Origin of the sequence: Pseudomonas sp. LRP2-20 (assembly GCF_024349685.1) — a bacterium.
Taxonomy (GTDB): Bacteria; Pseudomonadota; Gammaproteobacteria; order Pseudomonadales; family Pseudomonadaceae; genus Aquipseudomonas.
Genome location: NZ_AP025944.1, coordinates 1,616,305 through 1,673,975, shown reverse-complemented (window position 1 = coordinate 1,673,975; position 57,671 = coordinate 1,616,305). Strand labels below are relative to the sequence as shown.

The following is a 57,671-nucleotide window of genomic DNA, read 5'->3' as shown; positions in this document are numbered from 1 at the left end:
GCGCTACCGACCGCATCAAAGGCGAAGCCACCGATCTCCAGGGTATCGCCCAGCGCCTGGCGCAATACGCGGTCATCCTCGACCAGCAGCACCTTGATTGCCATCACACGACCTCCGTTGCCTGCCCGTCGATCAACGGCAGCTCAACCTTTACACAGGTGCCACGCCCGACCTTCGAGCGCAGCTGCAGCTTGCCCTGGTGCGCACGCACCACGGCCTTGACCACCGCCAGCCCAAGCCCGGTGCCGGTGGCCTTGGTGGTCAGGAATGGTTCACCCAGGCGCCCCAGCAGCTCGGCATCGATGCCACTGCCGGCATCGCTGATGTTCAGGTACAAGGTGCGCTCGCGGCGGAACAGGTGCACCTTGAGCCGGGCCGGGCTGTCACTGGCCTGCAAGGCGTTCTCGATCAGGTTGAGCAAGGCGCCGACCAGGGTGTCGCGGTTGCACAGCAACTCGCCCAGGTGGCTGTCGCACTGCCAGCGCACGGCATGCCCTTGCACATGGGGCTGAGCCGCTTGCTGCAGGGCCTGGAACAAAGCCTTGGGGGTCAGTCGATCACCCAGTGGCAGCTCGCCTCGGGCAAACACCAGCATGTCACGTACCTGGTGCTCCAGCTCGTGCAGGCGCTCCTTGAGGCTGCCAGCGAAGCGCTGGCGGGTTTCTGGCGCGAGCTCGCGCTCGCCATCGGCCAGGTGACTGGCATAGAGCATGGCCGCCGACAACGGCGTCCGAATCTGGTGCGCCAGCGAGGCAACCATGCGCCCCAGTGAAGACAGGCGCTCATGCCGGGCCAACTGGTCCTGCAGGCGGCGGGTTTCAGTCAGGTCGTTGAGCAGCACCAGCTGGCCGGGCTCGGCATCCAGCGAGCGGGTGGCGATGGACAGACGGCGGCCATCACGCAGCGAGACCTCATGGCCATCGTCCTTGCGCGGGGCGAAGCTGCGCGCGATCACCTGGCGCCACAGCTGGCCGACCACAGGCTCGCCGAGCATTTCGCAGGCCGCCGGATTGGCCTCGCGCACCAAGCCTTGGTCATCAATCACGATCACCCCGCCCGGCAGCAGGTCGAGCAGGTTCTGCAGGCGATTGGCCAGGCGTTCCTTTTCGTTCAGTTCGGCCATGCGCTGCGCGCCGACCACCGCCAGCTCGCCCTTGAGCTCGCTGACGCGGGCTTCGAGCATGCTGTAGGACTGGTTGAGCTGGCTGGAAACCTGATTGAACAGGGCGAACGCCTGTTCCAGCCCCTGTCGACTCTCCTGTTCGACCGGGGTACGCCCCTGCAGATCAGGGACTCGGGAAAAGTGGGCGGCCTGGGGCATCGTGCTCTCTCGCGTGGCTGACCGTCATAAAAACGGTGTGGTGCCAGCGGTGTAGCAATAGGCGTGCCGGGGATGGGGGATTGCTCGAGGGTGATCAGTTCGAGCCCTGTGGTGTGGCGTATATCGAGCGCCAACATCAACCTCAAGGCATACACCCCAAAAGCGCAATCAGTCTTCTGCCTGGTCCTCGCCGCCCTGGCGACTCATGCCGTACTTGCGCATCTTCTCGACCAGGGTGGTACGGCGAATACGCAAACGTTCAGCCGCCCGCGCAACGATACCGTTGGCATCGTCCAGCGCCTGCTGGATCAGGCCCTGCTCAAGACTGCCGAGGTAGTCCTTCAGGTCCAGGCCTTCCGGCGGCAACATCGCATGGTTGCTGAAGTTCGGCGTGTGACCATTGATCGCCACGCGCTCTTCGAGGTCGCTGCGCAAGCTGTCGACCAGCTGCTCATCCTCGTCATCGATATAACGGAACTTCTTCGGCAGCTCCGACACCCCGATCACCCCATACGGGTGCATGATCGCCATGCGCTCGACCAGGTTGGCCAGCTCGCGGACGTTGCCCGGCCAGCCGTGGCGGCAGAGCGACATGATCGCCGCCGAATTGAAACGGATCGAGCCGCGCTTCTCGTGCTCCATGCGCGAGATCAGCTCGTTCATCAACAGCGGGATGTCCTCCACGCGCTCGCGCAGTGGCGCCATCTCGATCGGGAACACATTGAGCCGGTAATACAGGTCTTCGCGGAACGTCCCATCCTCGATCATGGTTTCGAGGTTCTTGTGGGTCGCGGCGATGATGCGTACGTCGATGCTCTGGGTCTTGTTGCTGCCCACGCGCTCGAACGTGCGCTCCTGCAGCACACGCAGCAGCTTGACCTGCATCGGCAGCGGCATGTCACCGATTTCGTCGAGGAACAGGGTACCGCCGTTGGCCAGCTCGAAGCGCCCGGCACGGCTGGTGATGGCACCGGTGAAGGCGCCTTTCTCGTGGCCGAACAGCTCGCTTTCGAGCAACTCGGCCGGGATCGCCCCGCAGTTGACCGGCACGAACGGCGCTTCGCGGCGCTTGGAATGGTAGTGCAGGTTGCGCGCCACCACTTCCTTGCCGGTGCCGGACTCACCGAGGATCAGCACGCTGGCGTCGGTATCGGCCACCTGCTGCATCATCTGCCGCACATGCTGGATGGCACGGCTGGTGCCGACCAGGCTGCGGAACAGGTTCGGCTCGCGTTGACGACCGCGCTCGCGGGCCTGGTCGTACATCTCGCGGTAGACCTGGGCACGGTGCAGCGAATCGAGCAGCTGGCTGTAGCTCGGCGGCATCTCGAGGTTGGACAGCACCCGACGACGCAACTCTTCCGGGAAGTCCGCCGAAGAAATTTCACCAATCAGCAGAACCGGAAGGAACTCATCCCACGCAGCCACTGTCTTAAGCAACCCAAGCACACTGCCTGGAGCATTGACAGTACCGATCAGCACGCATAGCACTTCGCGACTCGAAGACAGCCCCCCTACGACTTGCTGCCAGTCCTGGCTGGAGCATGGGAGGTTTTCTTCGCCGAGAAAGTTCAGGACCACCGCCAGATCGCGGCGGCGGGCGCTGTCGTCATCGATCAGGAGAATCTTGGTTTCACGCCACATGCAATAGCAACTTCCCTAGTCATATCGGCGCCCCTCTCAGGGCATGCTCGACATCTCCGACTGAATGGTCAGTGTTCGGACGTCTGAAATTCGAAAACAGCCACTAGTAAAGTCAAAAAAACCTATGCAGTCAAATTAATGGCGCACGGCTTTTTGCGAATCTGTGGTCAAGTGAACAGATGGTATACCTTGGCGGCGTTTTTCGCCTGACGGATTTGCATCATCTCGTCGACTATTGATTGACGCTCGCCACTTGCAACGTCAATCAGTTGCCGGTAAACGACCAGCAACTGCTCAAGACTGTCGCGTACATCGGCTTCCTGGCCGTGCGCCTCGCCTAGTAAATCATTGATACGCAGGCGGCAATCCAGATCCAGTTCACCCACGGCATCCCAGTCGCGCTTCTCCAGTGCCGTCAGCAACAACTGGCGGGTCTGTTCGATTCGGGCGATTACATCGCTCATGGCATCCTCTCCTGGCTCAGGAAGCCGACGTCTGCTCGCCGATGGCGTCCCAACCTTCCTTGACGGTAATCAGCAGGCGCGCCACCTCATCGATGATGGCCGGGTCGCTCTTGGCGTTGGCTTCGATCAGGCGGCGGCTCATGTAGGTGTACAGGCTGTCCAGTTCGGCCAGGCTGTCGGCGTGGTTTTCCAGATCCAGGCCCTCGCGCAGGCCGCCAATGATGTCGATGGCCTTGCCGATCAGGATGCCTTTCTGGGCGATATCGTTGCGCGCAATCGCACCCTTGGCCTGAGCCATTCGGTCAAGCCCGCCCTGCATGAGCATCTGCACCAGACGGTGAGGGCTGGCTTCGGATGTCTGGGCCACGCCGTTGACTTTCTGGTATTGCCGAAGGGCCAACATCGGGTTCATGGATCTACCTCGTTGCTGCGAAAAAGGTTGCTTGTACCCTGTGTATCGCCGAGACGTCAAAAAACTTTAGAAGAAAAGCAAAAAACCCGGGGCATCCAGAGGATGCCGCCGGGCTTTTGGCAGGATCAGACGATCAGGACTTCTTGGCCTGGGCGTTGATGGCCTCGAAGATCGAGGTGATCTGGTCGGCCTGGGCCTTCATCTTGCCCAGGGCAGTGTCGAGAGCAACGTACTTCTTGGTCAGCGACTCGGTTAATGAATCAGTACGCCGATCAAGCGCCGCCTGCTGCTCGGCCAGATTGGCAGCAACCTTGTCCAGGCTCGCTTTGCGGGTAGCCAGGGAACCGTCCGTGGAGTTGTAGGGTTCGATCGCCTTGTTCATGCGCTCGAAAATACCCCCGGTCCCGGTGAACAGGTCCTGCACCTCACCACCAAGCTTCTTGTCGTTCATCGCTGCGGTGAACTTGGTGCTATTGAACTCCAACGTACCATCGCGCTGGGTATTGATACCCAGCTGGCTCAACGTAGTCAGCCGATCCCCTGCCCCCACTTCCGAGAGAACTCCACGGACATCACCCAGCAGCGAACGCGTGGTCGGATCGTTGGTCAGCGAACCCAGCACCGTGTTGCCATCCTCATCCTTGGAGGTACTGGTGAGCGAGGTGACGGCTTTCTGCAAGGTATTGAAAGCATCGACGAACGCTTGAATGGACGTTTTCAGGCCATCGTTGTTCGCCGCAACCGTCACCTTGGTGGTCACGCCGGTGGCACTGGCACCATTGAGGTCGAGCTTGATGCCGCTGATGGCGTCACTGACGGTATTGGAAGCACTCTTGACCTCCAGGCCATCGATCAACACCACGGCATCCTTGGCAACTGCAGTGATGTAGCCTGCGCCGTTATCAGCCATGGACTTGGTACCGTCGATGTCCAACCCCAGCCCACTGACGGAAATGTCGGTATTGGCACCGGTAGTGGTCGAGCCCAGCACCAGGCGGGCACCATCCTCACCGGTGACGATGTTGGCGGAAAAGCCACTGCCACCGAGCTCTTTGTTGATCTGGTCACGGACCGTTTGCAGCGTAGCGTTGGCCCCCACTTTGACAGTGTAGTCCTTGCCACCCTGACTGATGACCAGATCGCCTTCCGGAATGCTCGTACTGGCGCCGGCGGCAAATGCCTGGCTCGCCACCTTGGAGCTGGTCGCGAGGTTCTTCACCTCGATGTTATAGGTACCCGCCACGGCGGTGTTACTGGCAGTGGCCTTGACTATCGAGTCACTGGCCGACGTGGCGGCATAGGCGTTGAAAGAAGGAGAAGCCTGGTCGTTGAGTTTGCTCATCGCCGTGGTGAAGGTGGTGAGCGCACTGCGCAGCGCACCAACCCCGGAAATGTACGCGGTATTGTTCGCGGTCTGCCGAGTGATCTGCGCCTGCTTGGCGGCAGTATCCGACTTGACCAGAACGCTCACGATATCGGTAATGTTAAGACCAGACCCCAGGCCAGTGCTGGAAGTAAGCGGGCTTGCCATGTTGTTGTCCCTCTCTTCAACGCGTCAGCCCGCTCCTGCGGGACCGACATGCTTCGCTTCATTGGTGTTCGCCGCCGGTCACACCTTGGCGTCGAACAGAACACTTTTGACATCGCTCAGACTGTGGGCGATCCGCAAGGCCTCCTCGGAAGGCAATTGCCGAATCAACTCACCACTGTCGGTCGCGATGACCTTGACCACGATCTTGCCGGATTCTTCATCCGTGGAAAACTCCAGATTGCGCTGAGACGCTTTCAGGAATTTTTCGATCTCCGAAACGGCATTCTTGACCTTGTCAGCCTGCTGCACTGACGAAGCGTCTTTGCTGTCGTCCTCGAGTTTCGCTTGCTCCGCCGACCGCACAACCGGTTTTTCGGCGACCTGCTCGGCCGGGCGTGCGGCCGGGTAAGACAGGTTCAGCTTCACGCTCATGTCCATGTCTACCACCTCGCAATGAAAAAGCGGGGAAGTGCGGCACGCGCACTCCCCCGCCGGCAACTAGGCAGATTAACCCAGCAGCTTCAGTACTGCCGACGGCAGCTGGTTGGCCTGGGCCAGAACCGAAGTCGAAGCCTGCTGCAGGGTCTGCTGCTTGGTCAGCTGAGCAGTTTCAGCAGCGAAGTCGGTGTCTTGAACGCGGCTGCGGGCAGCCTCGGCGTTTTCGTTGATGTTCTGCAGGTTGTTGATGGTGCTGGTCAGACGGTTTTGCACCGCACCCAGGTCGGCGCGCTGGGTGTTGATGCTTTGCAGAGCAGCGTCGATGGCGTCGACAGCGGCGCTGAAGTTGCCGCCGATGGTGGCATCGGTGCCGGAGATTGCGATGCTGCCGCTGTCAACCGACAGGGTGGCGGCGGTCAGGTCTGCCAGGGTGATGGAGATCTGGTTCTCGGAACCGGTGTTGGAGCCCACCTGGAACGACATGGTGGCGCTGGTGTTCAGCAGGTTCTTGCCGTTCAGCTGAGTGCTGTTGGCAATACGGGTCAGTTCGTCCGACATCGAAGCGAACTCTTTGTTCAGGGCGTTACGGTCTTCATCGCTGTTCGACGAGTTGTTGGCCTGAACAGCCAGTTCACGCATACGCTGCAGAATGTTGGTCTGCTCTTGCATCGCGCCTTCAGCGGTCTGGGCAATCGAGATACCGTCGTTGGCGTTTTTGATCGCCATGGTCTGACCACGGATCTGCGAGGTCATGCGGGTAGCGATCTGCAGGCCAGCAGCGTCGTCTTTGGCGCTGTTGATTTTCAAGCCGGAAGACAGACGGGTCATCGAAGTCGACAGTGCATCGGAAGCGCGGTTCAGGTTCTTCTGAACGCCCAGCGAAGTGGTGTTGGTGTTAACGGTCAAAGCCATGACGAAATCCTCGTTGGTTGGGTACTACGGCTTCCGGCCCTGGCATCCGCCGGTTGTGGCCTAGAGAACCTTCGTAATGGTTATCGTCGGGCTGGCAAGTTGCTTTAGGCCTTTTTTCAAAAAAAGTTGATGGCACCTTGCCAGCCCAATGAAAACAACGCGTTGCCCCTGATCAGGCCTGCCGATTACCGCGCCCAGCCCATCGCCCATTGCGCCACACTGTTGTGGTCGAACAACCAATCCCGCCTTACCTGATCCCGCAACCTGCTAGCCTGAAGCATTGACGCATGCGGGTCTGCCAGATGACGCTCGATCGCCTGTAACCAGTGCTCAAGGCTATTTTCCACCCGACAGAGGTCAAGATCGTTCCGGTACGCCGGGGAGTCACTGCAAATGACCGCGTACCCGCAAGCGCCATAGCGCAACAACGACAGCGGCGTCCGACAGCTATCCAGACCACTCATGCCGAGCGGTGCCAGCACCAGATTCAGACTCAGCTCGACCAGGCGCTGAGGGTCAGTGTCCACCCCTCCCTCATGTACTTCGCTCGCCACCGCCCGCAAAGGCTCGGGCACATCACCCCACAGTACCCATTCAACGCGGTCGGACAGGCGCTGCACGATGGCCTCCAGCAGTTGCGCGTCGAGGCTGGTCGAAGGCTCGAATAGACACCCGATTCGCGGTTTTCCTGTTTGCGATGTATAGAGCGGCAAGTCACTCCACTCCCTGCCCAGTCGCGGCTGCAGAAGGCGAACATCGGCATGCAGCGCCGCGAAAGCGTCCGCCAAAGCCTGAGTTGGAACAATGACGCAGTCAACCAGGGCGGCTGCTTCACTCAACTCAATCCAGCGCTGCTGTGGGTCGCAGCTTGCACTGGACGGAGCCTGCGAAAGGAATGCGTGCACATCCAGAATGAAAAACCCATCGCAATGGCGCCTCAAGCGACGCAAAACCTCCAGCGGCAGGCGACCAAGGTTGTCCTGAAAAATCACCACATCCGGCTTGATACGCTGCAACTCGGCAGGCGTCAGCCACTCATGGCTCAGTAATCCATCGATCATTCCTGCTTCGCAGAGTGCCTGCAGCGGCGCAGCCAACCGCGGCTCATGCACCTCACCGGAAACGGCAGTACAAGCAAGCACCACTGGTAGCGGCTGCCAAGCCAAAGGCCGCCAGTTAAGCGCAGATCGCCGTTCCAGCTCGAATGCCCCGCCCCTCAAGGCAAGGTTGGCATTGTAAGCAGGATCATTGGCCAGCACCGGCAGCCATCGATCATGAACGAGATCGTGATCGGATTCAGGAGCCTGGTCCGCCTTACCCTCCTCCTGCACCAAGGTTGCATGCGGCGTCCAGACAATCAGATAGCTCAGCTGCGCAATCTTGCAACAAAGATCCAAGCCCGCCAGAGCCCCTACAGACATTGCCGTATCCAGCCCCCCGACCGCTTCATACAACGCTTTGCGCACCATCATGCAGGAGGGCGAAACAGCGCTTAGGTTCTGCTCTACCTGCTGCCGCCCCATGAACCCAGGCTGATGACATTTCAGCCCGTCGAACGCCCCGCCGACCGTATGCTGCAAGCCAGCGATCAATCCCGTAGTAAGCACCGTGCCATTTGCCGCTACCAGCCTCCCCCCCACAACCGCCACTTCTTCACGCTTGCCGTGGTTGAGCAACTGGTCGAGCCAGTCGTCGTGAATGGCGAGGGTATTTCCCTCCAGCAGAACCAGGTAATCCCCCCTCGCCTGACCGGCTGCCTGGTTGAGTGCTGCTGCCATCCCGGCGCCAGCATTCGCCTGGACAACCTGCAGTTTTCCAGCACCGATTCCCTGCAATGCCGACATCCAGGAACGCGTTGCCGCATCTTGCAGTGGATGATCAAGCACCAGCACTTCGAAGAAGGGGTAACGTGTTTTCGCCAACACGCTTTCCAGGCAGCGCTGCAAAATGGTTAACGGATAGTCGCCGGACAAGATGATGGAGACGAAGGGTTGCTCAGGGTGCGCATAGTGAATGCGATAGTGCCGAGCGACGCCTTGCGTCACGCGCGCATCCACATAACCGCGTCGTGCCAGATGCCGTAGCAAACTCGAAAGCTCGTCGCCATTCTGCGCCCAGTCCGGCTCATCGCAGATCAGCAGTGGCTCTGCCAGATGGGTGATACCTTGCAGGCCCTGTTCTTCGATCAGACGCAAGATCAGGTCGAACTCCACCGCACCGGCAACGCTTGCATCGAAGCCACCGGCTTGCACGGCCGCTCCTCGACCCAACAACCAATGCCCGGCCATGCTCGCCGGAGCGCTCAGCAAATAGTCAAGATTCGGCCCTGGACGCAGCGCCAGCTGCAAGTCATGCCGAGTACGGTACAGCTCGTCACAGTAGATCAGACGCGCCTCACCCGCATCAGCCAACCGCTGATCCAGCATGAGCGTGCCTGACGGCAGCAGCTCGTCCCCTGCGCGCAGGATCAATAGCCAGTCGCAATCGGAACTGTCGAGTATGGAGTTCAACTGCGCAACCCAACCCGGCAGGCGGTCATTGATCTGGTGCTGCTGAATACGGCTGGTGGAAACGTCCGACCACGCCGCCAAACTCGCCAGGGTCTTGCCCAGGCCATCGCCTCCAATATCATCACCCAACACGACGATGGCAACACTGGCATGACCTGCGATGCGATTACGCTGCTGCTTCACGAGGCGTTGCTGCACGGGCGTCAGGACACGCTGAGCGAGCCAGTCCCTGACTGGTGTCTGCAATGCGCTCGGGTGAAACCACGCCTGCAGATCCGGAGCCCCCATGGGCAATACACCGCCAGAGCTGAAATAATCTGCCAGATGCAGGTCCTGGAACTGCTCAGGACGCTGCAGGCTGGCCACCTTGACGGTGCCGTTCAGCGCCGCAGGCCGCATCCAGCCCAACGCCCGGACAGCCTTGCCATAGCGCTCATAGGGGACTGCGGCGACATGCGGGGTATCACGGGCAATCTGGCTGGTCTGCAGGCTGGACACACGGAAACACGCCAAAGTGTCGGCGAGCATCAGCAGATCACCTTGGCGCAACAATTTCAGATACAGGGTTACGTCACCCAGCCACTCCATCAATTGGCCATTGATCCCCATGATGTCGGCGCCGAACGCGAGCACGTCAGCGCGTCGGCACATGACCGAAGTCGGCTCACCGATGAAGTTGTAGATATGCTGCCCAAGGAACGAGGCAAGCTCGGCCCCGTCGATGATGACGCTTTCCTTGAAAGGGAAAAGGGTTAGCAAACTCTCACCCAAAGGCTTGTCATCCGGATCGATCATCCGCCGCCTGGCCGAGGCCATCACCGCACGCGGGTGAGCTTGCAGTGCGCCCAACAATGCGCCCACGGCATTGGGCATGAGTAGATCGTCGTCATACAGAAACTTGACGTATTCACCCTGCGCCTTGCGGATACCTCGCGCCAGGTTGCCAGGCTCCAGCAAGGGCACCGAGTTGTGGTAGTAGCGGATCGGGAAACGGCTCTTGGCGCGATTGCGTTCTACGATGCTGGCAATGGCATCATTTCGACAGTCATCGCACACGACGATTTCGATGGCATCGTATTGCTGGAGCATGGCGCTCATCAGCGCCTTTTCAAAGAACTGCGGCTTGTAGGCCGGGATCACAATACTGACCAGTACTGGAAGGCTCATCTAACGTCCTGAAAGAAGGTAATAATGTGATCGGTGCCATTGACGCTCATCCTGAGCGTCAAATGACAGCATTGGGGCCGAGAATGACAGCTGTCAGGCAAGCGCAGGCTTGGTATGACACGCCAGCGCGATATCAATGATGTTTTGTTGAGTATCGACGGGCAATTGCGGATAAATCGGCAGGCAGAGTACCTGACGGGACACATGCAGCGCGTGTGGCTGGCCCGATAATGCGGCGCTGGGCAATCCGCGATACATCGGGAACTCGCTGATCAATGGATAGAAGTATCGGCGCACCAGGATGCCTTGCTCACGATACCGGTCGTACAGGGCATCACGACTGCAGCCGAATCGCCGCTCGTCAACCAGCACCGGGCAGTAGGCGTAGTTCCACTCGAGCCCCGCCGGCGGCTCCAGCAGACTGATGCCCTCGACGCCCTCGAAGCCTTGGCGATAGCGCTCGAAAACTGCACGACGCTGGCCCAGCGCACTGTCGATATGACGCAATTGCAACAAGCCAAATGCAGCCTGCACCTCATTCATCTTGCCATTGATACCCGGCGCCATGACCGTGGTTTCGTCAGCGAAACCGAAGTTTTTCAGGTAGTCGATCCGCTGCTTGATCTTGGCATCCGGACAGATGATGGCCCCACCTTCGAAGGTGTTGAACACCTTGGTGGCATGGAAGCTCAAGATCGACAGATCTCCATGATTGAGCACGCTGACCCCGTCCTGACGCACGCCAAATGCATGAGCGGCATCGTAGATGACCTTCAGCCCGTAAGTATCTGCCACGCGCTGAATACCTTCGACATCGCAAGGCACTCCGTAACAGTGCACCGGCAGAATCGCAGTGGTAGCAGGTGTAATTGCCTCTTCAATCCGCTTGGGGTCGAGGTTCTTACTGACCGGGTCGATGTCCACGAACACCGGCTTGAGATTGTTCCAGAGCAGCGAATGGGCAGTCGCCACAAACGAATAAGGCGTGGTGATCACTTCACCGGTGATACGCAACGCCTGCAGCGCGGCCACCAAAGCGAGCGTTCCGTTGCAGAACAAAGAAAGGTGCTTGACCCCCAGATAGCTGGCAAGCTCCTGCTCCAGTTGCTCGTGAAAAGGGCCGCCATTGGTCAGGCGCTTGCTATCCCAGATCTCTTGCAAGTAGGGCATGAATTCTTCAAGAGGCGGCAGCAGTGGGCTGGTGACAGTGATCAGATCGGCCATGACGACGAGGCGCTCGCTGTGAAGGAGTGAGGAGGTTCATGGCAAAGCAGTCATCGTCGATACTCGCCCGCGTCATGAACCTGACGATTGGCTTGGCGGAGCAAAAAACCGGCCAACATCACTTTGCCCTGTGTACTCGGCATAAAACATGCGCAGCCAGAGGCGCTGCCTTCAAGCCCCCTTGCCAGCTACAAACTGCGCCTCCAACGCTAGCAAGGTTTGTTGACGCTCTTTGATCCGCTTGGCCGGAACCCCGGAGTAAATACCGAATGGCGGGCAACTTTTCGACACCAGACTCAGCGCTCCAATAGCCACACCATCGCCCAGAATTGCACCCGGCAGAATGACGCTGCCTGACCCGACGATCACATGCCGCCCCAGGCAGACATCCGCATCGACAACACCTTTGAATGCATCAGGGACTGTGGGGTTGGTAAGACTTGCTCCACTGTAGTCATCACTGCTGCTGTAAACCGACACCCTCGAGGACAAGCCACTGAAATCGGACAAAGTGATTTTGCCGGCACCGGTCAGCAGGCAATACACGGCGATGTGTACATGACTGTGAATCTCAATCCCGCCAGCACCTGCGGACAGCACGCAGAAATCATCAATGCGCACATTGTCGCCAATGGCGATATGCCTGCAATTGTAATAAGAGGCTTTGGCTGAAAGGCGTACATTCGCTCCAACGCGAGAGAAGCCCATGGCCTCGATCTCGGCTCGACTCAAAAAACCCATATACCCATCCTTAGCCAAAGACCCATGAAATTTCGCACATTTTCAAACCGCAGCGCCTGCTGCTCTCGCAGCATTTTCCGCTTGGCGCCAACAGAATGACAGAGCTTTTCAACAGCGGCCCCATGACATGCTCCTGATTACTTCGAACTGCCTGGAACCTTGTCGTCGACGACATCCCTACCACGCGTAGCGATCGCCCAATGCTCCGCCATTCCAGACATCCTTGTCGACACGCAAAAAAACGCCGCCTGAAGTAGGCGGCGCTATCAGCACACTGCAAAAAATCACTCTTCGCGCTGCAAGATCGCCGACCCCCACGACAGCCCGACACCAAAACCGCTGATGGCCACGCGCTTGAAAGTGGAGTCGAGCACATGCTTCTCGAGCAACAAGGGGATGCTGGAGGAAACGGTATTGCCCGTCTCGATCATGTCCTTGACGAATCGATCTTTGAGCGCCTCGCTTTCGTCGGCTTCCTCAAACCGCCGAGCAACCGCGTCAACGATTGCAGCGCTGCCCTGATGAATACAGAACGCATCGATATCTTTGGCCTGCAACTGTGACGCCTGCAGCAAGTCCTGCAGGTGCGCAGGCACTTTGAGCAGGGCGAAGTTGAAGACTTGGCGACCGTTCATGAAAAACACACCATCGGTCACTTTCAGATGCGGCGCACCCGCACCATCGGTACCAAAGCTCGCCTTGCCCAGTTGCCATTGAGCATCTTCGCCCATCCAGGTAGCCGTGGCCGCATCGCCGAACAGCATTGCCGTATTGCGATCCTCGGGATTGACGATCTTCGAGTAAGGATCGGCAGTGATCAGCAATCCGTTCTTCAAGCCTGCGGCTTCCATGAACCCCTTAAGCGCATAAAGGCCATAGACATATCCGGAACAACCAAGGGATACATCGAATGCCGCTACGCGCGTGGTCAAACCCAGTTTGTCCTGAACGATGGCTGCGGTATGGGGCAATCCCTCTTCGTCACCGTTCTGAGTAACCACGATCAGCGCATCGATTGCCTCTCGCGACAGCTGCGGGTTAGCGGCGAACAACGCGTTGGCCGCCTCGACGCACAGATCGGAGGTTTCCTGGTCATCGGCTTTGCGCGGCAGGAATGCCGAACCGATCTTACCCAGAATGAACGTTTCGTCCTTACCGAAACGTGCACCTTGTTCGTAATTATCCGTGCCTTGTGCCGGCACATAGCTCGCAATGCTTTTGATGCCAATCATCATGGCTTCCCAATAATATTAGCTGCTCTGTATCACCGCTCGACCCATGGGATTCCAATCCCTTGGGCAGCGAAGGAGTGCAGGCGAACGGCCGGCAGCATCGACCGGCCGGAGGCACCCGTAATGATATAGAGATGCACCTAGTGACCCGCAAGTCACACCTTCGGCTAACCATCTCACATTTATGCCGCGTGCGCACCTGCCTCAGGCCTGCGCCTTTGACAGGTGCACCGCATGCCCGTGGCACACTAGGGCATGCAAGCCTGCAACTGATCAGACGCCACAGACGCCCCGGAGCACCCTGAAACAGTGGCTGTGGCCGCGCGGTCAAATAACACCGGCACCCTTCGAACATCCGCATGCAAACCCTGCAGCAGGCGCTCGAGCTGAGCGTCTGCCACCAGGACCCGATCGACCCAAGGCAAGGCTTGGCGAATGTGCTCGGGAAGTTCCTCGGCGCCTTCCAGGCCTGACCCTGCCATTGCGGACAGATCCAGCACCTTGACGCCTTCGTAGTACTGCCCGAACAGCGACAACACCATCGGATCCCAACGCCCGATCTCTCCAGGCACTACCAGCACATCGGGCGCAGTGCGCAACAGCTCCGCCACTTGCAGGTTATGCGGCACTGCCAACACCGTGGCGATTTCCCGCAGGCCGGACCAAGGCTGAGCCAGGCTCGCAATCTGGCCGGGGCCGCCCAACAGCAATACCAGCGGCCGGGCACGCAACCGTGGCTCTATCAAGGGTTTGTCATCCACTCCGAAGCCATTGCCACCTAGGGACAAGTTACGGTTGTAGGCAGGATCATTGACCAGCATCGGCATCCAGCGCTCATAGAATGCCCGCTGTTCTTTCACGAACCGCACCCGCTTGGCGCTGCTGGCATGCGGGTCAAGCATGACCTGACTGACACTGCCTTCGTGCATGACCACCGCGCGCTGGGCCCAGACCGTCAGGTAACCGGCCTGCCCCACCCTCAGGCAAAGGTCCACGTCATTGTAGGAAACAGCAAACGCCTGCTCATCCAGCCCGCCAACCTGTTCGTAGACCGATTTTCGGATCATCAGGCACGCCGCAGTGACCGCACTGAAATTCTGATCCAGCTGGCTGCGCCCCATGTAGCTTGGCGCCTCAGGATCATGCGCGAGCCACGGATGCTCTGCAGGACCACGCAAGCCCAACACAACACCGGCGTGCTGCAACTTACCATTCGGATAGTGCAGCCGCGCACCGACGATCCCCACTTCCGGGCGCAGGGCATGGTTGAGCAATTCGTCCAGCCAATTGGCGTCGATCACTTCAGTATCGTTGTTCAACAGCACCAGGTAATCGCCACGTGCTGTCGCTGCAGCCAGGTTGTTCATCGCGGAGAAGTTGAACGGGTGCGGATAGCGCAGCACACGAACCCGGTCAGCCGGCATTGCCTCGAGCCCGGCCAACCAATGCCTGGCCTCCTCTGTCTCACTCTGGTTATCGATCAGGATGACTTCGAAATGCGGATACCGAGTACGCTCAAAAATGCTTTCCACACATCGAGATACCATGGCCAACTGATCGCGGGTCGGCACCAGAATCGACACAAGCGGGCGCTGCGAATGGCCGTAACGCAGATGGTAAGCGCGCGGCCGCGGCTGCAACACCACACCGCGCTCATACCCCCTGGCAGCCAGGTGGCGGCGTAATGCGCCGACCTCATCGTGATTGCTTTCACACACGTCATGATCACTGATCAGCAACACTTCATCACAGTGGCCGATCCCGGACATGCCTCCCGCTTCGATCATGCGCAGTATGAAGTCCAGCGCCGTGGCTTGCGGGAACTGGGTGCTGTAGCCACCCAGTTCAACGAATACCTCACGACGGATCAACCAGTGTTGCGCCATGGTACGTGGCGACGAAAGCAGCAGATCGAAGTTGAAAGAGGGGCGGTAGAGCGAGGTCAAGGTGCCCGTTGGCAGCCGCTGCAGCTCGTCGCAATAAACGGCGCGGCAAGCGTCGGCTTGCTGCAGCTCCACCGCAACCTTGAGCAATCCATAAGGTGTGAAGGTTACACCGTTCTGCGCAACCAGCAGCCATTCCCAACCGGCCCCTTCCACCAGACGATTAAGCTGCTGCTGCCAGTCACGCGGCTGTACCCTGACAAAATGCAGTCGATCGGAGGCCTGTGTCGATACCGGCGGGATCGAGGTGGTCAGCACGACGATCTGATAGTGGGTAAATTCACCTTCGAGCAAGCTGTCGAGCGACGCCTGCAACTTGTCCATGTCGCCTTCAAGGTCGAGCAACACCAGACCCAGCAGACTGCCTTTGAGCTGCGACTTCAGCCCCTGCAACTGCTTCTCGTCCGGTTGCCAGCCATGCAGCCGCTGATACAGCAAGCCGCTCAGGCTATCTTCGAGGATCGTCACCGCACCGTCACGTTGCGCCTCTTCGAGGCGCCCCAGCCAATCTTCAAGCCGCCGGGCCAGGTCCAGTTCACCGTTGCGCCGCACATTCGCCAACTGCTGCCGACCAAGGCCTGCATCGAACGGGTAAAGCTCAAAGGCTTCTCCTGCCCGCTCAGCAAGTTGCTCTGCCCCCTGCCCTTTGCGTGGCCTTGACCGCTCACGCTGCTCGAGCAGAATGGCCTCCAGCACCTGGACCTGGACCGCGCCACCAGGCAAGGCATGCACGAGGAACTCGATGTGCTCGAGCACCTTGAAGAAGGCCTCGTTGTAGAAGGGCATCTCCATGTACTGCTCAGGCTGGAAGCGGTGCTGGGCACCTGTTCGCCAACCCAACTCGCAGCTGAAGATCTCTTGCACGACCAGCGATACCTTGCCTGCCAGGCAGCGCCCGATATCGCCCACGGCCAGTCGCACCCGCTCATCCGCCCCGCCAATGCCAGGCAAGCTGCTGAGGGCGCCGATGAACTGCTCACGGCGCGCAACAGCCTCGGGATCGGTGCTTAAGAGTTTTTGCTCAAGACGCACCTCCGCCTCGGTCTCGGGGTAATTGAGCGCCCGCACGCCATAAGGCACAGGTAACACACGCGCCTTGGCCTGGCTCAGGAAGAACAAGGTCTGGCCGAGCGCAAGGAATTCGTTGTCAAGCACAGGCGCCTGCTCATGCCAGCGGGCGAGCAGCTCAGTGCGCATGACGGCATCGAGCATCGGCACAAAATGCCGAGCTAGGCCAAGCAAGCGCTGGTGCGGCTCTTCCTGAGCATAATCTTCCGGCCCTTTGCGATGGCGCAGGCAATAACGGATGTTCGTGCCGGAAGCGAGGTAGCCCAGGTCGTATCCGTGGCAGTATCCGTAGTCGGGATTGGCTTCGAGAAAGTCCAGGCACTGCTCGAGACCATCGGCGATGAGAAAATCATCAGCTTCGATGAACGCCACGAACTGGGTGCGCACTCGCCGCACTGCGAAGGCATGCATTGCCTGGTCGCCTTCCGATACCAGCTCCGGCGCATGGTAATAGTCGACTTCAGACGGGTCTGTCCAGTGCGCAGGCCGCACGGATGCGTCCACGACCATCAGCCGGCCTGCCCAACTGGCATGGTACTGCAAGGCACGGCGCAACAGCACAGGGCGCCCCCGGCTGATGATTACCAATGTCAAACGTTCGGCGAAGCCCATCCGCCCACGTTGCTCTGAGAGACCTTGCATAGGTAAATCCTTCCCCAAAAAAATGCGCGCCAGCGTCATCCGCGACTCACCCTTCAGCCACGGATTACCCACGTGGCATGATTGTTCACATTCAGGACATCAAACTTTTCCGCCGACTCACCGCAAGACCGGGAGTGAAGACGGGTTTATGACGCTTGCCGAGCAAGTTGCAGGAAGTGCGCCAATAGTTCGGGCAGGGCGCGGTTCAGACCTGACCTCAGTCCGCCAGCCAACCCCACTGCCAATGTTGAAGACTGTTCGCTTGCAGCATGAAATTTCTGTGCACGGTTTCACGCAGCTCATCGCCCAGACGGTAGCTGGCATCGGGGTCACGCAGATGCATGCGAATGGCATCAACCCATTCCCGGGTACTGTTGCTAAATACCCTGGTGCAAGGAAGATGACCACGATAGGCAGCGGTATCGGTGCAGATCACCGGATAGCCACAGGCACCGTATTCAAGGAGGCGCAAGTTGCTCTTGCAGTCATTGAAGACGTGGAACTCCAAGGGAGCCAGCGCCAGGTCGAGATTCAGGCTCGCCAACTTCGCCGGATACGCCTGCAGCCCGACCAATGGATGGAATTCGTGCACATAGGGGCGCAGCGCCGGGGGGCACATACCAAAGAATACCCACTCAACCTCCCCTGCCAGTTCTCGCACAACGTCGGCAATGACCTCCAAGTCACCGCTGTGACTGGTACCGCCACCCCAGCCTACCCGGGGCTTTTTCGATGTGCCCCGGCGCCCCTTCAGCGCTGCCCACAGTTGAGGGTCCAACATGTTCGGCACGACGCGGATATCCTGGTGCATGTCCGACAGCACATCGGCCAAGGCCTGGGTAGTGACCACCACCCGGTCACACAGACTTATGCAACGACGCAGATGCTGTTCGATATCGCTCGGCTTGTTGCGAGCGTGGGTGTTCTTCTTTGGCGTGTCGACGACATAATCATCGATTTCATAAATGCGCCGCGCATTGGAAAAGCGAGCCAGGCGTGCAATGTCACGCCCGCCACTTTCGCTGTGCCGCAATTGCACCACGATGACATCCGGGTCCAGGCGCGCCAGCTGTACAGTACTCGGCATTTCATAAGCCAGCCGACCGATGACATGGCCAGCCACTTCCAGTTCTCGCAGTGGCTGGATCACACGATACTGCCCCACCGCCGATGCATTGACCGGCAACGCCAGCACACTGGGCACGGCGCGCGCGCAAAACGGGTTCCATGCCGCGCGTTGCCCAGGGTCGAGGCTGAAATTGGCCAGCATCAGGTTCAGGTTTGGATTGTACGCAGGATCACGGGCAACGGCAGGCAGCCAACGCTCGCAGAAGGCATCCTCTTCATCCGCACGGTCTGCAGACGACGCCTGCAAAGGTGCCTGGGCCTGGCTATGAAGGGTGGCATGGGGTGTCCAGACCACCAGATACCCTTGACGCCCTGCACGCAAGCACAGGTCGATCGGCGCCAATCCTGAGGAAAACTGCTGCGCGTCGAGCCCGCCGAGTTCGTCGAACACCGCCCTGCGCACCATCATGCAGGCCCCCGCGACCGCACTCCAGTTCTGCACGACCTGCAAACGCTGCAGATAGCCACGCCCCAGTCCATCCTCACCGGCACAGACAGGCCCAACCGCATCGTTGACACCCAACACCATGCCAGCGTGGACGACCTTGCCGAAGCAGTTGAGTACCCGGCCGCCAACCACCGCAACCTCCGGGCGCTGAGCCTGCTCCAGCAACTCATCCAGCCACTGGCCTTCGGTCACGTGCAAGCCAGCGTCCACCATCACCAAATAGCTGCCATGGGCATGAACACTGGCGGCATTGACCAATTCGACCGCATCGCAACCCAGGCCAGGCCCCAGCACCCGCAATATCGCGCTGCCGACTTCGGCCATTGCCTCCAGCCACGCGGCCACGGCGGGCTGCACGTTGTCAGCGGTAACCAGCAGCAGTTCGTACCGAGGGTAGCGCGTAAGCTCCATGATGCTCATCACGCAGCGCTGCAGTGTCAGCAGGTCATCACCACAATTGACGATAATGGAAACGAGTGGCTGCTCGGCGTGCAGGTAATGAACGCGATTGAGCACGGGCAGCGGCTCAGGTTCCATACGATGCGCAACCCCCATCCGCTGCAGGTGCGCAGCAACGACTCTTAAGCTGTTACACGCGACTGCGTCCTGCGCCAGCCACTGGGCGAAACTTTGCTGCGACTGAAGCTGCAACTCGGCAATATGCTCGATCACCTGCGGCCCGTGGCGTTCCACCAGCCGCCACAGCAGATCGTGTGGCGCCAGCTCGCCGAAGGCCGAGTCGAAACCGCCAGCGACCCGCAATGCCTCGCAGCTGAAGGCCAGCGCACGCCCGACATAAGGGTAACTGCGCATCAGGTCGATATTGAAGTCCGGCTTGAAGACCGGCTCGCAAGGCTGCCCATCGATCCAGGCGCCCTCATCGCTGTAGACGCATGCCAGGCGCGGCAGCACGGCAATCCGCTCGGCCAGCACCAGCAGTGCAGACTCGCTAAGCCGATCACCGGCACGCAAAAGGTACACCCACTCGTCAACCCCGCAAGCCTCGACCAAGGCGTTCAACTGCGCAGGCCAATCGGCTTGCAAGGGCATCGAGCGGACGCCAGGCTGGTGTTGTGGCTGACTTGAGAGCACCAGGCAGCTATGGGCAGGATAGAGCTGATGATCGAGACTTTGAAGGGTCTGGCGCAACATCTCAGGCTCGGCCTGCGGGTCCGCTATCAGCACATTGATGCGTGGCTGGCGCGGCCAGGCCTGAAGTGTCGCAGTCAGTTGAAGGCGCTGCGCCGGACTGAGCTGACGGGCGTCAAGCCATTGCTGATAAAGTTGCTCGTAGCTGTCGCAATCACTGCCGATGCGCCCGAGCATCGCGGTTTGCCAATTGCTCAGCATCAGCACCATACCCATTTCCTGCCAGGCTCGTGGCGACACGGCAGCCTCGACCAGCGGCACATGACGCACCCAACCGTCCGCAGGCGCACCCTCCCCCCCCCGCTGCGCCAGCATCTGCTGCAGCCAATCCCACTCCTGCATCAGGCCATCGATGACGTCCGTTTGCTTGCTAAGGCGCAGCGGATGCAAGCGCTCGACCGCCAGTACATCGCTGAGCATCACCAGATTGCCCCTTCGCAGCAGGCAGCAGAACAGGGCCTGATCGAGCAATGCGACGAAGCCGAGCTCATGCTCTGTCAGAGCCTGCAGGAGAGCCAATGCCGGCTCGCGACGCATCAGTGCCGAGGAGAAATTACCGAGAAAATTCAGCGGCCTACCGTCGAGCAGGGCCAGGATGTCGCCGCCGTTGAACAGCGTATCCGAGCTGGCGTACCGAGCGTTGGCCAGGCGCATTGGCAGTACATAGTTGCCCGCGTCGGCAAACATGCGCTGCGCCATCACCAGCGCTACTTCGTCATGCGCCTGAAGCACCTGGACCTGACGTTCGACGCACAGCGGAAACAACCTGTCGTCATCGCACAGCACCTTGACCAGATCGGCGCGGGCCAACTGCATGGCACGAATGACATTCTGGCCGAAGCCAAGCCGGCGCGGATTGCGCTCATAGCGCAGGGTGACGTGGTCAGGCACTTCAACCGCTGCCACCAGCGCCTCGATCTCGCCTGCCTCGCTGTCATCGCAGATCAGCACCTCCAGCCCCCGCTGCGTCTGCATGATCGCGCTTTGCAGCGCCATGGCGAAATGCTGCGGGTGGTAGGCAGGAATGATGATACTGACGACAGGGGTTTCAGTCACAACGCGAGACCTTGAACGATGATCAGGCGCCATGCCGCATCGTATGGCGCATCAGAAAAACCGGCGGAACCGGTCAGATGTAGTTCACCAACGACAAGTTGGCGACCTTGGCATAGGCCTGCAGGGATGCCTGCAACATGTTGGTCTGCATCTGCAGGCGCAACATCACTTCAGCCGGATCGCTCTCGCGGATCGAGCTCTGGGTCTTGGCGTTTTCGGTACCCAGCGCTTCGTTGGTTTCGGCTTGGACGTCCAGCGCCTGGCCACGGCCACCAATGGCGCTGACCGAGGATGAGACCTGGTTGATGGCGCTACCGATATTGCCTACTGCCGAATCCAGCGATGACAGGAAGTTCTGCCGGGCAACGGCATCATCGTCCTGAGGCGTGGTGAGAGCGGTACGCAGCTTGCTGATGGTATCCAGCACATTCTGCGTCTGGTGAGTATCGACCTTGACCCCGAACGTATCACCGGCAGCCGGCGCCCCCGACAGTTCGAAGCTGACCCCGGCCGCAGTCGCGGTAGTGCCGTTCGCGCCGCCCAGCGTACCGCTGGCCACCGGCCGACTGTCGCTCGTCACGGGCGATGCGTACAATTCGAAGGTGCTGGTGCCGGTGAACTTGAGCACGGCACCGCCGGCCGGAAACGCCGCCTTGTAGGCTGCATCATCGGTGATGGTGGCACCCGTTATCTGCGTGGACGAGGTATTACCCGCACTGCGGGTACCGATCACATCATCGGCTTTGGAGCTCAAGGTGAACTCATGGCCAACGATGACACTGTCTTCGTTACCCTTGTCACCACTCTGGTAAGTGATATTCAGACGCAGGTCGACACCCCGGAAGCTGATCACGGTATCTTTACCATCCGGGTCGAACTTGCCACCCTGGCTGGCTTCAAGGGTGACGTCATTGTTGTTGGCGTCGGTGACCTTGAACTGGGTGCTGCTGATGAACTCGATCTTGTAGGGCTCGCCACTGCGGAAACGGTCGTTATAGCTCGAACTGCCCGACACCTGGCCATTTGACAGGCTGACTCGGCCGTCATCAGTGGCCGGCGCGGTCAGTGTGGTCTGGCTGCGGCTGGTGTTCAGCGCCTGCTCGAAGGCATCGTAGCCGGTTTCATTGGCCGCCAGGCTGAGCATGTCGCCCACCTGCAAGTTGAGCTTGCCCTGGTCACCCTGGTAGCTGTAGGTGCCATCGGCATTACGCGTGTAAGGAGGGGTGTCACCTTTGGAACCAGAGAAAATGTACTTGCCGTTCTCATCCTTGCTGTTCATCAGCGAGAACAGCTGATCTTCAAGCGACGACAGCTCATCGGCATTGGCCTTGCGGTCGGCATCGGTAAACGAGCCATTACCTGAACTTACCGCCAGTTCATTGACCCGCTGCAGGATGGTCCCAATCGAGTTCAGTGTACTTTCGGCAGTACCCAGCGCATTGCGCACATTGGTAATGTTGCCGCTGTACTGCTTCAGCATGTTCTGCTGCTGCTCCAGCTGTAGCAACCGCGCCGCCCCCACCGGGTCATCCTTGGCCGAGCGCACGCGGATACCATCACTGGCCTCCTGCTGAGTCTGCACGGTCTTGGCAAAGTTGCTCTGATAGTTGGCCTGGTTGGTGTTGTAGAACTGCGAAGTAGAGATGCGTACGCTCACGATCTACGGCTCCTTAAAGACTGTTGATCAGGGTGGCGAAGGTTTCCTGGGCCGCCTTGATGATCTGCGACGACGCGGTGTAGTACTGCTGGAACTTGATCAGGTTGCCGGTCTCTTCGTCGATCGAGACACCCGACACGCCATTGCGCGCATCCAGCGCGGAGGTGTGCAGGGCTGTGGTGGCATCGCTGTCCATCTGCGCCTGGCCGGCCTTGCCGCCGACGTTGGACACAAGCTTGGCGTAGGCATCGGTGAAGCTAATGCCCTTGCCGTCAGCACCCACCTCGACGGTGGACTTGGTCTGCAGATCGATCACCGACTGGCTGTTGCGATTGTCTGCCGAGCCCGCGCCGGTCAGCGCCACGGTGTAGCTGTCGCCGTTCTTCGGTGCGCCAGAGACGCTCATCTCGAAGGTGAAGCTGCTGCCCAGCGAGGTGCCACTGCCATCGACCATCGGCACCGACAGCTGCAGCTTGTTTTCCTGGCCGGGGATGATCGTGCCGCTGCCGATATTGTTGCCCTTGGCGTCATACATCGTGTACGCCTGCGGCGAGCTGCCGTCGTCACCGAACACCAGCTTGACCGGGGTCGAATACTTCAGGCCGGTCTGCAGCTGCGAACGCTGGGCGGCATCGTAAATGTCCAGCTCCGAAGTCAGCGTCGGCTGGGTGATGACGCCGGTACCCTTGTTGCCGGAACCGCTGGTGGCGGTCAGCGGCGCGGCCAGCGCCAGGCGCTTGGGGTCGGTCAGCACGGTGTCGATGTTGGCCGCGGCATTGCGCGTCGGGGTGATCTTGAAGCTGTCGCCGGCGCTCAGGGCTCCGCCGTTGAGCGACAGGCTGAATCCGTCGATCACCGGCGCCGGGTCGTCGTCCAGGCTGTAGGTACCCATGTCGGCGCCATCCGGCAGCTTGCGTACGGTGTACTCCTTGTCGCTGGTGAAGGTTACTTGGTAATCGCTGGTGGTGAGCTTGCCGGTGTCCTTGATGGTCACATCAAGGTTGCCGGAGCCGGCGCTGTTGCCCGACTTGGCGATACTGCGCTGGGCGATGGCCGCGGCGCTGTTGATATCGCCGAATAGGGTGGCACCAAACTCACCATTCTTGTCGATCCCCTGCGCCAGCTGGCTGTTGATGGCATCGGCCACCACCAGAGCCACACGGCCGAGCTCGTTCATCGCAGGGTCCAAGGTGTCCTTGCGGTAGCGAATCAGGCCACCCAGCTCACCACCGGTGGTGCTGTTGGTGATGTCCATCTTGGTCGAGCCGCGATTGAGGATCAGGCTCATGCGGGTCGGGTCGGTGGCGCTCGGCTCAACGCCGATGGTCTGGGTGGTGTTGCCCAGCACCAGGGCCTGGCCGTTCTTCAGGTAGACGTCGTAGTTGCCGTTCTTCTGTTCCACCACGTCGGCACCGATCAGCGCCGACAGCTCGCGCACCGCGCCATCGCGCTGGTCGAGCAGGTCGTTGGGCTGGCCGTTGACGGCGGTCATCTTGGAAATCTGGCCGTTGAGATCGGCAATCGACTTGGTCAGGGCGTTGACCTTGTCAGCGATCGACGCCATGTTGGCGTTGATGTCGCTGTTCTGCTGGTTGAACTGCGCCGACAGGGTGTTGAAACGCTTGGCCAGGGACTGGGCGCTGGTCAGCAGCAGCTGGCGCGAGGCGTCCTCGGTCGGCTTGGCGGCAGCATCCTGCATGGCGCTGAAGAAGCTCTGCAGCGCAGCGGTGATGCCGGTGTCGCTGCTCGACAGGGCGGTGTCCAGCGGGGTGATCTGATTGAGGTACGAGGTGGCGTCGCTGCTCAGCGAAGTGGTGGTACGCAGCTGGTTCTCGAGGAACGCGTTGTACACCCGACGCACGTCGGCCAGGGTGGTGCCGGAGCCGATGAACACCTGGCCAACCTGCTGGCCGCCCTTGGTCTTCTGCACGTTCTGCTGGCGCGAGTAGCTCTCGACATCGGCGTTGGCGATGTTGTTACCGAGGGTGTACATCCCCGACTGCGCGGCGCCAAGCCCCGACATACCAATGTTGATCAGACTCGCCATGGTTCCATGCCCTTAAAGTTTCGTTGTAGTACCGAGCGCTGCGTATTGCTCGTACGACTTCATCTGTCTTGCGATCTGCGAGATCTTGCTGGCGTAGTTCGGGTCGGTGGCGTACCCGGCCTTTTGCAGTTCCCGCACGAATTGTTCTGGGTTATCGGCCGACTTCACCGCATCTTGATAGCGCGAATTGTTCTGCAGCAGGCTCACCAGGTCGTGGAAACTGTCCTGGTACGAATCGTAGGAACGGAACGCCGCCGTCTCCTTGACGAACTGGCCGTCGCGGAATTCGCTGGTGATCGCCCGCGCCGAATCGCCTTCCCAGTTACCGCTGGCCTTGATGCCGAACAGGTTGTGGCTGCTACTGCCGTCACTGTTGCGCATGACCGACTTGCCCCAGCCGGTTTCCAGGGCGGCCTGGGCCACCAGGTAGCGCGGGTCGATGCCGATGCGCTTGGCAGCCTGCTCTGCCATCGGCAGCATGGTGGCGACGAATTCGTCGCCGTCGGCAAAGGCCTTCTTCGGCGCCAGCGGTGGCTGCGCCACGGCGCGGCCGGTGATGCGCAGGCCGTTGTCCGGGATGGAGATGGCCTTGGCCACCTGCTGCCCGTCACGGGCCGGCACGGCGGCGCTGTTGGTGGTCGCAGCCGGGCTGGTGGCCGAGGGCACGATACCGGCCAGCAGGCGGTCGGTGAGCTTGCCTGGCAGCGCCAGGCGCCGCGAATTGAGCGCGGCGACGTCGTTGCGCGCGGCCGTGGTCGCGGTGGCCTGCACCGGCTCGGCCACCTTGTTGCCCCACAGCGTCGGCGCGCTACCTTCGATACGCGGGAACGGGCTGGTGTTGGCCGGGGTGCCCTTGTTCTTCGACAGCTGGCGAACCAGCACGTCCTGCAGGCCGATACCGCCACCCTCGCGGGACATGCTCACGGCCAGCTGCTGGTCGTACATGTCGCGGTACTGCTTGACCGTCTCGCTGTTCATCGGGTTGTCGTCGGCCAGCACGTCGCTGGCCTTGCGCGAGGCCTTGAGCATCTCGCTGATGAACAGCGACTCGAACTCCTGGGCCACCTTGCGCACGTTGGCGTCGCTGTCGCGGTCACCGTGCTTGAGCGAACTCAGGCGATTGAGGTCGGTGTAGGCACCGCTGTCGGCGTGGCTTGAGACCAGGCTTTTCGAATTCATCCGCGGCCCCCTCAGATCACGATCAGGTCGGCCTGCAAGGCGCCGGCCTGTTTCAGTGCTTCGAGGATGGCCATCAGGTCGCCCGGTGCCGCGCCGACCTGGTTCACCGCGCGGACGATCTCATCCAGCGTGGTCCCCGGACCGAACTTGAACATCGGCTTGGCTTCCTGTTCGGCATTGACCCGCGAACGTGGCACCACTGCCGTCTGGCCGTTGGAGAACGGCCCCGGCTGGCTGACGATCGGGTCTTCGGTAATGGTCACGGTCAAGCTGCCGTGGGTCACGGCCGCAGGCGAGACCTTGACGTTCTGGCCGATGACGATGGTGCCGGTCCGCGAGTTGATGATGACCTTGGCCACGGCCTGGCCTGGGTCGATCTCGAGGTTCTCGAGGATCGACAGGTAGTCGACGCGCTGGCTCGGGTCCATCGGCGCGGTGACCCGCACCGAGCCGCCGTCCACGGCCTGGGCCACGCCTGGGCCGAGCAGGTCGTTGACTTTGTCGACGATGCGCTTGGCCGTGGTGAAGTCCGGGCGGTTGAGGTTCAGGGTCAGGCTGTTGCCCTGGTTGAAGCCACTCGGTACCGCGCGCTCGACCGAGGCACCGCCGGGAATGCGACCGGCCGACGGAACGTTGACGGTGATCTTCGAGCCGTCACGGCCTTCGGCATCGAAGCCGCCGACTACCAGGTTACCCTGGGCGATGGCGTAGACGTTGCCGTCGATGCCCTTGAGCGGGGTCATCAGCAGGCTGCCGCCGCGCAGGCTCTTGGAGTTGCCGATCGACGAAACGGTGATGTCCACCACCTGGCCCGGCTTGGCGAATGCCGGCAGGTCGGCATGCACCGAGACTGCGGCAACGTTCTTCAGCTGCACGTTGCCGGAGCCGGCCGGCACCTTGATACCGAACTGCGACAGCATGTTATTGAAGGTCTGCAGGGTGAACGGGGTCTGGGTGGTCTGGTCACCCGTGCCGTTGAGCCCCACCACCAGGCCATAGCCGATCAACTGGTTGGAACGCACGCCGGAGATGCTGGCAATGTCCTTCAGGCGCTCGGCGTGAGCACCGAACGCGCAGGACAGGAGCAGGGTCGCGGCAATCAGCTGCCTAACGTTGAACATGTTCATCCGTACTCAGAAGGGCCAAAGCGGGCTCATGAAGAAGCGGTCCAGCCAGCCGGGCTGACTGGCATCGGCGAACGAACCGGTGCCCGAATAGGTGATGCGCGCATCAGCCACCCGGGTGGACGGCACGGTGTTGTCGGTGGCGATATCGTCGGCGCGGATCAGGCCGGCGATACGCACCAGCTCTTCACCGGTGTTCAGGGTCATCCACTTCTCGCCGCGCACGGCGATGATGCCGTTGGGCAGCACTTCGGCCACGGTGACCGTGATCGAACCGGTCAGGGTGTTGCCCTGGGTGGCCTTGCTGTCGCCCTTGGTGGTGCGGTCACCGCTGTAACCCGCCTCCAGCGACAGGTCGCCGCTGCCGAACGGGTTATTGGTGTTCGGGGTGGAGCCGAACAGCGAGGTCAGGCCGATGTCCGCCTTGCTGTTCTTCTGGATCTGCGAACCTGCGTTCTTGCTCGCCGAAGTGCGTTCGTTGAGGGTGATGGTGATGATGTCACCCACGCGGAACGCCTTGCGGTCGGTGTACAGGCCCTGCTCGAAACCGGCCTGGTAGATCGAACCGTTGTTGGCTGCTGCCGGCAGCGGGGTGCGCGGCAGAACCGGCGCGTAATACGGGTCGTTCGGCTTCGGCGTCGGCGCGACGCAACCTGCCAACACAACCGCCCCCCCCAGGGCGAATACAGACAACAGACGCTTCATGACACTTACCTCACGGTGTAACGGGAGTAGAACCTGCACTAGGGTTTAGAGCTGTTGCGTCACGAACGACAGCATCTGGTCGGCGGTGGAGATGACCTTGGAGTTCATCTCGTAGGCACGCTGGGTGGTGATCATGTTCACCAGCTCTTCCACGGTGCTGACGTTGGAGTTTTCCAGGGTCTGCTGCAGGGTGGTGCCGAAGCCGTTCAGGCCCGGGGTACCGACCTGTGGCGCGCCACTGGCGGCGGTTTCCAGGAACAGGTTGTCACCGATCGCCTGCAGGCCAGCCGGGTTGATGAAGTCGGCGGTCTGCAGGTTGCCGATGACCTGCGCAGCCGGGTTGCCGGCGGTGGTGATCGACACGGTGCCGTCCTGGCCGACGGTGAAGGTCTGGGCGTCGTTCGGCACCACGATCGCCGGCTCCAGGGCAAAGCCTTGGGCGGTGACGATCTGGCCATCGGAGTTCAGGTGGAAAGTACCGTCACGGGTGTACGAGACGGTGCCGTCCGGCTGCAGCACCTGGAAGAAGCCACGGCCGTTGACCGCCATGTCCAGCGGGTTCTCGGTGGTCTGCAGGCTGCCGGTCTGGAAGTTCTTCTGGGTGCCGACAATGCGCACACCGGTACCGACCTGCAGGCCCGATGGCAGCTCGCTGTCCTGGGTCGACTGGGCGCCTGGCTGACGCTTGATCTGGTACAGCAGGTCGGCGAACTCGGCGCGATCACGCTTGAAGCCGGTGGTCGAGACGTTGGCCAGGTTGTTGGAAATGACAGTCAGGTTGGTGTCCTGGGCGGACAGGCCGGTTTTAGCGACCCAAAGAGCCGGAAGCATCAGTATTCTCCTCGTGCGCCTGTTTTACGGCACCCGTTCAAAGTTGGTTAGCCGATTTGCAAGACACGCGCCATGGCTTCATCGCCTTCCTTGGCCGCGTTCATCATTTTCACGTGCAGTTCGAACTGGCGGGACAGCGCCAGCACCGAAGTCATTTCTTCCACGGCGTTGACATTGCTGCCTTCGAGGAAGCCCGACACCACCCGCACATTGACGTCGGCGGCGGCCGGTTGGCCGCTCTGGGTGTGGATCAGCCCGTCCAGGCCCTTGGTCATGCTCTTGATGTCCGGGTTGACCAGCTTGATGCGATCGACCTCGGCCATCACCCGTGGGTCTTCACCCATCGAGCGGATGCTGATGGTGCCGTCGGCACCGACTTCGACTTTCTGCTCGGGCGGAATGGCGATCGGGCCACCGTTGCCGATCACCGGCATGCCGTTGCCGGCACGCAGCACGCCGAGGGCGTCGATGTTCAGGCTGCCGGTGCGCACATAGGCTTCGCTGCCATCGGGCGCCTGCACGGCGATGAAGCCCTGCCCCGACACAGCCACGTCCAGGTCACGCCCGGTCTCGACCATCGGCCCTTCGCTGAAGTCGGTGGCCGGGCGCTCGGTCATGGCAAACGCCCGCGACGGAAAGCTGTCACCGAACACCGGCATCGAGCGCGCCTGCTCCAGGTCACGCTGGAAACCATTGGTGGAAACGTTCGCCAGGTTGTTGGCGTGGGCCTTCTGCGCCAGCGCGTTCTGGCTGGCGCCGGTCATGGCCACGTAAAGCATCTTGTCCACAGTCATCCTCCGCTGCACTGACGATCGTTTGCCGCTCGCCGTTGCTGTGCAGGCTCTAAAGCAAGTTCCGAACCAACTTTTCAAATTCACGAAAAAGCCCGTGAATACGGGCTTTTTCGGGGTTTTGCCATGGGCGTGCCGCCGGATATCCGGCGCCGGGTTGCCGATAGCGGCAAACCGGTACCGGCCTCTTCGCGGCGGTTCGACAACCCCGCCCCACAGGTACGGCGCAATCCTCAAGACCTGTACAGATCCTGTGGGAGCGGGTTCACCCGCGAAGAGGCCGGCACAGGTCAATCACGGTTCGCGGCAACCGCCATTACTGTAGGGCCCGGCGAATTTCTTCCAGCCCTCCCCTGGCGACCACTGCGCGCACACCAGCCGGCCATCCGCCTGACTTTCCCAACGCCACCAGGGCGCGGTGCCAGCCTGGGCCTGGTACAGACACAAAGCAGCGATCAATGTGGCAAGCAGCTTTTTCATGATCCCTCCTGCAGATACGACAGACCCCTTCACAAGAAAGGGGTCTGCCCACGCCCATTCAGCCAGCGACCATCAGGTCATCTGGATGATGGTCTGCATGATGGTGCTTTCGGTGGAGATGGTCTTGGCGTTCGCCTGGTAGTTGCTTTGCGCCTTGATCAGCTCGACCAGCTCCTGGGTCAGGTTGACGTTGGAGTTTTCCAGCGAGTTGGATTCAACGCTTCCCAAGGTACCAGTCTTCGGCGCATCGATACCCGGAATGCCCGAGGAGTAAGTCTCGGTCCAGCGGGTACCACCGATCTGCTGCAGGCCCTGGTCGTTGGCGAAGCTGGCCAGCGCCACCTGACCGATCGCTCGCGACTGCTGGTTGCTGAAGCTGGCGAACATCACACCCGTGGAGTCGATGCTCAGACTCGACAGGATGCCGGTGGCATAACCATCCTGGGACTGAGACATGCGCGCAGTCTCGGTGTTGTACGAGGTAGTGCTGTTCATCGACAGGCGCAGACCGTCGGTGCTCTCGGTGGAACCATTGGCGATCCAATTGCCGCTGGCATCCTGGGTCGCCGGGATCCAGCCTTTGAGGGTGAAGGTGTTGTTGGTCACGCTCCACTCGGCACCGGTGGGCAGGCCTGTGGTATCAGTGGTCATCGAAGCCACGCTGCCGTCGCTGTTGAAGCTGATCGCACCCGTCAACGGGGTAGTGCTGGAGGGATCCATCGGGTTGCGGCCGTCGACCAGGGTGTACATGGTCCACTGGTTCGTATCGGTCTTGCGATAGAACTGCTCCATGGTGTGCTCGTTACCCTGGCTGTCGTAGATCTTGGTCGAGAACGACTTGGTGTACGAGGTATCGTCAGTCGGATCGAAGACGATTTCACCCGCTACGGGCGGAGTAGACGGCAGCGGGATCGAGGTGGCCGATGAGTTAAGGTTGATGCCCTGGTCGATCAGACTGGTAGCCTTGGGCTGCAGTGCCGAGGTATCGATCTGCAGGTCGGTCAGAACACCCTTCTTGATGTTGCCGTTGGCATCGGCGGCATAGCCTTGCAGGCGCAGGCCATCGGAGGTAACGACGTAGTTGTCCTTGCTGGTCTGGAAGGCACCGGCACGGGTGTAGACCATCGAGCCATTGTCAGACAGCACGAAGTAACCCTGACCCTGGATACCCATGTCCAGAACGTTGCCGGTGTTGTTCACGTCACCCTGGGTGAACTGCTGGGAAACCGCAGCCAGGCGCACGCCGTTGCCGACCTGGTTCTTGCCCACGCCCAGACGGTTGGCGCCGGCGTAGACGTCGGCGAACTCGGCACGCGACGATTTGAAGCCGGTGGTGTTGACGTTGGCGATGTTGTTGCCGGTAACGTCCAGTTGCTTGTTGGCTGCGTACAGACCGCTAAGGCCGATATTGAAAGACATGCTGTAACTCCTTGTGCCGTTCCGGCCTTAGATACCGATGGTTTGTACGTCGGACAGGGAAACCTTGCCGACCCCGGCGAGGTTGAGCACCATCTCGCCCGTGGTGTTGAAGCTGACACTGGTGACCTTGGCCGGCAGCAGGGTGTTCATCTGCACCGACTTGCCGTCCACCGTGGTGCTGGCGGTGAAGGTGTAGGTGCCCGGGTCGACCTTCTCGCCGCTCGCATTGGTGCCATCCCAGATGAAGTCGGCATAGCCGGCCTTCTGCTCGCCCACTTCAATGGTCTTGACGGTGTTGCCGTCCTTGTCCTTGACGGTGATCTTCGCCCCGTCAATGGCCTGCGGCACGACGAACTGGCCATTGAAGCTGTCGGCGGTATCGACCACTGCCTTGTCGTTCTGCACGATCACCGAGCGACCGACCAGCGACGAGGCCTGCAGCGCCTGGGACGAAGCCATGGCACTGGTGATGTTGGTGACCGACTCGTTCAGCGAGGTAATGCCTTCAAGGCTGCTGAACTGGGCCAACTGGGCCACGAACTCGCCGTTGTCCTGCGGATCGAGCGGGTTCTGGTGCTGCATCTGGGTGACCAGCAGCTGCAGGAATGCATCCTTGCCCAGCGAGCTGTTGCCGGTCTGCGAGGCGGTATCGGTGGTGGTCTTCTTGGTGGTACCGGTGCTGACACCGGACGCCGCGAGGACGTCGTTGAGGTTTACACCACTGGAGGTATCGATGGCCATGGTCCGGCTTCCTTATCACTGACCCAGGGTCAGTACTTTCTGCATCATGTTCTTGGCGGTGTTCATCAACTCGGCGTTGGTCTGGAACGCACGGCTGGCGGAGATCATGTCAGCCATCTCCTCGACCACGTTGACGTTCGGGTAATAGACGTAGCCGTCCTTGTTCGCCGCCGGATGATTCGGCTCGTAGCGCGCGTCAAGGTTGCTCTGGTCTTCGACGATGCCCTTGACCTGCACACCCTGCCCTGCCTCGCCCTGATCCTCGAACAGCGACTGGCTGACGCCACTCTGCGCATTCTGGAAAGTGGTGGCGAACACTGGGTGGCGCGCACGGTAGGTCTGGTCGATGCTCGACGACACGGTCTCGGCGTTGGCGATGTTCGAGGCGACGGTATTGAGGCGGGTGTTCTGCGCGCTCATGCCGCTGCCGGCAATGTTGAAAACACTGGAAAGGGACATGAATTACTCTCCGCGCAGGGCCGAAACCAGCCCTTTGAATTTACTGTTGAGCAAGGTGAAGCTGGCCTGGAAACCGATGGCGTTTTCCGTGTAGTTCGATTGCTCGATCTGGGCGTCCACGGTGTTCTGGTCGATCGACGGCTGGGTCGGCACACGGTACTGCAGGGTGTCGTCAGCCATCGCCAGGCCTTCGGCTTCGATGTGGCGGCTGTTGGTGCGATCCATGGCGAAGCGGCCGCTTTGCTGCTTTTGGCTCTCGGCGGCAAGCACCGAAGAGAAGTCCATGTCACGCGCCTTGTAGTTGGGCGTGTCGGCGTTGGCGATGTTGTTGGCCAGCACTTCGGCGCGCTGGGCGCGGAAGCCCAGTGCCTTTTCGTGAATGCCAAGCGCCTTGTCGAAACTGATGCTCATGTCGGGGAAACCTTCGAAGGTTGGCCGGAATTTCGTTGAGCAAGGTATAGCAAGGGCTGTGCCACATTGTTGAATGCCCGGAAACACTGGGCTGTGGCGGATTCACGTAATGGCGCGATGCCAGAAAAGCGGCAAAGTGCTTCCGCTTGGCGAAGGGAAAGCGGCAATTGCCGGGTGGCAAAAGCGGCAAAACAAAAAATTGACGTCAGATGTTGGGGCGGGTGTATCGCGCTGAATGCGTGCCGTTCAAGATCGAGCGCCGCCCGCGCGGCGCATCGCGAGCTGCGCTCGCTCCTACGTTTGTTTCGGGCCAGTGACGCCTGTGCCAGACGCGCGCGAACGCCTTGTGGATACGACGCGATATTGCGTCATGCGCCCAGGCGTTCGCGCGCAAATCCCCCAGGAATCATTGGCCCGAAACAAACGTAGGAGTACGTCGAAAGCCTTGCAGCGCCCTTGAGATCGAGCGCCGCCCGCGCGGCGCATCGCGAGCTGCGCTCGCTCCTACGTTTGTTTCGGGCCAGTAACGCCTGTGCCAGGCGCGCGCGACCGCCTTGTTGGCACGACGCGATATAGCGCCATGCGCCCAGGCATTCGCGCGCAAATCCCCCAGGAATCATTGGCCCGAAACAAACGTAGGAGCGAGCGCAGCTCGCGATGCGCCGCGCGGGCGGCGCTCGATCTCAAGGGCGCCAAATCCCTCCAGCCGTACCCCTCGCAGCAACAACCCAATCCCGAACGTCCCCCTCCAGCATCGAATCGACTTTTCCTACAACTGACTCAGGAACGTCCTACCCCCACCCCATGATGTGATTCCCCTGCACAAAACTGGCAGGGAGACGCCTCATGCTGCTCTGGCACATCGTGCCCACCTGGCGCGATATCGAGTCACGCATCACCGATGAAATGGGCTATCAGGGAGGCGCCCATTTCCGTACCTACCTCAACGAAGAAGTGCCATCACTGGCCCTCAACCTGCGCCGTGTCGACAGCGTGCGGCGCGCTTTCTACAAGGCCGAATGGGTAGCGGGCGAACTGCTGCGCCAGCGCTTCGCCGACCTCGACATCAAAAGCATCCTCAACGACCTGCTCGGCGTCGCCGAGCAGATGGCGATGATCGTCGCCGGCAGCGCCCTCACTGGCGGCCTGCTCGGTGCCGGCATCGGTGCCTTCGCCGGCGGTGTCGGTGCATTTCCCGGCGGGGTTGCAGGTACCGCCATCGGCTTCAAGGTCAGCGGCTGGATCCTCGGTGTGCTGGGCATCGCCTCCCTCGCCGAGTTCTTCGTCGACGGCTTGCCGCGCATTGGCGAGTGCTACCTGGATGGCATTGGTATCGCCTGGGAAGGCCCATGCGGCGAACAGGGGCTGAGCGCGTTCAGCCAGGACAACCCGTTTGCCATCAATCAGGCCGCGCATTTCATTGCCACCGGGCATGTCGAAGTGGTGATGCTGCTGTTGGGCGCCATGGTGTCCTACCTCACCCGTGGGGGTGGCAATGCCGGTGTGCTGGCTCAGGAAATGGCCGCTAGCAAGAAAGGCGCGCGGATTGGGCAGTGGATGCTCAAACATGAGGAGGGGTTGAAGAAGCGGCCGGATTTGCAGGTGCCAGAGCGGCGCAAGGGAGCTGTAGGCGGGCGGGAACCAGAGGTGCCGAACACCCACAAGAATGACAACGGGCCGACGAAAAGCCGACCGGGCCACATGGCATTGCATCACGTTGAATGCTTAAAACAGGCAAATTGCCGGAGTATAAAATAGGGGAATTCAAGCGCCAGTTGAATGGCCAGGAAGACGGGCTCAACTGGATGACGGTTGAGGAGTTTCTGGAGAACGTTTCGAGCCCGAGCAAGAGAAAGTCTGGAACAGCAAAAAAAGCAAGGGAACGCTACCAAGGCTCCATCCAACAAAGCATTGAGAATGAGCTACAAAAAACTATGGATGCATTTGAGGCGCAGCAGGTCGCGATCGAAAAAACCTTGAATAGGATGTCGGTTTTAGCAGCACTACACAACCCAGATTTAATCGCGGGAGGCAAGGACGCGATCTCTGACTTCGGAGACCGTAAAGTTAATTCGACAATCGGGCCTCAGTGGAAATCAAAAATACCCAACTTGAAAAAAGCTGCCGAAACAGTCCCACCAGAGCTCCGAGGAACCACTCGAATGAACGTTAAACTTCACAAATGCTGAAGCGAGAAAATTAACATGGATAAGATTTTTGCAGCATTTATCGAAAAATTCGGCACCCCTATTGATCGCATAGAGGTACCACCCTCCACGATAGAACGGTACAAAGACAAACTCCCTGCAAAACTCTTGGAATATTGGTCCGAACACGGCTGGGGGGGCTACGGCCAGGGAATTTTCTGGCTGGTTAACCCACAGGAATATGAGGCAGTGGTCTCATCCTGGATCGATGGCACCAAGCTAGCGGAACACGACAATTATCACCTAATTGCACGCAGCGCGTTTGGCGACTTGTATCTATGGGGGGAAAATAGCGGCTTTTCACTTGAAATCACAAGCGTCAGCTCCAACTACATTTTCTATAGAACAGACTTTTCAAAAGAACAGTTAAACAATCACCTTCAAGGTTTCATTCTCTCAAGAAAAGTTGAATCGAACGACTTCAACGACTTGTTCAAACCCGCGCTAAGCACACTTGGCCCGCTTAAACATGATGAAATGTATGGTTTTTTCCCTGCACTCGCACTTGGCGGATCCGACTCTCTCAAGTTCTTGAAAAAAATCAGTGCCGTTGAGCATTTGATTTTCCTTGCTCAACTGACTGACCTAGAGCCGTATTTTTTCTCAGAAGTACCGAGTTGACAATGTTGTCCAAATTTTTCAATTAGATCTGCTTTGCGCCTGTGGGGCGCACATCTGGGCTTGGTGGATAAAGCGAAATCAAGCGCCGCGCGGGCGGCGCTCGTTCGGACGGCCACTACAGAAGCACCGGAGTGTGCCTGGCGCGCCCCCCCTTCTCACTTCGCCTGGTAAATGATCCCCGGGCTGCACTGAACCATCTGGTAATGGTCTGGCAACCCATTCAGCGCCTCCGAGGCACCGAGGAACAGGTAGCCCCCAGGCTTCAGGGTGCTGTGGATGCGCAACAGGATGTCCTTCTTCACCTGCGCCGAGAAGTAGATCAGCACATTGCGGCAGAACACGATGTCGAACTTGCCCAGGCTCGCGTAGCTGTCGAGCAGGTTGAACGAGCGGAACTCGACGCGGCTGCGGATCGCCGGCTTGACCGCCCAACGCCCCGGCCCCTTGGTGTCGAAGTAGCGCTGCAGGCGCTCCTGGGACAGGCCACGGGCAATCGCCAGGCTGTCGTACTCACCGGTCTTGCAGTTGGTCAGCATCGAGCCGGACAGGTCGGTGGCAACGATCTGCGCACCCATCTTCAGCTGGCCCAGGTTGCTGCGCTCGAATTCGTCGATGGCCATCGAGATCGAGTACGGCTCCTGCCCCGACGAGCAAGCCGCCGACCACATGCGCAGGCGCTGGCCGGGGTTGTTCCTGATGAACTCGGGGATGACCTTGTTCTTCAACACTTCGAACGGGTAGGTATCGCGAAACCACAGGGTCTCGTTGGTGGTCATGGCATCCACCACCTGCTCGCGCAGGCCGCCCCGCGGCTGGGTCTGGATGCGCTGCACCAACTCGCCCAGGCTCTTGATGCCCTGCTGTTCCATCAGCTTGTTGAGACGGCTGGAAACCAGGTACTGCTTATTCTCGCCCAGCAGGATGCCACAGGCTTTTTCCAGGAATACCCTGAACTGTTCGAACTCCAAATTACCCGTAGACACTACTGCCGCCTCTTTTCAATCACTGGTGCCGGGAGCATGCCCCCGGGCTGCTTCAATGCGTTGCCTTGATCCGGTCGACCACGCGCTGGGCCAGGTCGTCCGGCTTGAACTTGGCCAGGAAATCATCGGCCCCGACCTTCTTGACCATCGCCTGGTTGAATACCCCGGACAACGAAGTATGCAGGCAGATGTGCAATTTTTGCATACGCGGGTCGCTGCGGATCTCCGCGGTGAGCGTATAGCCGTCCATTTCCGGCATTTCAATGTCGGAAATCATCATCAGGAACTCTTCTTCCGGCTTCTTGCCCTCGTCCACCAGCTTGCGCAGGTAGTCCAGTGCCTGACGGCCATCGTTGAGCGCCACCACCTCCACACCTACCGTCTGCAGGCAACGGCTGACCTGCTTGCGTGCCACCGACGAATCATCGACGGTCAACACCCGCAGCAGCGTAGCCTTGTCCTGCACCTCGGCATCGACCACGCCGTCTGACACCGACTCGGACGACGGCGCCACTTCGGCCAGCACCTTCTCCACGTCGATGATCTCGACCATGCGGTTGTCGACCCGGGTGACCGCAGTCAGGTAGTGGTCGCGGCCAGTGCCCTTGGGTGGCGGATGAATCTCTTCCCAGTTCATGTTGACGATGCGCTCGACCGAGTGCACCAGGAAACCCTGGGTCTTGGTGTTGTACTCGGTGATGATCACGAAACTGTTGCGCGTTTCTTCCTGCAACCCTGGCAGGCCGGTCGCCATCGACAGGTCGAGGATCGGGATGGTCGCCCCGCGAATGTTGGCCACGCCGCGCACCACCGGGTGCGACTTGGGCAGCACGGTCAGCTCCGGGCACTGCAGCACCTCGCGGACCTTGAACACGTTGATGCCGTAAAGCTGCGCCCCGTTGAGACGGAACAGCAGCAATTCCAGGCGATTCTGCCCAACCAGCTGCGTGCGCTGGTTGACTGAATCCATTACCCCCGCCATGCCTGACTCCTTATGCTTTCTGCCTTTTTGGTGCTATGTGGTCACCAAGTCGGCACGGGCTTTGCTTTTTTGAGCGCCATGTACACGAAAACGACAAATTTCCGACGACTGACACACCTGCTGAGCGGCACGCTCGCCGTGCTGTGCCTGCTGGCACCCGGCGTTCGCACGCTGGCGGACGCGGTTACCTTGCCTGAACAGCTTATCGGTGTCACCCAAGGGTTTCTTGAATTCAGCGTCGAGGACTACCTGGCCACCACCCAGACCCCTGGGCGCTACGAAATCCAGGTCAACCCGCTCGACCCGCGCCTGCGCATGCCGCTGTGCAGCCAACAGCTGGACGCCTCGCTGGAAAGCCCGGCGCAACCGCTGGGCCGTGTTACCGTGCGGGTGCGCTGCGACGGCAGCGCGCCGTGGACCATTTTCGTGCCGGCAACGGTCAGGCTGTTCCGTGACGTGGTGGTCGTGACCCGCCCGCTCAAGCGTGACAATGTCGTTGGCGAAAACGACGTAGCCCTGCGCGAGCGCGATGTCGGCACGCTGCCCCAAGGCTTTCTCACCAACCTCGACCAGGCGGTTGGCATGAAGATGCTGCGCCCGACAGTGCTCGACCAGGTCCTCACGCCGCAGCACCTGGAGCAAGCCGAAGTGGTGCGCAAAGGCGACCACGTGGTGATCACCGCACGCAGCGGCCCGTTGAGCGTGCGCATGCCGGGCGAAGCCTTGGCCAAGGGTGGCCAGGGCGAACAGATCCGGGTGCGCAACCTCAATTCGCAGCGGGTGGTGAAGGCCCGGGTCACCGGCCCAGGCCAGGTCGAGGTCGCCATGTAGATTACGCTGGCGGTGTGCAACTGCTTTTCCTAAACTGTGCGGAAACGGGTTCGCGAGCTTGCTGACAGGCGGCTATGCATTTGTGCCTAAAGTTTCTTTCGGGTTGGCCGAAAACAAGGCAAGCGTCCAAATACCCAGAGGTTTCTGATCATGGTCATCGACTTCAGTCGTTTGAATAACTCTCCGTCCATCACGGGCGGCGTTCGTGGCAATGCCACGTCTGGCAACGCCGAGAAAACCGGCGAAACCCAAGAAGCGCCAAAAAGCGCCAGCGCCAGCGGGGAAGCGGTACACCTCAGCCAAGAGGCCCAGCAGTTGCAAAACGTCAGCGACAAGCTGCGCGACCAGCCCGTGGTCAACAGTGCCCGCGTGGCGCAGTTGAAACAGGCGATCGCAGACGGCAGCTACCAGGTCGATGCCGGCCGGGTCGCCAGCAAACTGCTCGATTTCGAAGCCCAGCGCTGACCGTTCGGCGCGCTGACTTCACGGACGCTATGTAAAGCCAAGAGTTAGCCATGCACGACATCACTTTGCTGCAACTGATCGAAGACGACATCGCTCCGACCCAGGAACTGCTCGACCTCCTCCAGCGGGAGTCGGTGGCCCTGCACGGCCGCGACATGGCGCCGCTGGAGGGCATCCTGGCCCGCAAGCAGTCGCTGATCGTCCTGCTCGAGCAGCAAGGCATGCGCCGCAACAACCTGCTCACCAGCCTCGGCCTCAGCGCCAATCGCGCCGGGGTACAGGCATTGGCGGCGCAATCGGATAACGGCGAGCTGATCATGCAACAGCTCAATGTGCTGACCCAATTGATGGATGCGTGCCAGAAAGTCAACGAGACCAATGGCCGGATCATCCAGGTCCAGCAACACGTCACGGCCAACCAGATCAGAATTCTCCAGGGTGGCGAAGCACCTTCACTCTACGACAGCCGTGGCACCACGTCTCCACTTGCCAAGCCCCGGGCGCTCAGCCAAGTGTGATTACTTCTATCAAGGCACGGAACATACTGGCAAAATGCCGTTACTTGCGTGTGTCGTTTTTGCCTGGAGATTGAAAACCCGTGTTCAATGAAACCGATGCCCCGCAACCGCCAAAGGTGCTGACCACGCCCTTGGAGATCGCGGCCAACCTGCGCCAGCTGCAAGACAGCCATGATCCGTTGATCATCACTTTCCACGAGCGCAGCCAGCGGTTCCAGAGCTACGTGGTACACGTGGACCGTGACAGCAACACCCTGGCACTTGACGAGATGATCCCGCGCGACGGCGAAAAATTCATCGAGAACGGCGAACCGTTCCGCGTCGAAGGCTTCCACGACGGCGTGCGCATCGCCTGGGAATGCAATCACGAGCTGAAGATCAGCGAAGTCGACGGCCACCGCTGCTACCGCGGCGCGATGCCGCAAGAGATGACCTACCACCAGCGCCGCAATGCCTTCCGCGCCGCACTGAAGCTGTCGCAACTGGTCGACATCATTCTCGACGGCAGCTACCTGAAGGGGAACGGCGCCCTGCGCGGCAAGCTGCTGGACATCTCTGCCACCGGTTGCAAGTTGCGCTTCGAGGGTAATGTCGAAGACCGCCTGCAACTGGGCCAGGTGTACGAGCGCTTCAAGGCCAGCAACCCGCTGGGCCTGGTGGATACCATGGTCGAGCTGCGCCACCTGCACTATGAAGAGCGGATCAACACCACCTTCGCCGGCGTACGCTTCCACAACCTCAATGGCCAGGCACAGCGCAAGATCGAGAGTTTTGTCTACCAGTTGCAGCGTGAGGCGCGGCGGTTCGACAAAGACGATTATTGATGCCGGCGCGGATGGGCGTCATTGCAACGCCCATCCCTTTCGACTGTTTTACCTCACGTTACACACCTTCCTGCTGCCTTCAGCGCAGCCCTGCGCCGATCGTACCTGCTCGCACTCACGACCGAGTGCCCATTGCGCAGGAGACTTTATGAGCCCTGGCAAATTCACGGCGGAACTGGATTCCAATAAAGGAACGATCGGGGTGATTGACTCCACCCTCAGTCCACGGCTAGACGGCTGGCTATGCCACAACCGTCATGAACAGTTCTGATATGTCGCAGTCCCCGCCCTGAATAACGCCACCCACGGGTGGCGTTCTTGATCGGGCGACCGATCTGAAACGCTTCCAGCTGATGACGCAGCAGGCGATCGCCTAGCGTTGCAAGCCCCACCCCCATTTCCAAGGGCATCGGTACAGGAGGCTTGATGATTCTCGCAAATTTCACCGCAGAACTGCATTGCAGCCATGGCCAGATAGGCGTAGCCGACACGGACGAGTTCAACAACCCGACATTCCAGGAAGACCAGGACGGCTGGTTGTGCGCCCACGACTCACGGCCACCGAGGTTCGGCTTCAAGCCCGTGCTGTTCGCATTCCAGTTCATCAAGCAAGAAGTCGAGCGCAGCTATTACTACATCTACGCTGCGAACAATTGGGACTACCGGGGCGCCAGGCTGGAGCAGAACAAAAATGGCTGGCTAGGTCTGTACGGCACCCATGTAGCCGGGCGCATCATCGATGCGTTCAACCCGGCCAATCTGTTGCGCAATCAGGATGCATGGAAAATCCAGACGCTGCAGCCATGGGATGGAGACCCTGCAACCGCCGAAGGCATCGAGTTTTACCTGCGCGACAGGAACGGCCATCGTGTTTCAGAGGTAGGCGAGCAGCGCTACTATCGGGGATACCAGCATACGTTCCTGTTTCTGCATGCAGGGGACCGTGAAGGGGAAATACTGAAGTTCACGTTGCGCAACGTGACACTGGCCTGAGCCATCCTGCGGCAGCTGGCTGGCCGGGATGAGTCCCGCCCAGCCAGCACCACCAAACCTCAACTTGACTTGTCCACTTCGGCCTCTGCCTCGGTGGCCGCCTTTGCCCCCTTCTGCTCCTCGGCCTCGGTATCTTCCGCCGCCACCGGCGCCTGCATCACCTCCTGCACAGTCTGCTCATCCACCCGCGGGTCGAGCGCCGCCGACAGTGGCGAACCAGCCGCCGGCATGGCCACGTGGCCCAGCGGCGCATCCTGCACCTGGTGCAGCCCGGTAACCGCCTTCGGCCGAATGCGCCACACCAGCACCAGGGCGAAGAACGCGAAGAACGCATAGAGCATCTGCGCCCCCAATACCTTCATCAGCACCCCCGCAGCCAGCGGCCCGATACAGGCGCCCACGCCGTAGGTGACCAGCAGCATGGCGGTCAGTGACACTCGTCGCTCGCTCTCGACGTGGTCATTGGAAAACGCCACCGCCAGTGGGTACAGGCAGAACTGCAACAGCGAAATCACGAAGCCGATGGCGAACAGCGCCTCCAGCGGCACGCTCGGCAAAATCGCCAACGGTGCCGAAGCCAGCGCCAGGCCCACTGCGACGCTACGGATCAGCACCGCACGGTCATAGCGATCGGACAACCAGCCCAACGGCCACTGCACCAGCAGCCCGGCAAAGATGCAGCACCCCATGAACAGACCGATCTGTTCGGTCGACATCCCCTGGCTGGAGGCATACAGCGGCGCCAGGCCATAGAACGACCCGACGATCAGCCCCGAGCCAAGCACCGTACTGAGCGACTGCGGCACCCGCTTGATGAAGAACTTCGGCTCCATCGGTGCCGGGCGCAACGGCGCCGGGTGGATGCGCCGGGTCATCGCCACCGGCACCAGGCACAGGGCGAAGCACATGGCGACCAGCATCAGCAGTTCCGGGCCCAGTTGCGGGTGCACCACCAGAATCAGCTGGCCGAGCACCAGGCCAAGGTAGGAAGCGATCATGTAGCCGCTGAACACCGCACCGCGGTGCTTGGCATCGGCCTGCTCGTTGAGCCAGCTCTCGATGACCATGTACTGGCACATCATCCCCAGGCCGACGATCATCCTCAACCCGACCCACACCGGCAACCAGCTGGTCAGCCCATGGCCCAGCACCGCAGCGCCGACGATACCGGCACAGGTGGCATAGGCACGGATGTGCCCGACCCGGCCGATCAGCCGGTGGCCAACCTTGCCGCCCACGGCCAGGCCGAAGTAGTTGGCCGCCATCAGCGCACCCACCCACAGGCTGTCGACATGATCGGCCGCCAGGCGCAGCGCCAGGTAGGTACTGAGCAGGCCTGAGCCGATCAACATCATCAAGGCGGCGAAATACAACGACTGAAAGGGCTTCCAGATGTTTCGCATACGTCCCGTCGAACTCCCTGGTCAGGTGGCGTTGGCTTGCTGGCAAGCATAAAAGCAAAATGGCCGCGGCGCAGTCCCCTGCCCAACAAATAGCCGGTCAGGGGCGCGTCCAGTGCCGGATATGTCGCGATCAGGCCTGCGCCGCCAGCACGCGCCGCTCCCATGGCGTGATTTCGTTGAAGAAGTCCGTCAGTTCGAGGGTCTTGCTGGCGATGTAGCCTTCGATGAACTCGCTGCCGAACAGTTCCCGCGCCAGGGTGCTGCGCTTGAGGCGCTCAAGGGCCGCATGCAAGGTGCACGGCAGGCTCAGGTGCTCCGGCACCTCGAACTCACCCTGGATCGCCGGGGTTGGCTGCAGGCGCTGCTCGATGCCGTGCAGGCCGGCGGCCAGGCTGGCGGCGATAGCCAGGTAGGGGTTGGCATCGGCGCCGGGCAGGCGGTTTTCCACCCGCCGGGCCACCGGGGCACTGGCCGGAATGCGCAGGCCGGCAGCACGGTTGTCCTCGGACCAGCAGGCATTGTTCGGCGAGGCATACGGATGGCACAGCCGCTGGTAGGAGTTGACGTTGGGTGCGAACAGCGCGGTGAAGTCGGCCATGCACGCCTGCTGGCCGCCAATGAAATGGTAGAAGGTATCGGTCGGCTGGCCCTGCTCGTCGTTGAACAGGTTACGCCCGCTGGCGATTTCCACCAGGCTCTGATGGATGTGCATGGAGCTGCCAGGTGTATGTGCCAGCGGTTTGGCCATGCACACCACGTTCAGGCCGTGCTTGAGCGCCACCTCCTTGAGCAGGTGCTTGAACAGAAAGGTCTGATCGGCCAGCAACAGCGGGTCGCCGTGCAACAGGTTGATCTCGAACTGGCTCACGCCCATTTCATGCATGAAGGTGTCGCGGGGCAGGCCCAGGGCCGCCATGCACTGGTAGACCTCCTGGAAGAACGGGCGCAGGCCATTGTTGGAGCTGACGCTGAACGCCGAATGACCAAGCTCGCGGCGGCCATCCTTGCCAACCGGTGGCAGGAAGGGTTGCTGCGGATCGGTGTTGGGGGCGAAGACGAAGAACTCCAGCTCGGTCGCCACCACCGGTGCCAGGCCCAGGGCGGCGTAGCGGGCGATCACGGCCTTGAGCTGCCCCCGCGTCGACAGCCCCGAAGGCCGGCCATCGAGTTCGTTGGCGTCACAGATGGCCAGTGCCAGGCCCTCCTCGCTCCACGGCAGGCGGTGGATCTGCGCAGGTTCCGCGACCAGTGCCAGGTCGCCGTCGTCGCTGCCGTAGAAGCGCGCCGGCGGGTAGCCGCCCATGATGCATTGCAACAGCACGCCCCGGGCCATCTGCAGGCGGCGGCCTTCGAGGAAGCCTTCGGCAGTCATCACCTTGCCGCGGGGGACGCCGTTGAGGTCGGGAGTGACGCATTCGATCTGGTCGATGCCCTGAAGGAGCTCGGCAGGCGAGCGGTGGGCGGCGGTGGTCATGACGCTTGTCCTTGTTGTTATAGGCTGACCACAACATAGGCCTGGGGTGTTTAAAATATCAAGCACCCTCTGTATTGCCTGTGCCGGCCTCTTCGCGGGTAAACCCGCTCCCACAGGTACGGCACAAGCCTCAGGCATTGTGTGATCCCTGTGGGAGCGGGCTTGCCCGCGAAGAGGCCGGTGCAGGCAAACACTATTCGCGCAAGGTCATGCCATTCGAAGGCAACGGCAACGCCGTCTTGTACCTCACCTGCTTGAGGGCAAAACTGGAGCGAATATTGGCCACCCCCGGCAACCGCGTCAGGTAATCGAGAAACCGCTCCAGCGCCTGGATGCTCGGCAGCAGTACCCGCAGCAGGTAGTCGGGGTCGCCTGTCATCAGGTAGCACTCCATCACCTCGGGCCGCTCGGCGATCTCTTCCTCGAAGCGATGCAGCGCCTGCTCAACCTGCTTCTCCAGGCTGACATGGATGAACACATTCACATCCAGGCCCAGCACCTGCGGCGACAGCAAGGTCACCTGCTGGCGGATCACCCCCAACTCTTCCATCGCCTTGACCCGGTTGAAACAGGGTGTTGGCGACAGGTTCACCGAACGCGCCAGCTCCGCGTTGGTGATGCGGGCGTTGTCCTGGAGGCTGTTGAGAATGCCGATATCGGTACGATCGAGCTTGCGCATGAGACAAATTCACCGGTTTTTTGTGTTTATCCGGAATGTTTATCTCCCCCGTCAGGCAAAGGCAATCAACTTGAGAGAAAAATTCTCCTGCCCTCCCACTAAGATGTAAAAGACGCTGACCTACCAGTCACAAGCCGGTACTCAGCGGCGGCCGCTTCAGAGCTCACAAAAACAACATCCGAGCGAGCGTAAAAAGCATGAACGAGTACGCCCCCCTGCGTTTGCATGTGCCCGAGCCCACCGGCCGGCCAGGCTGCCAGACCGATTTCTCCTACCTGCGCCTGAACGACGCAGGGCAAGTCCGTAAACCCCCTATCGATGTCGATGCTGCCGACACCGCCGACCTGTCCTACAGCCTGGTCCGCGTGCTCGACGAGCAAGGCAACGCCCAAGGCCCATGGGCCGAAGACATCGACCCGCAGATCCTGCGCCAAGGCATGCGCGCCATGCTCAAGACGCGCATCTTCGACAGCCGCATGGTGGTTGCCCAGCGCCAGAAGAAGATGTCCTTCTACATGCAGAGCCTGGGCGAGGAAGCCATCGGCAGCGCCCAGGCGCTGGCGCTCAACCGCACCGACATGTGCTTCCCCACCTACCGCCAGCAGAGCATCCTCATGGCCCGCGACGTGTCGTTGGTGGAAATGATCTGCCAACTGCTGTCCAACGAGCGCGACCCGCTCAAGGGCCGCCAGCTGCCGATCATGTATTCGGTACGCGAAGCCGGTTTCTTCACCATCAGCGGCAACCTGGCGACCCAGTTCGTGCAGGCGGTCGGCTGGGCCATGGCCTCGGCGATCAAGGGCGATACTAAGATCGCATCGGCCTGGATCGGCGACGGCGCCACCGCCGAGTCCGATTTCCACACCGCCCTCACCTTCGCCCACGTCTACCGCGCCCCGGTGATCCTCAACGTGGTCAACAACCAGTGGGCGATCTCCACCTTCCAGGCCATCGCCGGTGGCGAGCAGACCACCTTCGCCGGCCGTGGCGTAGGGTGCGGCATCGCCTCGCTGCGGGTTGACGGCAACGACTTCGTCGCCGTCTACGCTGCCTCGCGCTGGGCCGCCGAACGTGCCCGCCGCGGCCTTGGCCCATCGCTGATCGAGTGGGTCACCTACCGCGCCGGCCCGCACTCGACCTCGGACGACCCGTCCAAGTACCGCCCGGCCGATGACTGGAGCCACTTCCCGCTGGGCGACCCGATCGCCCGCCTGAAGCAGCACCTGATCAAGATCGGCCATTGGTCCGAGGAAGAACACCAGGCCACCACCGCCGAGTTCGAAGCCGCGGTCATCGCGGCGCAGAAGGAAGCGGAACAGTACGGCACCCTGGCCAACGGCCACATCCCGAGCGCGGCCTCGATGTTCGAGGACGTGTACAAGGAAATGCCTGACCACCTGCGCCGTCAGCGCCAGGAACTGGGGGTCTGAGATGAACGATCACAACAACAGCATCAACCCGGAAACCGCGATGGCCACCAGCACACTGACCATGATCCAGGCCCTGCGCTCGGCCATGGATGTCATGCTTGAGCGCGACGACAATGTGGTGGTCTACGGCCAGGACGTCGGTTACTTCGGCGGCGTGTTCCGTTGCACCGAAGGCCTGCAGACCAAGTACGGCAAATCGCGCGTATTCGACGCCCCGATCTCGGAAAGCGGCATCGTCGGCACCGCCGTGGGCATGGGCGCCTACGGCCTGCGCCCGGTGGTGGAAATCCAGTTCGCCGACTATTTCTACCCGGCGTCCGACCAGATCGTCTCGGAAATGGCCCGCCTGCGCTACCGCTCGGCTGGCGAGTTCATCGCCCCGCTGACCCTGCGCATGCCTTGCGGCGGCGGCATCTACGGCGGCCAGACCCACAGCCAGAGCCCGGAAGCGATGTTCACCCAGGTCTGCGGCCTGCGCACGGTCATGCCGTCCAACCCGTATGACGCCAAGGGCCTGCTGATCGCCTCGATCGAATGCGACGACCCGGTGATCTTCCTCGAGCCCAAGCGCCTGTACAACGGCCCCTTCGACGGCCACCACGACCGCCCTGTCACGCCTTGGTCCAAGCACCCGCAAAGCGCCGTGCCGGACGGCTACTACACCGTGCCACTGGACAAGGCGGCAATCACCCGCCCTGGCAACGATGTCACCGTGCTGACCTACGGCACCACGGTCTACGTGGCCCAGGTGGCTGCCGAAGAGACCGGCGTCGATGCCGAAGTCATCGACCTGCGCAGCCTCTGGCCGCTGGACCTGGAGACCATCGTCGCGTCGGTGAAGAAGACCGGCCGTTGCGTGGTCGTGCATGAGGCCACCCGCACCTGCGGCTTCGGCGCCGAACTGGTGTCGCTGGTGCAGGAGCACTGCTTCCATCACCTCGAAGCACCGATCGAGCGCGTCACCGGCTGGGACACCCCCTACCCTCACGCACAGGAATGGGCTTACTTCCCAGGCCCTTCGCGGGTAGGCGCGGCATTGAAACGGGTCATGGAGGTCTGAATGGGCACGCACGTCATCAAGATGCCGGACATTGGCGAAGGCATCGCGCAGGTCGAGTTGGTGGAATGGTTCGTCAAGGTCGGCGACATGATCGCCGAGGACCAGGTGGTGGCCGATGTCATGACCGACAAGGCCACCGTGGAAATCCCTTCGCCGGTCAGCGGCAAGGTGCTGGCCCTGGGTGGCCAGCCAGGTGAAGTGATGGCGGTCGGCAGCGAGCTGATCCGCATCGAAGTGGAAGGCAGCGGCAACCATGTGGACGTGCCGCAGGCCAAACCGGCGCAAGCGCACAGCGCGCCCGTTGCTCCCAAGCCAGAAGCGAAAGCGCCACAGCCGGTGGCCTACCAGGCCCCCGAGCAGCACGCCGAAGCCCCGATCGTTCCTCGCCAGCAGGGCGACAAGCCGCTGGCCTCGCCGGCAGTGCGCAAGCGCGCCCTGGATGCCGGCATCGAGCTGCGCTACGTGCATGGCAGTGGCCCGGCCGGGCGCATCCTGCACGAAGACCTCGACGCCTTCATGAGCAAGCCGCACAGCCCGACCGGCCAGGCGCCGAGCGGCTATGCCAAGCGCACCGACAGCGAGCAGGTGCCGGTGATCGGCCTGCGCCGCAAGATCGCCCAGCGCATGCAGGACGCCAAGCGCCGTGTTGCGCACTTCAGCTACGTGGAAGAGATCGACGTCACCGCCGTGGAGGCCCTGCGCCAGCAGCTCAATGCCAAGTACGGTGACACGCGTGGCAAGCTGACCCTGCTGCCGTTCCTGGTCCGCGCCCTGGTCGTGGCCTTGCGCGACTTCCCGCAGATCAACGCCACCTACGACGACGAAGCCCAGGTCATCACCCGCCACGGCGCGGTGCACGTGGGCATCGCCACCCAGGGTGACAACGGCCTGATGGTGCCGGTGCTGCGCCATGCCGAGGCCGCCAGCCTGTGGGCCAATGCCGGCGAGATCGCGCGCCTGGCCAACGCCGCACGCAACAACAAGGCCAGCCGTGAAGAACTGAGCGGCTCGACCATTACCCTGACCAGCCTTGGCGCACTCGGCGGCATCGTCAGCACACCGGTGGTCAACACCCCGGAAGTGGCGATCGTCGGCGTCAACCGCATCGTCGAGCGCCCGGTGGTGATCGACGGCCAGATCGTCGTGCGCAAGATGATGAACCTGTCCAGCTCGTTCGACCACCGGGTGGTCGATGGCATGGATGCCGCGCAGTTCATCCAGGCCGTGCGTGGCCTGCTCGAACAACCTGCATGTCTGTTCCTGGAGTGAGCATGACCCAGATCCTCGACACCACCCTGCTGATCATCGGCGGCGGCCCCGGCGGCTACGTAGCCGCCATCCGCGCCGGGCAACTGGGCATCCCCACCGTGCTGGTCGAAGGCCAGGCCCTCGGTGGCACCTGCCTGAACATTGGCTGCATCCCGTCCAAGGCGCTGATCCATGTGGCCGAGCAGTTCCACCAGACCACGCGCTTTGCCGGGCAGTCGCCACTGGGCATCAGCGTGGACACCCCGCGCCTGGACATCGGCCAGAGCGTGGCCTGGAAAGACGGCATCGTCGACCGCCTGACCACCGGCGTGGCCGCCTTGCTGAAAAAGCATGGGGTCAAGGTGATTCACGGCTGGGCGAAGATCCTCGACGGCAAACAGGTCGAGGTCGACGGCCAGCGTATCCAGTGCGAGCACCTGCTGCTGGCTACCGGCTCGAACAGCGTCGAACTGCCGATGCTGCCACTCGGCGGGCCGATCATCTCCTCCACCGAAGCCCTGGCGCCCAAGGCCCTGCCCAAGCACCTGGTGGTGGTGGGCGGTGGTTACATCGGCCTGGAACTGGGCATCGCCTACCGCAAGCTGGGCGCACAGGTCAGCGTGGTGGAAGCGCGCGAGCGCATTCTGCCGACCTATGACAGCGAACTGACAGCGCCGGTGGCCGAATCGCTGAAGAAACTGGGCATCGCCCTGCACCTGGGCCACAGCGTCGAAGGCTACGAGAACGGCTGCCTGCTGGCCAGCGATGGCCAGGGCGGGCAACTGCGCCTGGAGGCCGACCGGGTGCTGGTGGCCGTAGGCCGCCGGCCACGCACCCAAGGCTTCAACCTGGAGTGCCTGGACCTGAAGATGAACGGCGCCGCCATTGCCATCGACGAGCGCTGCCAGACCAGCATGCGCAACGTCTGGGCCATTGGTGACGTGGCGGGCGAGCCGATGCTCGCCCACCGCGCCATGGCGCAAGGTGAGATGGTGGCCGAAATCATTGCCGGCAAGACCCGGCGTTTCGAACCTGCGGCCATTGCTGCGGTGTGCTTCACCGACCCGGAAGTCGTGGTCGCCGGCAAGACACCGGAGCAAGCCAGCCAGCAGGGGCTGGACTGCATCGTCGCGCAGTTCCCGTTCGCCGCCAACGGCCGGGCCATGAGCCTGGAATCGAAAAACGGTTTCGTGCGGGTGGTGGCGCGGCGTGACAACCACCTGATCGTGGGCTGGCAGGCGGTTGGCGTGGCGGTATCGGAACTGTCCACGGCGTTTGCCCAGTCGCTGGAGATGGGCGCACGGCTGGAGGATGTGGCCGGGACCATCCATGCTCACCCGACACTGGGTGAGGCGGTGCAGGAAGCGGCACTGCGCGCGCTGGGCCACGCACTGCATATCTGACACTGAAGCGGCCGAGGCCGACTTGACCCGCTGCGCCCCAGGCGCCGCGGGTCTTTTTTTTAATCCGCTAACGGCTCACTCGCAAATCGAGTTCTTGCCTGCATCCTTGGCCCGGTACAAGGCCTTGTCAGCCCGGCCCAAGAGGTCCTGCTGACCCTCGCCGTCCTGCCACTGCACCACGCCATAGCTCATGGTCAGCCGGCATTCACCCACCGGTTCGAGCCGCTCCATCACCCGGCGCAGCTGCCCCGCCAGCTCGAGCGCCTCGCCCAGCGTGGTCTGCGGCAGCACCATGACGAATTCGTCGCCGCCCCAGCGCGCCAGCAGGTCGAGTTCGCGCAGGCTGGCACGCAGGTTGTCCGCCACCTGGACCAACGCCGCGTCACCGCGGGCATGACCATAACGGTCATTGATCGGCTTGAAATCATCCAGGTCCATGGCAATCAGCGCCAGCGGCTGGCGAAAACGCTTGGCCCGTTCGCACTCCTGCTGCAAGGTCTTCTCCAGCCGATAGCGATTGGCAATCCGCGTCAGCGCATCGCGCTCGGCCAGAATGCGGTTTTCGTCGAGCTGGCGCTGCAATTGCTGGTTGACCCACGACAGCTCACGGGTGCGCTCGACCACCTGGGCCTCCAGCGAATGGTTCTTCTGCTCCAGCTGCTCGACCAGGCGCTTGCCCGCATCGATATTGCGGTGCGCGCCGAGCATGCGGGCTACCGAGCCATCTTCGTTGCGCTCGATGATATGGCCACTGTCCTCGACCCACAGGTAACTGCCATCGTGGCAGCGGCAGCGGTACTCGATCAGATAGCGCTCGTTGCGCTGGTTGATGTAGGCCTCGAAATGCGCCATCACCCGTGGATAGTCCTCGGGGTGGATCACGCTTTCCCAGGTGAACACAGTGTTGGCCTTGGAATGGTTTTCGTAGCCGAGCATGGCGTACCAGCCGGGGTTGCGATAGACATAGCCGGTATTGGCATTCCAGTCCCAGATACCATCGCTGATCAACTCGAACAGCGTGGCCAGCTGCTGTTCACTGAAGCCGGCAGGTGCCGGCGCTGCTTCCTGACTCATGGACGCTCTCCCTGGTGTCCAGCAACTGCGCCCCGATCAAGGTGCTGCCGACAGTGCTTGTGTTTGCCGCAGGCGGCAACGTGCTTCCTCTGACAGGCAAGCATATGCCTGGTGGCCGGCCACCGGAATAGCCTGAACGTCCTATTTTCGCGGCCTGCACGGCTGGCATGGGTTTTGCCCCACTCCCCAGGCTTTGCAACGTCCAAGGAGGAGAACATGGCAATCACCCTCAATGGCCTGGGTTGGCAGGCCACCGTGCACCAGCAGCAACGCATCAACCATGACCAGGCGCAAGCCGAGCTGGTGCCGTTCCGTGCGCCGCTGGCCACCAGCAATGCGTCCGCGCAGCAGAACAGCCAGGGCAGCACTTCGCAGCAGAATGCCGACGATGCCCGCGAAGAAGCCTTCGCCAAGCTCAAGGTGATGCTGCACAACCCTGACCTCGCCGCTCGCCAGCAGGCCGGCGCCAGCACCCAGGAAAGCGGTGATGCCGTGCAGGCCTTCCACGACTACATGGCCAAGTCGCCGGAAGAGAAGATCAAGGAAAAGATCCTCCAGGAGCTGGGCCTGACCGAGGACGAATACAACGCCCTGCCACCTGAGCAGCAGGCCAAGGTCGATGAGCAGATCGCCCAGCGCATGAAGGAAGACGTCGAGATCAAGACCCAGGCCAAGCTGGCCGGGCAGACAACGCAAACCGAGTTGGTTTGAAACCTGGGTGATTCGCACGACAGGGTTTCAGGCCTGGTATCTTCAGGCCTGAAAAAACATCAATATGTGTTGTTACCAAGCCATGCGGGTTTTACCTTGAGCGGGCCTGAGCAATTTCCAAGGAACCCACATGCCTTGCAAAAGCGCAATGCCCGCATTCACCGAGGGAGTGCGCGCAGTTCTGCCACTGATGACCGGCATGGTGCCCTTCGGCCTGATCACCGGGGTGACGGCCATCGGCATGGGGATGTCGCCACTCGACGCGATGGGCATGACCCTGCTGTTCTATTCCGGTTCCGCGCAGATGGTGGTGCTGCAACTGCTGCACAACGGCGCACTGCCGCTGACCATGGTGGTCACCGCCCTGGTGATCAACCTGCGCTTCCTGATGTACAGCGCCGCCCTGGCCCCGCACCTGAGCGACCTGCCACGGCGCAAGACCTGGTCGTTGTCATACCTGCTTTCCGACCAGGCGTTCGCCCTGTGCAGCCTGAAATTCGGCGCCGACGGCCTCGGCCGGTTTGCTTTCCCCTACTACATGGGGACCGCCTTGCCGATGTGGTTCGGCTGGAACCTGGCGGTACTGGCCGGCGTGTACCTGGGAGGCGGCATCCCGGAGTCCTGGTCGTTGGGCTTTGCCATTCCGCTGTCGTTCCTGGCGCTGCTGGTGCCGGGCATCCGTAACCCGGCCATGCTGGGCGCGGCGGTGGTCGGCGGCGCGCTGGCGGTGCTGGCACACGACCTGCCCTACAACCTCGGCTTGCTGGTCGCCTCGCTGGGCGGGGTGATCAGCGGGGTGACTCTGGAACAGCTGCGCAAGGGCTCACGCGTGGCAGCGGAGGCGCCATGACCGACATGAACCCCTGGATCACCTTTGCCCTGATTGGTCTGGGCACCTTTGCGATACGGCTGTCGTTCATCGAGTTCTACGGTGCCTTGCGCATTCCGCCAATGTTGCGCCGCGCGCTGGTGTATGTGCCGGCCAGTGTATTGGCCGCGCTGGTGCTGCCGGCCGTGGTGTTCAGCGCCGGGCAGCCGGGTATCGACTGGGGCAACCCACAGATACCGGCGGCGATCGTGGCCGGGCTGGTTGCCTGGCGGACACGCAGCACATTGCTGACCCTGGTGGTTGGCATGGGGGTGTTGTGGGGGTTGCAGTATTGGGGGGTGTGATCGGCTGAGGTTGGCATTGTGGCCTCCCTGTGCCAGCCACAAGTGTTGTGGCGCCTGTGAGATCGAGCGCCGCCCGCGCGGCGCATCGCGAGCTGCGCTCGCTCCTACGTTTGTTTCTGGCCAGTAACACCTGTGACAGGCGCGCGCGACCGCCTGGATTGTACGACGCGATATCGAGTCAGGCCCCAAGGCGTTCGCGCGCAAATCCCGCAGCAATAATTGGCCCGAAACAAACGTAGGAGCGAGCGCAGCTCGCGATGCGCCGCGCGGGCGGCGCTCGATCTCACAGGCGCTGAAAATGTCGAGGCAACCCCCCTCTCAATCCGCCACCAGGCTAAACCTGTTCCGCCCACCCCGCTTGGCCTCATACATCGCCTTGTCTGCCAACGCCAAAGCCTCCTCGGCACTCTGCGGATCATGCCCGGACAAGTTCAGGTAAACCCCGATACTGGCACCGACGGCCACTTCACCACCTTCCACCTGGACCGGCGCCGACAGCACATCGCACAGCTTGCGCGCGATATCCCGGGCTGACGCCTGGTTGGCCACGGCCTGGGCAATGACCACGAACTCGTCACCCGCCAGCCTGGCCACCGTGTCGTCCGTACGCATGATCGCCAGCATGCGCCCCGCAGCAGCCTGCAACACGGCATCACCTGCGTCGTGCCCGTACTGGTCGTTGACCTGCTTGAAACCATCCAGGTCGATGAAGAACAAGGCAAAGGCGGCCCGCTGCTGCAGGGCGAAATCAAGCTCCTTGTGCAACGCCACCCGGTTGGGCAATCCGGTCAACGGGTCGAGCGTGGCCTGGTCCAGCAGGGTCTTTTCCTTGTGCTTGCGCTCTGTCACGTCCAGCGACATGACGAAAAAGCCCTCCACCTTGCCGTTGCGGATATCGGGCACATAGGATGCATGCCAGATCCGCGTGTCGTCGGGGCTGTAGCGCACGTTGTCGGCCTCGACCCGCTCCCCGGCCAGAGCCTTGCGGAAGCAAGGCAGCAGTTGCTGGTACACCTGCGCCGGGAGCAGATCCTGCACCTTGCGGCCCCTGAGCTCGGTGGGCTCGACGCCGAAGACCTGGCGGTACACGGCATTGTTGAAGCGGTATTCGAGGTCGGTGCCGATCTGCGCGATCAGCACCGGGATATTGTCGGCGATGGCCTGCAGGGTTTCCTGGCTGCGGGCCAGTTCTTCGGTGCGCTGCGCCACCTGCTGTTCGAGGGTCGCCTGATAGCGCTGCAATTGCTGCTGGCGGCGCTTGCGCTCGCTGATGTCACGCACGAACACCACCATGTGCTCGATGACACCGCAATCGTTGCGCAGCGCCGACACACTCAGTTCGCTCCACAGTGGGGCGTTGCCGCCGGTGATCAACCGCACCTCGAGAAGCAGCGAATCCTGCTCGCCGGCCACCATGCGCTGCCAAGGATCGTCCAGCTTGGCCAGGTCCTGCGGCGCGATCAGCGCGCTCAGCGGGGTCAGCACCAGCCATTCCTTGGTCTGGCCAAGCAGCTGGCAGAATTCGCGGTTGGGTTCGAGGATGCGTCCGTCAAGGCCAACCAGTGCCTTGCTGGTCGGACTGTTGTCGAACACTCGGCGAAAGCGCGCCTCGGAGGACACCAATGCACCCTGCTCCGCCTGCTGCACCGCGCTGCCCGAGTCGATGGCCAGGCTACGGTGCAGCATCTCGCGCTCGACGATCCGCGCCAGGTCGCGCAGGTGCGCCAGTTCGGTTTCCGACACCCGACGCGGCCGGGTGTCGAGCACGCACAGGGTGCCCACGGTCAGTTCGCCGGCAAAGCGCAGCGGCACCCCGGCGTAGAAGCGGATGCGCGGTCCACCGGTCACCAGCGGGTTGTCCACGAAACGCGGATCGGCGCTGGCGTCCGGGATCACCAGGATGTCCTCGGCATGCAGGGCATGGGCACAGAACGCCACATCTCGCGTGGTTTCGGCCACATCGATGCCCTGGCGCGACTTGAACCACTGGCGATTCATGTCGACCAGCGACACCAGGGCCATGGGCACATCGAGCAGCACACTGGCCAAGCGGGTGATGCGGTCGAAGGTTTCCTCGGCCGGGGTATCGAGAATGTTCAGGCTCTCGAGAAAACACAGGCGGGCTGCCTCGTTGAGAGGCGACGGGGCAATTTGCATGACGACACGCTCGACAAAATCCTGACCCGCAAACGATAGCGCTGCAACGCTCAAGCGCAAGCCTTTCATTACTTCTATCAAGCCGCTCAAGCCGTATAATCGCGTTCTTTTGTAAGCCTAAGACGTATTTTCATGAAGAAACTGCTTTGCGCCGTCGCACTCGCCTTCGCCGCCATCCCCGCCGCCTTTGCCACCCCACCCGCCACCTTTACCGAAGCCAAAGTGGTCGCCAAACAGAAGATCTACCTCGACCAGGGCAGCAGCGCCATGGGCGAGTTGTACTGTGGCTGCAAGTGGACCTGGGTCGGCAAGTCTGGCGGCCGCGTCGACCTGAAGTCCTGTGGTTATGAAACCCGCAAGCTGCAGACCCGCGCCGAGCGTACCGAGTGGGAGCACATCGTCCCGGCCTGGACCTTCGGCCACCAGCGCCAGTGCTGGCAGAACGGCGGGCGCGAGCACTGCGTGGACAGCGACCCGACCTTCCGCGCCATGGAAGCCGACCTGTTCAACCTCTACCCATCCGTGGGCGAAGTGAACGGTGACCGCAGCAATTTCAATTACGGCATGGTGTCCGGCGTGGCGCCGCAGTACGGCCAGTGCACCACCAAGATCGATTTCCAGCAGAAAACCGCCGAGCCACGCGACGAGGTGAAGGGGCTGGTGGCACGCACCACGTTCTACATGTTCGATCGCTACAAGCTGAGCATGTCGCGCCAGCAGCAACAGGTGCTGATGGCCTGGGACAAGCAGCACCCGGTGACAGCCTGGGAGAAGCAGCGTGACCAGCGAATTGCCGCGATCATGGGGCACAACAACCCGTTCGTGACCGGCGAGCGCAAGTGGGCGCTGGGGTATACGCCCCAGGGCGCGGCTGTGGTGCCGGCTACGGCGGTGAAAGAAGCGGCCAAACCGACACTGGCCAGTGCGGTGGCGGGTGGCGCGGTTGTGGGCAACCGCAATAGTCATGTGTATCACCTGGCCAGTGGTTGCCCGGGGTACAGCCAGGTTTCGCAGAAGAACCAGGTGGCGTTTGGCAGTGAAGCCGAGGCGCAGGCAGCGGGGTATCGCAAGGCGGGGAATTGCAAGTAACGGCGTAAGGTGTGTGTGGGGGTCAACAGGTGGTCGCCTCGATACCTTCTGCGGTTTTGAGATCAAGCGCCGACTCGTTCGCCTCGACATCTTCTGCGGTTTTGAGATCGAGCGCCGACTCGTTCGCCTCGACATCTTCTGCGGTTTTGAGATCGAGCGCCGACTCGTTCGCCTCGACATCTTCTGCGGTTTTGAGATCGAGCGCCGACTCGTTCGCCTCGACATCTTCTGCGGTTTTGAGATCGAGCGCCGCCCGCGCGGCGCATCGCGAGCTCCGCTCGCTCCTACGTTTTTTCGGGCCAGTAACGCCTGTGACAGGCGCGCGCGACCGCCTTGTTGCTACGACACGATATCGAGTCAGGCGCCAAGGCGTCCGCGCGCAAATCCCCCAGGAATAACTGGCCCGAAACAAACGTAGGAGCGAGCAAAGCTCGCGATGCGCCGCGCGGGCGGCGCTCGATCTCACAGGCACTGAACCTGTCATGGCGGGCACCTGCAAGCCTTTACACAAACCTCCCGCCAAGAAACTGCTCACATCACGCCCCCTCGGGCAACTTCATATGCCGCGCATACCAAGGCCTACGCGGCGTACGCCGCAGCAGGTCGTCAACCTCCCGCTCGCCACTGAAGGCAATGCGCAACGCCAGCTTCATCGCCTCCACTTCCATCTCCCCAGCCCCGCCCCCGGCATCGGAAATCCCCCCACAACCATGGGTCATCGGCCCGAGCCAAGGGTCGCCAACCTGCACCCAGCGCCCAGGCGCAAACCACGACACACCATTGACCTCGCGCCGCTGCACCTCACCCGGATGGGCCCGCTCATGGGCCCGGTACCAGTCCTCGATACGGTCGTCGATCCAGCCATGGAAGCGCCAGAACACCGGGTTGACGTGTGACGAGAACGGGTCGCCGAGGAAGTCGTTCTCCTCACGGAACCAGCGCGCCGCATAGTCCGTCTGGTTGCGATCGCCCATCACCGGCGCGCCGTTGGACGGGTCGCGGGTGACGGTGGCCCAGCGCATGTGCAGCCAGTCGTGGATGTTCAGTTCCACCTCCGACCCGAACTGCCCCAGGGTCAGGCGGCTGAGGTAGTCCGGGTCCTGGTACTGCGATTCCCAGACCTGGAAATTGCTGAAAAACGTTTCGGCCGCCTTGATGCCATGCAACCACTGGCTCAGTTCCTCGTCATTGGCCGCGACCCAGGCCGGTGGCACCGAGTTGCCGTCATGGTTTTCATGATAACGGATGAACCCCTGGCGGTCGTACTCCAGCTGCGGTGACGGCAGCGGCAGTTGCGTCCAGTTCGGCAGGTCAGGCTGCAGACCGCGGGCGTGCCCCAGCATGTGCCGGTGCATGAAAAAGAAGTCCTCGCCGGAGCCATTGAGGTGCTTGCGCCGCCCGCGTGCGCCGCGTTCGGCGTCACGCGGGCCGGGTTGCCAGCCAGCGCCGCGCAGGGCGTCGCGCTTGTCTTC

General features: G+C 61.5%; 49 protein-coding genes and 1 pseudogene (2 of these 50 only partly in view). 15 read left to right on the top strand and 35 right to left on the bottom strand.

Features of this window, described 5'->3' with window-relative positions; genetic code table 11:
* The 26 genes from OCX61_RS07300 to flgB form a co-directional block, all read right to left on the bottom strand.
* Positions 1–104, bottom strand: the 5' end (the start) of a protein-coding gene (locus OCX61_RS07300) for a sigma-54-dependent transcriptional regulator (RefSeq protein WP_261943207.1). Its footprint begins 1,273 nt before the window's first position; only the first 104 of its 1,377 coding nucleotides appear in the window; its start codon is at positions 102–104; its stop codon lies beyond the left edge, outside the window.
* Positions 104–1,321: a sensor histidine kinase gene (locus OCX61_RS07295; protein WP_261943206.1), complete on the bottom strand. Its 1,218-nt coding sequence runs from the start codon at positions 1,319–1,321 to the stop codon at positions 104–106. Before OCX61_RS07295 ends, OCX61_RS07300 begins: the two co-directional genes overlap by 1 nt.
* A gap of 168 nt (positions 1,322–1,489) precedes the next feature.
* Positions 1,490–2,965 carry a transcriptional regulator FleQ gene (gene fleQ / locus OCX61_RS07290; protein ID WP_261943205.1) on the bottom strand — a complete coding sequence of 492 codons (1,476 nt, stop codon included), beginning with the start codon at positions 2,963–2,965 and terminating at the stop codon, positions 1,490–1,492.
* A gap of 167 nt (positions 2,966–3,132) precedes the next feature.
* Complete coding sequence (fliT, locus tag OCX61_RS07285; protein WP_261943204.1) at positions 3,133–3,429, bottom strand: flagellar protein FliT; 297 nt, start codon at positions 3,427–3,429, stop codon at positions 3,133–3,135.
* Between the two features lie 16 nt (positions 3,430–3,445).
* Entirely contained in the window at positions 3,446–3,841 is a 396-nt protein-coding gene (gene fliS / locus OCX61_RS07280; protein ID WP_261943203.1) for a flagellar export chaperone FliS, read from the bottom strand.
* Between the two features lie 133 nt (positions 3,842–3,974).
* Positions 3,975–5,372, bottom strand: a complete 1,398-nt coding sequence (gene fliD, locus OCX61_RS07275) for a flagellar filament capping protein FliD (protein ID WP_261943202.1) — start codon at positions 5,370–5,372, stop codon at positions 3,975–3,977.
* Between the two features lie 78 nt (positions 5,373–5,450).
* The gene (locus tag OCX61_RS07270) at positions 5,451–5,810 is read right to left on the bottom strand and encodes a flagellar protein FlaG (protein WP_261943201.1); all 360 of its coding nucleotides are present in this window, start codon (positions 5,808–5,810) and stop codon (positions 5,451–5,453) included.
* 69 nt (positions 5,811–5,879) lie between these two features.
* Positions 5,880–6,722, bottom strand: a complete 843-nt coding sequence (locus tag OCX61_RS07265) for a flagellin domain-containing protein (protein WP_261943200.1) — start codon at positions 6,720–6,722, stop codon at positions 5,880–5,882.
* A gap of 185 nt (positions 6,723–6,907) precedes the next feature.
* Entirely contained in the window at positions 6,908–10,399 is a 3,492-nt protein-coding gene (locus OCX61_RS07260; RefSeq protein ID WP_261943199.1) for a glycosyltransferase, read from the bottom strand.
* 93 nt (positions 10,400–10,492) lie between these two features.
* Entirely contained in the window at positions 10,493–11,623 is a 1,131-nt protein-coding gene (locus tag OCX61_RS07255) for a DegT/DnrJ/EryC1/StrS family aminotransferase (protein WP_261943198.1), read from the bottom strand.
* A gap of 171 nt (positions 11,624–11,794) precedes the next feature.
* Positions 11,795–12,364, bottom strand: a complete 570-nt coding sequence (locus OCX61_RS07250; RefSeq protein ID WP_261943197.1) for an acyltransferase — start codon at positions 12,362–12,364, stop codon at positions 11,795–11,797.
* Between the two features lie 284 nt (positions 12,365–12,648).
* Complete coding sequence (locus OCX61_RS07245; protein ID WP_261943196.1) at positions 12,649–13,596, bottom strand: ketoacyl-ACP synthase III; 948 nt, start codon at positions 13,594–13,596, stop codon at positions 12,649–12,651.
* A gap of 248 nt (positions 13,597–13,844) precedes the next feature.
* Positions 13,845–17,288, bottom strand: a complete 3,444-nt coding sequence (locus OCX61_RS07240) for a glycosyltransferase family 2 protein (RefSeq protein WP_261943195.1) — start codon at positions 17,286–17,288, stop codon at positions 13,845–13,847.
* Between the two features lie 178 nt (positions 17,289–17,466).
* Positions 17,467–21,030, bottom strand: coding sequence for a glycosyltransferase (locus OCX61_RS07235; protein ID WP_261944277.1), 3,564 nt, complete (start codon positions 21,028–21,030; stop codon positions 17,467–17,469).
* 73 nt (positions 21,031–21,103) lie between these two features.
* Complete coding sequence (locus OCX61_RS07230) at positions 21,104–22,687, bottom strand: flagellar hook-associated protein 3 (RefSeq protein WP_261943194.1); 1,584 nt, start codon at positions 22,685–22,687, stop codon at positions 21,104–21,106.
* Positions 22,688–22,700: 13 nt separating this feature from the next.
* Positions 22,701–24,734 (bottom strand): flagellar hook-associated protein FlgK, encoded by a 2,034-nt coding sequence (gene flgK / locus OCX61_RS07225; RefSeq protein ID WP_261943193.1) that lies wholly within the window; start codon positions 24,732–24,734, stop codon positions 22,701–22,703.
* Positions 24,735–24,746: 12 nt separating this feature from the next.
* Positions 24,747–25,913 (bottom strand): flagellar assembly peptidoglycan hydrolase FlgJ, encoded by a 1,167-nt coding sequence (gene flgJ, locus OCX61_RS07220; protein ID WP_261943192.1) that lies wholly within the window; start codon positions 25,911–25,913, stop codon positions 24,747–24,749.
* An 11-nt stretch (positions 25,914–25,924) separates the two neighbouring features.
* On the bottom strand, positions 25,925–27,034 hold the full coding sequence (locus OCX61_RS07215; RefSeq protein WP_176508759.1) for a flagellar basal body P-ring protein FlgI: 1,110 nt from the start codon (positions 27,032–27,034) through the stop codon (positions 25,925–25,927).
* A 12-nt stretch (positions 27,035–27,046) separates the two neighbouring features.
* On the bottom strand, positions 27,047–27,742 hold the full coding sequence (gene flgH / locus OCX61_RS07210) for a flagellar basal body L-ring protein FlgH (protein WP_103446469.1): 696 nt from the start codon (positions 27,740–27,742) through the stop codon (positions 27,047–27,049).
* Between the two features lie 45 nt (positions 27,743–27,787).
* On the bottom strand, positions 27,788–28,573 hold the full coding sequence (gene flgG, locus OCX61_RS07205; RefSeq protein ID WP_027921148.1) for a flagellar basal-body rod protein FlgG: 786 nt from the start codon (positions 28,571–28,573) through the stop codon (positions 27,788–27,790).
* Positions 28,574–28,620: 47 nt separating this feature from the next.
* On the bottom strand, positions 28,621–29,361 hold the full coding sequence (flgF, locus tag OCX61_RS07200) for a flagellar basal-body rod protein FlgF (RefSeq protein WP_261943191.1): 741 nt from the start codon (positions 29,359–29,361) through the stop codon (positions 28,621–28,623).
* Positions 29,362–29,658: 297 nt separating this feature from the next.
* A complete protein-coding gene (locus OCX61_RS07195; RefSeq protein WP_261943190.1) occupies positions 29,659–29,844 on the bottom strand; it encodes a hypothetical protein in 186 nt (61 codons plus the stop codon).
* A 72-nt stretch (positions 29,845–29,916) separates the two neighbouring features.
* Positions 29,917–31,263 carry a flagellar hook protein FlgE gene (gene flgE / locus OCX61_RS07190; protein WP_261943189.1) on the bottom strand — a complete coding sequence of 449 codons (1,347 nt, stop codon included), beginning with the start codon at positions 31,261–31,263 and terminating at the stop codon, positions 29,917–29,919.
* Positions 31,264–31,290: 27 nt separating this feature from the next.
* Positions 31,291–32,004, bottom strand: coding sequence for a flagellar hook assembly protein FlgD (gene flgD / locus OCX61_RS07185; RefSeq protein WP_261943188.1), 714 nt, complete (start codon positions 32,002–32,004; stop codon positions 31,291–31,293).
* A gap of 15 nt (positions 32,005–32,019) precedes the next feature.
* Complete coding sequence (gene flgC / locus OCX61_RS07180; protein ID WP_261943187.1) at positions 32,020–32,463, bottom strand: flagellar basal body rod protein FlgC; 444 nt, start codon at positions 32,461–32,463, stop codon at positions 32,020–32,022.
* 3 nt (positions 32,464–32,466) lie between these two features.
* On the bottom strand, positions 32,467–32,874 hold the full coding sequence (gene flgB, locus OCX61_RS07175) for a flagellar basal body rod protein FlgB (RefSeq protein ID WP_054886324.1): 408 nt from the start codon (positions 32,872–32,874) through the stop codon (positions 32,467–32,469).
* A gap of 846 nt (positions 32,875–33,720) precedes the next feature.
* Between flgB and OCX61_RS07170 the strand changes: the two are divergent.
* Positions 33,721–35,063: pseudogene (locus tag OCX61_RS07170) on the top strand (DUF6861 domain-containing protein).
* Positions 35,064–35,078: 15 nt separating this feature from the next.
* Positions 35,079–35,702 (top strand): GAD-like domain-containing protein, encoded by a 624-nt coding sequence (locus tag OCX61_RS07165; RefSeq protein WP_261943186.1) that lies wholly within the window; start codon positions 35,079–35,081, stop codon positions 35,700–35,702.
* Between the two features lie 155 nt (positions 35,703–35,857).
* Here the strand turns inward: OCX61_RS07165 and cheR are convergent, their stop codons facing one another.
* Both cheR and OCX61_RS07155 read right to left on the bottom strand, forming a co-directional pair.
* Complete coding sequence (gene cheR, locus OCX61_RS07160; RefSeq protein ID WP_261943185.1) at positions 35,858–36,685, bottom strand: protein-glutamate O-methyltransferase CheR; 828 nt, start codon at positions 36,683–36,685, stop codon at positions 35,858–35,860.
* A gap of 52 nt (positions 36,686–36,737) precedes the next feature.
* A complete protein-coding gene (locus OCX61_RS07155) occupies positions 36,738–37,667 on the bottom strand; it encodes a chemotaxis protein CheV (RefSeq protein WP_261943184.1) in 930 nt (309 codons plus the stop codon).
* Between the two features lie 78 nt (positions 37,668–37,745).
* Here OCX61_RS07155 and flgA point away from each other — a divergent pair, with 78 nt between their 5' ends.
* From flgA to OCX61_RS07130, 5 genes are all read left to right on the top strand, one after another.
* Positions 37,746–38,498, top strand: coding sequence for a flagellar basal body P-ring formation chaperone FlgA (gene flgA / locus OCX61_RS07150; protein WP_261943183.1), 753 nt, complete (start codon positions 37,746–37,748; stop codon positions 38,496–38,498).
* 150 nt (positions 38,499–38,648) lie between these two features.
* Positions 38,649–38,963, top strand: coding sequence for a flagellar biosynthesis anti-sigma factor FlgM (gene flgM, locus OCX61_RS07145; protein ID WP_261943182.1), 315 nt, complete (start codon positions 38,649–38,651; stop codon positions 38,961–38,963).
* A gap of 50 nt (positions 38,964–39,013) precedes the next feature.
* Positions 39,014–39,481, top strand: coding sequence for a flagellar protein FlgN (locus OCX61_RS07140; RefSeq protein WP_261943181.1), 468 nt, complete (start codon positions 39,014–39,016; stop codon positions 39,479–39,481).
* A gap of 80 nt (positions 39,482–39,561) precedes the next feature.
* Positions 39,562–40,305 carry a flagellar brake protein gene (locus OCX61_RS07135; RefSeq protein WP_261943180.1) on the top strand — a complete coding sequence of 248 codons (744 nt, stop codon included), beginning with the start codon at positions 39,562–39,564 and terminating at the stop codon, positions 40,303–40,305.
* Positions 40,306–40,731: 426 nt separating this feature from the next.
* Positions 40,732–41,298: a hypothetical protein gene (locus tag OCX61_RS07130; protein WP_261943179.1), complete on the top strand. Its 567-nt coding sequence runs from the start codon at positions 40,732–40,734 to the stop codon at positions 41,296–41,298.
* 59 nt (positions 41,299–41,357) lie between these two features.
* On the opposite strand, the gene OCX61_RS07125 is transcribed toward OCX61_RS07130, so the two are convergent.
* The 3 genes from OCX61_RS07125 to bkdR form a co-directional block, all read right to left on the bottom strand.
* The gene (locus tag OCX61_RS07125) at positions 41,358–42,701 is read right to left on the bottom strand and encodes an MFS transporter (RefSeq protein ID WP_261943178.1); all 1,344 of its coding nucleotides are present in this window, start codon (positions 42,699–42,701) and stop codon (positions 41,358–41,360) included.
* 130 nt (positions 42,702–42,831) lie between these two features.
* Entirely contained in the window at positions 42,832–44,073 is a 1,242-nt protein-coding gene (locus tag OCX61_RS07120) for a glutamine synthetase family protein (RefSeq protein ID WP_261944276.1), read from the bottom strand.
* A 295-nt stretch (positions 44,074–44,368) separates the two neighbouring features.
* Complete coding sequence (gene bkdR / locus OCX61_RS07115) at positions 44,369–44,854, bottom strand: Bkd operon transcriptional regulator BkdR (RefSeq protein ID WP_085675882.1); 486 nt, start codon at positions 44,852–44,854, stop codon at positions 44,369–44,371.
* A 197-nt stretch (positions 44,855–45,051) separates the two neighbouring features.
* Here bkdR and OCX61_RS07110 point away from each other — a divergent pair, with 197 nt between their 5' ends.
* From OCX61_RS07110 to lpdA, 4 genes are read left to right on the top strand one after another with little or no spacing between them, the layout of a single operon-like run.
* The gene (locus OCX61_RS07110) at positions 45,052–46,284 is read left to right on the top strand and encodes a 3-methyl-2-oxobutanoate dehydrogenase (2-methylpropanoyl-transferring) subunit alpha (protein WP_054886333.1); all 1,233 of its coding nucleotides are present in this window, start codon (positions 45,052–45,054) and stop codon (positions 46,282–46,284) included.
* A gap of 1 nt (position 46,285) precedes the next feature.
* The gene (locus OCX61_RS07105) at positions 46,286–47,344 is read left to right on the top strand and encodes an alpha-ketoacid dehydrogenase subunit beta (protein WP_261943177.1); all 1,059 of its coding nucleotides are present in this window, start codon (positions 46,286–46,288) and stop codon (positions 47,342–47,344) included.
* The gene (locus OCX61_RS07100; RefSeq protein WP_261943176.1) at positions 47,345–48,613 is read left to right on the top strand and encodes a dihydrolipoamide acetyltransferase family protein; all 1,269 of its coding nucleotides are present in this window, start codon (positions 47,345–47,347) and stop codon (positions 48,611–48,613) included.
* Positions 48,614–48,615: 2 nt separating this feature from the next.
* A complete protein-coding gene (gene lpdA, locus OCX61_RS07095) occupies positions 48,616–49,995 on the top strand; it encodes a dihydrolipoyl dehydrogenase (RefSeq protein WP_261943175.1) in 1,380 nt (459 codons plus the stop codon).
* A 75-nt stretch (positions 49,996–50,070) separates the two neighbouring features.
* Here lpdA and OCX61_RS07090 read toward each other — a convergent pair whose 3' ends face one another.
* Positions 50,071–51,069 (bottom strand): sensor domain-containing diguanylate cyclase, encoded by a 999-nt coding sequence (locus OCX61_RS07090; RefSeq protein WP_261943174.1) that lies wholly within the window; start codon positions 51,067–51,069, stop codon positions 50,071–50,073.
* 216 nt (positions 51,070–51,285) lie between these two features.
* On the opposite strand from OCX61_RS07090, the gene OCX61_RS07085 reads away from it, so the two are divergent.
* The 3 genes from OCX61_RS07085 (at position 51,286) to OCX61_RS07075 (ending at position 52,953) form a co-directional block, all read left to right on the top strand.
* Positions 51,286–51,780 carry a hypothetical protein gene (locus tag OCX61_RS07085; RefSeq protein WP_261943173.1) on the top strand — a complete coding sequence of 165 codons (495 nt, stop codon included), beginning with the start codon at positions 51,286–51,288 and terminating at the stop codon, positions 51,778–51,780.
* A 130-nt stretch (positions 51,781–51,910) separates the two neighbouring features.
* Positions 51,911–52,630, top strand: coding sequence for an AzlC family ABC transporter permease (locus OCX61_RS07080; RefSeq protein ID WP_261943172.1), 720 nt, complete (start codon positions 51,911–51,913; stop codon positions 52,628–52,630).
* Entirely contained in the window at positions 52,627–52,953 is a 327-nt protein-coding gene (locus OCX61_RS07075; protein ID WP_261943171.1) for a branched-chain amino acid transport AzlD family protein, read from the top strand. The genes OCX61_RS07080 and OCX61_RS07075 overlap by 4 nt, the downstream gene beginning before the upstream one ends.
* Positions 52,954–53,271: 318 nt before the next feature.
* Here OCX61_RS07075 and OCX61_RS07070 read toward each other — a convergent pair whose 3' ends face one another.
* Complete coding sequence (locus OCX61_RS07070; RefSeq protein ID WP_261943170.1) at positions 53,272–55,110, bottom strand: bifunctional diguanylate cyclase/phosphodiesterase; 1,839 nt, start codon at positions 55,108–55,110, stop codon at positions 53,272–53,274.
* Between the two features lie 132 nt (positions 55,111–55,242).
* On the opposite strand from OCX61_RS07070, the gene OCX61_RS07065 reads away from it, so the two are divergent.
* Positions 55,243–56,199, top strand: a complete 957-nt coding sequence (locus tag OCX61_RS07065; RefSeq protein ID WP_261943169.1) for an endonuclease — start codon at positions 55,243–55,245, stop codon at positions 56,197–56,199.
* A 22-nt stretch (positions 56,200–56,221) separates the two neighbouring features.
* Here the strand turns inward: OCX61_RS07065 and OCX61_RS07060 are convergent, their stop codons facing one another.
* Positions 56,222–56,683 carry a hypothetical protein gene (locus OCX61_RS07060; RefSeq protein ID WP_261943168.1) on the bottom strand — a complete coding sequence of 154 codons (462 nt, stop codon included), beginning with the start codon at positions 56,681–56,683 and terminating at the stop codon, positions 56,222–56,224.
* A gap of 52 nt (positions 56,684–56,735) precedes the next feature.
* Positions 56,736–57,671, bottom strand: partial view of a pyoverdine maturation tyrosinase PvdP gene (pvdP, locus tag OCX61_RS07055; RefSeq protein WP_261943167.1) — the 3' portion only. The gene runs 696 nt beyond the window's last position; only the last 936 of its 1,632 coding nucleotides appear in the window; its start codon lies beyond the right edge, outside the window; its stop codon occupies positions 56,736–56,738.

Bases quoted from the DNA above. Each gene is read 5' to 3' on its own strand.
- OCX61_RS07295 (WP_261943206.1), bottom strand. From the start codon at position 1,321: ATGCCCCAGGCCGCCCACTTTTCCCGAGTCCCTGATCTGCAGGGGCGT.
- fleQ (WP_261943205.1), bottom strand. From the start codon at position 2,965: ATGTGGCGTGAAACCAAGATTCTCCTGATCGATGACGACAGCGCCCGC.
- fliT (WP_261943204.1), bottom strand. From the start codon at position 3,429: ATGAGCGATGTAATCGCCCGAATCGAACAGACCCGCCAGTTGTTGCTG.
- fliS (WP_261943203.1), bottom strand. From the start codon at position 3,841: ATGAACCCGATGTTGGCCCTTCGGCAATACCAGAAAGTCAACGGCGTG.
- fliD (WP_261943202.1), bottom strand. From the start codon at position 5,372: ATGGCAAGCCCGCTTACTTCCAGCACTGGCCTGGGGTCTGGTCTTAAC.
- OCX61_RS07270 (WP_261943201.1), bottom strand. From the start codon at position 5,810: ATGGACATGAGCGTGAAGCTGAACCTGTCTTACCCGGCCGCACGCCCG.
- OCX61_RS07265 (WP_261943200.1), bottom strand. From the start codon at position 6,722: ATGGCTTTGACCGTTAACACCAACACCACTTCGCTGGGCGTTCAGAAG.
- OCX61_RS07260 (WP_261943199.1), bottom strand. From the start codon at position 10,399: ATGAGCCTTCCAGTACTGGTCAGTATTGTGATCCCGGCCTACAAGCCG.
- OCX61_RS07255 (WP_261943198.1), bottom strand. From the start codon at position 11,623: ATGGCCGATCTGATCACTGTCACCAGCCCACTGCTGCCGCCTCTTGAA.
- OCX61_RS07250 (WP_261943197.1), bottom strand. From the start codon at position 12,364: ATGGGTTTTTTGAGTCGAGCCGAGATCGAGGCCATGGGCTTCTCTCGC.
- OCX61_RS07245 (WP_261943196.1), bottom strand. From the start codon at position 13,596: ATGATTGGCATCAAAAGCATTGCGAGCTATGTGCCGGCACAAGGCACG.
- OCX61_RS07240 (WP_261943195.1), bottom strand. From the start codon at position 17,288: ATGACGCTGGCGCGCATTTTTTTGGGGAAGGATTTACCTATGCAAGGT.
- flgK (WP_261943193.1), bottom strand. From the start codon at position 24,734: ATGGCGAGTCTGATCAACATTGGTATGTCGGGGCTTGGCGCCGCGCAG.
- flgJ (WP_261943192.1), bottom strand. From the start codon at position 25,913: ATGAATTCGAAAAGCCTGGTCTCAAGCCACGCCGACAGCGGTGCCTAC.
- OCX61_RS07215 (WP_176508759.1), bottom strand. From the start codon at position 27,034: ATGTTCAACGTTAGGCAGCTGATTGCCGCGACCCTGCTCCTGTCCTGC.
- flgH (WP_103446469.1), bottom strand. From the start codon at position 27,742: ATGAAGCGTCTGTTGTCTGTATTCGCCCTGGGGGGGGCGGTTGTGTTG.
- flgG (WP_027921148.1), bottom strand. From the start codon at position 28,573: ATGCTTCCGGCTCTTTGGGTCGCTAAAACCGGCCTGTCCGCCCAGGAC.
- OCX61_RS07195 (WP_261943190.1), bottom strand. From the start codon at position 29,844: ATGAAAAAGCTGCTTGCCACATTGATCGCTGCTTTGTGTCTGTACCAG.
- flgE (WP_261943189.1), bottom strand. From the start codon at position 31,263: ATGTCTTTCAATATCGGCCTTAGCGGTCTGTACGCAGCCAACAAGCAA.
- flgD (WP_261943188.1), bottom strand. From the start codon at position 32,004: ATGGCCATCGATACCTCCAGTGGTGTAAACCTCAACGACGTCCTCGCG.
- flgC (WP_261943187.1), bottom strand. From the start codon at position 32,463: ATGTCCCTTTCCAGTGTTTTCAACATTGCCGGCAGCGGCATGAGCGCG.
- flgB (WP_054886324.1), bottom strand. From the start codon at position 32,874: ATGAGCATCAGTTTCGACAAGGCGCTTGGCATTCACGAAAAGGCACTG.
- OCX61_RS07165 (WP_261943186.1), top strand. From the start codon at position 35,079: ATGGATAAGATTTTTGCAGCATTTATCGAAAAATTCGGCACCCCTATT.
- OCX61_RS07155 (WP_261943184.1), bottom strand. From the start codon at position 37,667: ATGGCGGGGGTAATGGATTCAGTCAACCAGCGCACGCAGCTGGTTGGG.
- flgA (WP_261943183.1), top strand. From the start codon at position 37,746: ATGTACACGAAAACGACAAATTTCCGACGACTGACACACCTGCTGAGC.
- flgM (WP_261943182.1), top strand. From the start codon at position 38,649: ATGGTCATCGACTTCAGTCGTTTGAATAACTCTCCGTCCATCACGGGC.
- OCX61_RS07140 (WP_261943181.1), top strand. From the start codon at position 39,014: ATGCACGACATCACTTTGCTGCAACTGATCGAAGACGACATCGCTCCG.
- OCX61_RS07130 (WP_261943179.1), top strand. From the start codon at position 40,732: ATGATTCTCGCAAATTTCACCGCAGAACTGCATTGCAGCCATGGCCAG.
- OCX61_RS07125 (WP_261943178.1), bottom strand. From the start codon at position 42,701: ATGCGAAACATCTGGAAGCCCTTTCAGTCGTTGTATTTCGCCGCCTTG.
- OCX61_RS07120 (WP_261944276.1), bottom strand. From the start codon at position 44,073: ATGACTGCCGAAGGCTTCCTCGAAGGCCGCCGCCTGCAGATGGCCCGG.
- bkdR (WP_085675882.1), bottom strand. From the start codon at position 44,854: ATGCGCAAGCTCGATCGTACCGATATCGGCATTCTCAACAGCCTCCAG.
- OCX61_RS07110 (WP_054886333.1), top strand. From the start codon at position 45,052: ATGAACGAGTACGCCCCCCTGCGTTTGCATGTGCCCGAGCCCACCGGC.
- OCX61_RS07105 (WP_261943177.1), top strand. From the start codon at position 46,286: ATGAACGATCACAACAACAGCATCAACCCGGAAACCGCGATGGCCACC.
- OCX61_RS07100 (WP_261943176.1), top strand. From the start codon at position 47,345: ATGGGCACGCACGTCATCAAGATGCCGGACATTGGCGAAGGCATCGCG.
- lpdA (WP_261943175.1), top strand. From the start codon at position 48,616: ATGACCCAGATCCTCGACACCACCCTGCTGATCATCGGCGGCGGCCCC.
- OCX61_RS07090 (WP_261943174.1), bottom strand. From the start codon at position 51,069: ATGAGTCAGGAAGCAGCGCCGGCACCTGCCGGCTTCAGTGAACAGCAG.
- OCX61_RS07085 (WP_261943173.1), top strand. From the start codon at position 51,286: ATGGCAATCACCCTCAATGGCCTGGGTTGGCAGGCCACCGTGCACCAG.
- OCX61_RS07080 (WP_261943172.1), top strand. From the start codon at position 51,911: ATGCCTTGCAAAAGCGCAATGCCCGCATTCACCGAGGGAGTGCGCGCA.
- OCX61_RS07075 (WP_261943171.1), top strand. From the start codon at position 52,627: ATGACCGACATGAACCCCTGGATCACCTTTGCCCTGATTGGTCTGGGC.
- OCX61_RS07070 (WP_261943170.1), bottom strand. From the start codon at position 55,110: ATGCAAATTGCCCCGTCGCCTCTCAACGAGGCAGCCCGCCTGTGTTTT.
- OCX61_RS07065 (WP_261943169.1), top strand. From the start codon at position 55,243: ATGAAGAAACTGCTTTGCGCCGTCGCACTCGCCTTCGCCGCCATCCCC.
- OCX61_RS07060 (WP_261943168.1), bottom strand. From the start codon at position 56,683: ATGACAGGTTCAGTGCCTGTGAGATCGAGCGCCGCCCGCGCGGCGCAT.